Origin of the sequence: Defluviitalea raffinosedens, assembly GCF_016908775.1 — a bacterium.
GTDB classification, from domain to species: Bacteria; Bacillota; Clostridia; order Lachnospirales; family Defluviitaleaceae; genus Defluviitalea; species Defluviitalea raffinosedens.
In genome coordinates this window covers 57,672-115,342 of sequence record NZ_JAFBEP010000005.1, presented here as the reverse complement: position 1 = coordinate 115,342, position 57,671 = coordinate 57,672, and the positions used below count along the sequence as shown (strand labels likewise).

At 35.7% G+C, this 57,671-nt stretch carries 56 protein-coding genes, 1 riboswitch and 2 other annotated features (2 of these 59 cut by a window edge); of the genes, 35 read left to right on the top strand and 21 right to left on the bottom strand.

Annotation, left to right across the window (positions count from 1 at the left end; all coding sequences use genetic code 11):
* A protein-coding gene (locus JOD07_RS05915) for an EAL domain-containing protein (RefSeq protein ID WP_330636174.1) crosses the window boundary here: on the bottom strand, positions 1 to 296 show its 5' portion. It extends 2,515 nt beyond the left edge of the window; the window shows 296 of its 2,811 coding nt (coding positions 1-296); it begins with the start codon at positions 294 to 296; the stop codon falls past the left edge of the window.
* Positions 297 to 824: 528 nt separating this feature from the next.
* Between JOD07_RS05915 and JOD07_RS05910 the strand changes: the two genes are divergently transcribed.
* Together JOD07_RS05910 and gshAB are read left to right on the top strand one after the other, a co-directional pair.
* Entirely contained in the window at positions 825 to 2,228 is a 1,404-nt protein-coding gene (locus JOD07_RS05910) for a glutamate--cysteine ligase (protein ID WP_204612784.1), read from the top strand.
* 12 nt (positions 2,229 to 2,240) lie between these two features.
* Entirely contained in the window at positions 2,241 to 3,233 is a 993-nt protein-coding gene (gshAB, locus tag JOD07_RS05905; RefSeq protein WP_204612782.1) for a bifunctional glutamate--cysteine ligase GshA/glutathione synthetase GshB, read from the top strand.
* A 196-nt stretch (positions 3,234 to 3,429) separates the two neighbouring features.
* Here gshAB and JOD07_RS15800 read toward each other — a convergent pair whose 3' ends face one another.
* The 8 genes from JOD07_RS15800 to JOD07_RS05875 form a co-directional block, all read right to left on the bottom strand.
* A complete protein-coding gene (locus tag JOD07_RS15800) occupies positions 3,430 to 3,768 on the bottom strand; it encodes a hypothetical protein (RefSeq protein WP_330636166.1) in 339 nt (112 codons plus the stop codon).
* A 60-nt stretch (positions 3,769 to 3,828) separates the two neighbouring features.
* On the bottom strand, positions 3,829 to 4,428 hold the full coding sequence (locus JOD07_RS15795) for a hypothetical protein (RefSeq protein ID WP_330636164.1): 600 nt from the start codon (positions 4,426 to 4,428) through the stop codon (positions 3,829 to 3,831).
* Positions 4,416 to 4,802 (bottom strand): hypothetical protein, encoded by a 387-nt coding sequence (locus JOD07_RS15790; protein WP_330636162.1) that lies wholly within the window; start codon positions 4,800 to 4,802, stop codon positions 4,416 to 4,418. The genes JOD07_RS15795 and JOD07_RS15790 overlap by 13 nt, the downstream gene beginning before the upstream one ends.
* A gap of 45 nt (positions 4,803 to 4,847) precedes the next feature.
* On the bottom strand, positions 4,848 to 6,131 hold the full coding sequence (locus tag JOD07_RS05895) for an FAD-dependent oxidoreductase (protein WP_204612780.1): 1,284 nt from the start codon (positions 6,129 to 6,131) through the stop codon (positions 4,848 to 4,850).
* Between the two features lie 217 nt (positions 6,132 to 6,348).
* Positions 6,349 to 6,609, bottom strand: coding sequence for a hypothetical protein (locus JOD07_RS05890; protein ID WP_158739515.1), 261 nt, complete (start codon positions 6,607 to 6,609; stop codon positions 6,349 to 6,351).
* 11 nt (positions 6,610 to 6,620) lie between these two features.
* On the bottom strand, positions 6,621 to 7,880 hold the full coding sequence (locus tag JOD07_RS05885) for a DNA polymerase Y family protein (protein WP_330636161.1): 1,260 nt from the start codon (positions 7,878 to 7,880) through the stop codon (positions 6,621 to 6,623).
* Positions 7,881 to 8,069: 189 nt separating this feature from the next.
* Positions 8,070 to 8,618, bottom strand: a complete 549-nt coding sequence (locus JOD07_RS05880) for an NADH peroxidase (protein ID WP_204612845.1) — start codon at positions 8,616 to 8,618, stop codon at positions 8,070 to 8,072.
* Between the two features lie 167 nt (positions 8,619 to 8,785).
* On the bottom strand, positions 8,786 to 9,019 hold the full coding sequence (locus JOD07_RS05875) for a DUF2249 domain-containing protein (RefSeq protein WP_204612779.1): 234 nt from the start codon (positions 9,017 to 9,019) through the stop codon (positions 8,786 to 8,788).
* Positions 9,020 to 9,420: 401 nt separating this feature from the next.
* On the opposite strand from JOD07_RS05875, the gene JOD07_RS05870 reads away from it, so the two are divergent.
* Positions 9,421 to 11,499 carry a methyl-accepting chemotaxis protein gene (locus tag JOD07_RS05870; protein WP_204612777.1) on the top strand — a complete coding sequence of 693 codons (2,079 nt, stop codon included), beginning with the start codon at positions 9,421 to 9,423 and terminating at the stop codon, positions 11,497 to 11,499.
* A gap of 280 nt (positions 11,500 to 11,779) precedes the next feature.
* Positions 11,780 to 13,150, top strand: coding sequence for a sodium-dependent transporter (locus tag JOD07_RS05865; protein ID WP_158739519.1), 1,371 nt, complete (start codon positions 11,780 to 11,782; stop codon positions 13,148 to 13,150).
* A 176-nt stretch (positions 13,151 to 13,326) separates the two neighbouring features.
* Here JOD07_RS05865 and JOD07_RS05860 read toward each other — a convergent pair whose 3' ends face one another.
* Positions 13,327 to 14,361, bottom strand: a complete 1,035-nt coding sequence (locus tag JOD07_RS05860; protein WP_158739520.1) for a 2,3-butanediol dehydrogenase — start codon at positions 14,359 to 14,361, stop codon at positions 13,327 to 13,329.
* A gap of 228 nt (positions 14,362 to 14,589) precedes the next feature.
* On the opposite strand from JOD07_RS05860, the gene JOD07_RS05855 reads away from it, so the two are divergent.
* Both JOD07_RS05855 and brnQ read left to right on the top strand, forming a co-directional pair.
* A complete protein-coding gene (locus tag JOD07_RS05855) occupies positions 14,590 to 15,054 on the top strand; it encodes a methylated-DNA--[protein]-cysteine S-methyltransferase (RefSeq protein WP_158739521.1) in 465 nt (154 codons plus the stop codon).
* 179 nt (positions 15,055 to 15,233) lie between these two features.
* On the top strand, positions 15,234 to 16,586 hold the full coding sequence (gene brnQ / locus JOD07_RS05850; RefSeq protein ID WP_158739522.1) for a branched-chain amino acid transport system II carrier protein: 1,353 nt from the start codon (positions 15,234 to 15,236) through the stop codon (positions 16,584 to 16,586).
* A 29-nt stretch (positions 16,587 to 16,615) separates the two neighbouring features.
* Here the strand turns inward: brnQ and JOD07_RS05845 are convergent, their stop codons facing one another.
* Positions 16,616 to 18,232, bottom strand: a complete 1,617-nt coding sequence (locus tag JOD07_RS05845; RefSeq protein ID WP_158739523.1) for a Na+/H+ antiporter NhaC family protein — start codon at positions 18,230 to 18,232, stop codon at positions 16,616 to 16,618.
* A gap of 79 nt (positions 18,233 to 18,311) precedes the next feature.
* A riboswitch (Lysine riboswitch) is annotated at positions 18,312 to 18,488 on the bottom strand.
* A 132-nt stretch (positions 18,489 to 18,620) separates the two neighbouring features.
* Positions 18,621 to 19,022: a hypothetical protein gene (locus JOD07_RS05840; RefSeq protein WP_158739524.1), complete on the bottom strand. Its 402-nt coding sequence runs from the start codon at positions 19,020 to 19,022 to the stop codon at positions 18,621 to 18,623.
* A gap of 183 nt (positions 19,023 to 19,205) precedes the next feature.
* On the opposite strand from JOD07_RS05840, the gene JOD07_RS05835 reads away from it, so the two are divergent.
* The 4 genes from JOD07_RS05835 to pheT all read left to right on the top strand — a co-directional run bounded on the left by JOD07_RS05835 (position 19,206) and on the right by pheT (position 23,609).
* Complete coding sequence (locus JOD07_RS05835) at positions 19,206 to 19,364, top strand: hypothetical protein (RefSeq protein ID WP_158739525.1); 159 nt, start codon at positions 19,206 to 19,208, stop codon at positions 19,362 to 19,364.
* Between the two features lie 95 nt (positions 19,365 to 19,459).
* Positions 19,460 to 19,693 carry a hypothetical protein gene (locus JOD07_RS05830; protein ID WP_158739526.1) on the top strand — a complete coding sequence of 78 codons (234 nt, stop codon included), beginning with the start codon at positions 19,460 to 19,462 and terminating at the stop codon, positions 19,691 to 19,693.
* Positions 19,694 to 19,811: 118 nt separating this feature from the next.
* Positions 19,812 to 20,053 (top strand) — a binding site (T-box leader).
* A 114-nt stretch (positions 20,054 to 20,167) separates the two neighbouring features.
* Positions 20,168 to 21,187 carry a phenylalanine--tRNA ligase subunit alpha gene (gene pheS / locus JOD07_RS05825; protein ID WP_158739527.1) on the top strand — a complete coding sequence of 340 codons (1,020 nt, stop codon included), beginning with the start codon at positions 20,168 to 20,170 and terminating at the stop codon, positions 21,185 to 21,187.
* A 31-nt stretch (positions 21,188 to 21,218) separates the two neighbouring features.
* Entirely contained in the window at positions 21,219 to 23,609 is a 2,391-nt protein-coding gene (gene pheT, locus JOD07_RS05820) for a phenylalanine--tRNA ligase subunit beta (protein WP_204612775.1), read from the top strand.
* Positions 23,610 to 23,659: 50 nt separating this feature from the next.
* Here the strand turns inward: pheT and JOD07_RS05815 are convergent, their stop codons facing one another.
* Both JOD07_RS05815 and JOD07_RS05810 read right to left on the bottom strand, forming a co-directional pair.
* Positions 23,660 to 24,277, bottom strand: a complete 618-nt coding sequence (locus JOD07_RS05815) for an ion channel (protein ID WP_204612767.1) — start codon at positions 24,275 to 24,277, stop codon at positions 23,660 to 23,662.
* A gap of 140 nt (positions 24,278 to 24,417) precedes the next feature.
* A complete protein-coding gene (locus JOD07_RS05810; protein WP_204612765.1) occupies positions 24,418 to 25,218 on the bottom strand; it encodes an endonuclease/exonuclease/phosphatase family protein in 801 nt (266 codons plus the stop codon).
* A 160-nt stretch (positions 25,219 to 25,378) separates the two neighbouring features.
* On the opposite strand from JOD07_RS05810, the gene JOD07_RS05805 reads away from it, so the two are divergent.
* Entirely contained in the window at positions 25,379 to 25,570 is a 192-nt protein-coding gene (locus JOD07_RS05805) for a hypothetical protein (protein ID WP_158739531.1), read from the top strand.
* A gap of 350 nt (positions 25,571 to 25,920) precedes the next feature.
* Here JOD07_RS05805 and JOD07_RS05800 read toward each other — a convergent pair whose 3' ends face one another.
* Entirely contained in the window at positions 25,921 to 26,400 is a 480-nt protein-coding gene (locus tag JOD07_RS05800) for an S-ribosylhomocysteine lyase (RefSeq protein ID WP_158739532.1), read from the bottom strand.
* 262 nt (positions 26,401 to 26,662) lie between these two features.
* Here JOD07_RS05800 and JOD07_RS05795 point away from each other — a divergent pair, with 262 nt between their 5' ends.
* From JOD07_RS05795 to trpS, 5 genes are all read left to right on the top strand, one after another.
* A complete protein-coding gene (locus tag JOD07_RS05795; RefSeq protein ID WP_158739533.1) occupies positions 26,663 to 27,127 on the top strand; it encodes a MarR family winged helix-turn-helix transcriptional regulator in 465 nt (154 codons plus the stop codon).
* A gap of 42 nt (positions 27,128 to 27,169) precedes the next feature.
* Complete coding sequence (locus tag JOD07_RS05790; RefSeq protein ID WP_204612756.1) at positions 27,170 to 28,450, top strand: efflux RND transporter periplasmic adaptor subunit; 1,281 nt, start codon at positions 27,170 to 27,172, stop codon at positions 28,448 to 28,450.
* An 18-nt stretch (positions 28,451 to 28,468) separates the two neighbouring features.
* Positions 28,469 to 31,579: an efflux RND transporter permease subunit gene (locus JOD07_RS05785; RefSeq protein WP_204612754.1), complete on the top strand. Its 3,111-nt coding sequence runs from the start codon at positions 28,469 to 28,471 to the stop codon at positions 31,577 to 31,579.
* Positions 31,580 to 31,642: 63 nt separating this feature from the next.
* Positions 31,643 to 31,897, top strand: a binding site (T-box leader).
* 93 nt (positions 31,898 to 31,990) lie between these two features.
* The gene (locus JOD07_RS05780) at positions 31,991 to 32,515 is read left to right on the top strand and encodes a tryptophan transporter (RefSeq protein ID WP_204612752.1); all 525 of its coding nucleotides are present in this window, start codon (positions 31,991 to 31,993) and stop codon (positions 32,513 to 32,515) included.
* 183 nt (positions 32,516 to 32,698) lie between these two features.
* Positions 32,699 to 33,718, top strand: coding sequence for a tryptophan--tRNA ligase (gene trpS / locus JOD07_RS05775; protein ID WP_243144539.1), 1,020 nt, complete (start codon positions 32,699 to 32,701; stop codon positions 33,716 to 33,718).
* A gap of 25 nt (positions 33,719 to 33,743) precedes the next feature.
* Here the strand turns inward: trpS and JOD07_RS05770 are convergent, their stop codons facing one another.
* Positions 33,744 to 34,595 carry a YitT family protein gene (locus tag JOD07_RS05770; protein WP_204612750.1) on the bottom strand — a complete coding sequence of 284 codons (852 nt, stop codon included), beginning with the start codon at positions 34,593 to 34,595 and terminating at the stop codon, positions 33,744 to 33,746.
* A gap of 162 nt (positions 34,596 to 34,757) precedes the next feature.
* Here JOD07_RS05770 and JOD07_RS05765 point away from each other — a divergent pair, with 162 nt between their 5' ends.
* Together JOD07_RS05765 and yfcE are read left to right on the top strand one after the other, a co-directional pair.
* Positions 34,758 to 35,747 carry a hypothetical protein gene (locus JOD07_RS05765; RefSeq protein WP_158739538.1) on the top strand — a complete coding sequence of 330 codons (990 nt, stop codon included), beginning with the start codon at positions 34,758 to 34,760 and terminating at the stop codon, positions 35,745 to 35,747.
* A gap of 69 nt (positions 35,748 to 35,816) precedes the next feature.
* Positions 35,817 to 36,362, top strand: a complete 546-nt coding sequence (yfcE, locus tag JOD07_RS05760; protein WP_158739539.1) for a phosphodiesterase — start codon at positions 35,817 to 35,819, stop codon at positions 36,360 to 36,362.
* A gap of 12 nt (positions 36,363 to 36,374) precedes the next feature.
* Here the strand turns inward: yfcE and JOD07_RS05755 are convergent, their stop codons facing one another.
* The 3 genes from JOD07_RS05755 to JOD07_RS05745 all read right to left on the bottom strand — a co-directional run bounded on the left by JOD07_RS05755 (position 36,375) and on the right by JOD07_RS05745 (position 38,126).
* A complete protein-coding gene (locus tag JOD07_RS05755; protein ID WP_158739540.1) occupies positions 36,375 to 36,794 on the bottom strand; it encodes a bacteriohemerythrin in 420 nt (139 codons plus the stop codon).
* A 56-nt stretch (positions 36,795 to 36,850) separates the two neighbouring features.
* Entirely contained in the window at positions 36,851 to 37,714 is an 864-nt protein-coding gene (locus tag JOD07_RS05750; protein ID WP_204612748.1) for a L,D-transpeptidase family protein, read from the bottom strand.
* Between the two features lie 220 nt (positions 37,715 to 37,934).
* A complete protein-coding gene (locus JOD07_RS05745) occupies positions 37,935 to 38,126 on the bottom strand; it encodes a ferredoxin (protein ID WP_158739542.1) in 192 nt (63 codons plus the stop codon).
* 197 nt (positions 38,127 to 38,323) lie between these two features.
* Between JOD07_RS05745 and JOD07_RS05740 the strand changes: the two genes are divergently transcribed.
* Positions 38,324 to 39,655: an MATE family efflux transporter gene (locus JOD07_RS05740; protein ID WP_204612746.1), complete on the top strand. Its 1,332-nt coding sequence runs from the start codon at positions 38,324 to 38,326 to the stop codon at positions 39,653 to 39,655.
* 44 nt (positions 39,656 to 39,699) lie between these two features.
* Here JOD07_RS05740 and JOD07_RS05735 read toward each other — a convergent pair whose 3' ends face one another.
* Together JOD07_RS05735 and JOD07_RS05730 are read right to left on the bottom strand one after the other, a co-directional pair.
* The gene (locus JOD07_RS05735; protein ID WP_158739544.1) at positions 39,700 to 40,944 is read right to left on the bottom strand and encodes an HlyC/CorC family transporter; all 1,245 of its coding nucleotides are present in this window, start codon (positions 40,942 to 40,944) and stop codon (positions 39,700 to 39,702) included.
* Between the two features lie 170 nt (positions 40,945 to 41,114).
* Positions 41,115 to 41,846: a PilZ domain-containing protein gene (locus JOD07_RS05730; protein WP_204612744.1), complete on the bottom strand. Its 732-nt coding sequence runs from the start codon at positions 41,844 to 41,846 to the stop codon at positions 41,115 to 41,117.
* Positions 41,847 to 41,996: 150 nt separating this feature from the next.
* Between JOD07_RS05730 and JOD07_RS05725 the strand changes: the two genes are divergently transcribed.
* The 16 genes from JOD07_RS05725 to JOD07_RS05650 form a co-directional block, all read left to right on the top strand.
* On the top strand, positions 41,997 to 42,482 hold the full coding sequence (locus JOD07_RS05725; protein WP_201800569.1) for an FMN-binding protein: 486 nt from the start codon (positions 41,997 to 41,999) through the stop codon (positions 42,480 to 42,482).
* A gap of 119 nt (positions 42,483 to 42,601) precedes the next feature.
* Positions 42,602 to 44,716: a sensor domain-containing protein gene (locus JOD07_RS05720; protein WP_158739546.1), complete on the top strand. Its 2,115-nt coding sequence runs from the start codon at positions 42,602 to 42,604 to the stop codon at positions 44,714 to 44,716.
* A gap of 100 nt (positions 44,717 to 44,816) precedes the next feature.
* A complete protein-coding gene (locus JOD07_RS05715) occupies positions 44,817 to 45,653 on the top strand; it encodes a DegV family protein (protein WP_158739547.1) in 837 nt (278 codons plus the stop codon).
* A gap of 139 nt (positions 45,654 to 45,792) precedes the next feature.
* Positions 45,793 to 46,416 carry a hypothetical protein gene (locus JOD07_RS05710; protein WP_158739548.1) on the top strand — a complete coding sequence of 208 codons (624 nt, stop codon included), beginning with the start codon at positions 45,793 to 45,795 and terminating at the stop codon, positions 46,414 to 46,416.
* A 109-nt stretch (positions 46,417 to 46,525) separates the two neighbouring features.
* Positions 46,526 to 47,248: a LysM peptidoglycan-binding domain-containing protein gene (locus JOD07_RS05705; protein ID WP_158739549.1), complete on the top strand. Its 723-nt coding sequence runs from the start codon at positions 46,526 to 46,528 to the stop codon at positions 47,246 to 47,248.
* Positions 47,249 to 47,266: 18 nt separating this feature from the next.
* Positions 47,267 to 48,640 carry a transcription termination factor Rho gene (gene rho, locus JOD07_RS05700; protein WP_158739550.1) on the top strand — a complete coding sequence of 458 codons (1,374 nt, stop codon included), beginning with the start codon at positions 47,267 to 47,269 and terminating at the stop codon, positions 48,638 to 48,640.
* Positions 48,641 to 48,769: 129 nt separating this feature from the next.
* A complete protein-coding gene (gene rpmE / locus JOD07_RS05695; protein ID WP_158739622.1) occupies positions 48,770 to 48,979 on the top strand; it encodes a 50S ribosomal protein L31 in 210 nt (69 codons plus the stop codon).
* A 152-nt stretch (positions 48,980 to 49,131) separates the two neighbouring features.
* On the top strand, positions 49,132 to 50,049 hold the full coding sequence (locus JOD07_RS05690) for a DUF1385 domain-containing protein (protein WP_158739551.1): 918 nt from the start codon (positions 49,132 to 49,134) through the stop codon (positions 50,047 to 50,049).
* A complete protein-coding gene (gene prmC, locus JOD07_RS05685) occupies positions 50,033 to 50,893 on the top strand; it encodes a peptide chain release factor N(5)-glutamine methyltransferase (RefSeq protein WP_158739552.1) in 861 nt (286 codons plus the stop codon). The genes JOD07_RS05690 and prmC overlap by 17 nt, the downstream gene beginning before the upstream one ends.
* A 10-nt stretch (positions 50,894 to 50,903) precedes the next feature.
* Positions 50,904 to 51,974, top strand: coding sequence for a peptide chain release factor 1 (gene prfA / locus JOD07_RS05680; protein WP_158739553.1), 1,071 nt, complete (start codon positions 50,904 to 50,906; stop codon positions 51,972 to 51,974).
* A 185-nt stretch (positions 51,975 to 52,159) separates the two neighbouring features.
* Positions 52,160 to 53,389, top strand: a complete 1,230-nt coding sequence (locus JOD07_RS05675) for a cation:proton antiporter (protein WP_204612743.1) — start codon at positions 52,160 to 52,162, stop codon at positions 53,387 to 53,389.
* Positions 53,390 to 53,427: 38 nt separating this feature from the next.
* Entirely contained in the window at positions 53,428 to 53,838 is a 411-nt protein-coding gene (locus JOD07_RS05670; protein ID WP_158739555.1) for a hypothetical protein, read from the top strand.
* A 32-nt stretch (positions 53,839 to 53,870) separates the two neighbouring features.
* Entirely contained in the window at positions 53,871 to 54,233 is a 363-nt protein-coding gene (locus JOD07_RS05665; RefSeq protein ID WP_158739556.1) for a hypothetical protein, read from the top strand.
* A 67-nt stretch (positions 54,234 to 54,300) separates the two neighbouring features.
* A complete protein-coding gene (locus tag JOD07_RS05660) occupies positions 54,301 to 55,044 on the top strand; it encodes a ZIP family metal transporter (RefSeq protein WP_204612741.1) in 744 nt (247 codons plus the stop codon).
* Positions 55,045 to 55,158: 114 nt separating this feature from the next.
* Entirely contained in the window at positions 55,159 to 55,785 is a 627-nt protein-coding gene (locus tag JOD07_RS05655) for a TetR/AcrR family transcriptional regulator (RefSeq protein ID WP_158739558.1), read from the top strand.
* A gap of 5 nt (positions 55,786 to 55,790) precedes the next feature.
* Positions 55,791 to 57,671, top strand: partial view of a chemotaxis protein CheA gene (locus JOD07_RS05650; RefSeq protein ID WP_158739559.1) — the 5' portion only. Its footprint extends 174 nt past the window's final position; the window shows 1,881 of its 2,055 coding nt (coding positions 1-1,881); its start codon is at positions 55,791 to 55,793; its stop codon lies off the right edge, out of view.

The following is a 57,671-nucleotide window of genomic DNA, read 5'->3' as shown; positions in this document are numbered from 1 at the left end:
TGTTTTTCTATTTGTTTTTGTTCTGTAATATCTTGCATAATTCCAAATACTTTAATGGGCTTGTTATCTATATCATATAAGGCGCTGGTTTTTTCATGAATGTACTTTTCAGTTCCTTTGTCAGTAATGATTCGGTATTGAATATCGTATTCAATACCTTCTAACATTTTATTATATGCATTTTTTACCATCTCCAAGTCATCTGGATGTACATGTGCATAAAATTCTTCCAGGTTATTTCCTAAGGATTGTTGGCTGCACTCTAAAAGATGATACACTTTTTCTGTTCTAAAAATTTCTTTGCTTTGAATATCATAGGTTCAACTGCCCATTTCTCCTAAGTTTTGACCATGCATCATATGTTCTTGCAATTCAGAAAGGCTTATTTCGAATTTCTCAGTCAATTCATTGAATCTCTTTTCAAGCTCTTTTTTGAGATAGTCTGAAGCTTCTTCTTTCTTATTTTTTTAAAAGGCTTTCCATTTAAGATATTCATGGATATACCTCCTTATAAAAATTTATTATATAAAAATATCAATGTTCTTATAAGAGATATTATTTAGAAGAAACTGTACAAATTCGATATATAGTACTAGGAAATAATTACTATTGGTATAGTTCTATGATACTACTTTGTTAAACATTTTTCAACAACAATTGACAAAAATTACGATTTATTTTATCGCATGTAAAAATTAAGCAGTTATTAATTTGTAGAGGGAAGGATTATATTTTAAGCCTGTTTTTTAGCATAAATATTTCTTTGAAGAGTGTCAGGGATTTATATATAATAAGTGTAAAAGATACTTGAGAAGAGGAAATCTATGAACTGGCATTTCACAGAGTTATTGAATTTATTTAGAGATGACAATAACGCCAGACTTCTGCTTGATGGGACTTGGGGAATTGAAAGAGAATCTCCAAGAGTTCTCTTAACAGGAGACCTTGCTTTAACCGCACATCCCAAGGTCTTAGGAGATAAACTGGAAAATCCTAATATCACTACAGATTTTTCTGAAAGTCAAATAGAGCTGATTACAAATCCTTATCCGGATGTCGAGGAAACTTACCAAGCTTTAAAAGCATTGCACCTTGAGGTGGAAAAAGCCCTTGAGAATGAATATTTATGGCCTATGAGTATGCCACCAAGACTGCCGGAGGAAGAAGATATTCCCATCGCAAAGTTTAATGCTTCTACAGAAGGAAGAAAAAGAACCATTTATAGAAAAGGTTTAGCTTTACGATACGGAAAAAAGATGCAAATGATTTGTGGCCTCCATTACAATTTTGCTTTTGGAGAAGCAATTATGGATTATTTATTTCACCACTATGGTCAAAATAGAACTAAGAGGGAATTTACAGATGAAATCTATTTTGCTGTAGCAAGAAATTTCCTTAAATACCGATGGTTATTGATTTATCTTTTTGGAGCCTCTCCTGTTTTTCACTCCAGCTACAAACCGATACCAGATATAGATCTGGAAGCTGCAACTTCTTTAAGAGTTAGTCCATTTGGCTATGGCAATACATTTCAGAAGGGCAATTTGGTAACTTATAATACATTGGCACAGTATACTGAAGATGTAAGAAGGCTGTTGACTACAAAATGCGAAGAGTTTGCGAAGCTGGGGATTTACAGAGGAGATGAGCAAGTCCAACTCAATGATCATATTTTACAGGATGAAGGGGAATTGTATTCCTTTGTGAGATTTAAACAAAGCCCTCAAAACGGAGAAACTCAAATTATGGCTCTTGAAAAAAGAGGAGTAAAATATATGGAAGTTCGGATTTTAGATATTAATCCTTTTGACAGTGCAGGGATTTCCATGGAACAATTATACTTTATGCAAATATTTATGTTGTATTGCCTTTTTGAAAGCAGTGAATTTCTTTCAGAGGAAATATTAGAAAAAGCGGATAGAAATCATCAGGCAGTGGCTCTTTATGGAAGGAAAAAAAATTTAATCCTGAAGGATTACGAGAATCACAGAATTACTCTGCAAGACTGGGCAGAAGTAATTTTTGAAAAACTTAAAATCATTGCCATTTATATGGATAAAGCGGGTTGTAATCAAAAATATGAAACGGTTATTCATCATGAATATGAAAAAATAAAGGATATTTCCAAACTTCCTTCTTCAAAAATCTGTGAAGGTATTAAGGAATATGAAGGAGATTACCTCAAATTTGGTATGGCAAGAGCAATTCAGAATAAAATAACGATGTAAGAGGGAGATATTATGTCTGATATAAGCAATGAAAAACTGGAACTTTCTACGGTAATTCTTATAAAAGAAGCCCAAAACAGGAACATCCAGGTAGATATCCTGGATGCCGGAGAGAATTTTATTCGGTTAAAGAAAGGGGACAAGGTCGAATATATTAAACAAGCTACGAAGACATCATTAGACAGCTATATTGCTCCCCTGATTATGGAAAACAAACTGGTTACTAAAATAATATTAGGGGAAAATGGATTTAATGTGCCAAAGGGTACCGTAGTAAAGAGCAAAGAGGAAGCAGAAATTCATTGGAAAGATTTTTGTGATAAAGGTGTTGTGATTAAACCTAAGAATACCAACTTCGGCATAGGGATTACCATTCTTTTAGAACATTATTCTAAGGAGCAATATATTAAAGGAGTAGAATTGGCTTTAGAGCATGACGATACAGTATTAATTGAAGAATATATATCAGGTAAAGAATACCGTTTCTTAGTGTTAGGAGACGAAGTAGCAGGAATACTGCACCGCATACCTGCCAATGTAAAAGGAGACGGTATCCATACCATAGAAGAATTAGTAGAAGAGAAAAATAAAAATCCCCTAAGAGGGGAAGGACATCTTACGCCTTTTGAGAAAATCAATCTTGGAAAAGTTGAAATGGATTTTTTAAGTTCTCAGGGGAGAACGATTAAGGATATCCCAAAAGAAGGAGAAACAGTTTTCTTGCGGGAAAACTCCAATATCAGTACTGGAGGAGAAAGCATTGACTTTACAGATGAAATCATACAGGAGTATAAAGATATTGCAGTTGGGGCATCCAAAGCAGTTGGAGCAAAAATTTGCGGAGTGGATATGATTATTAAGGATATCTATGAGAAACCCAGCCAAGACAATCACAGCATCATTGAATTAAACTTTAATCCTGCTATTTATATACATGATTTGCCTTATGAAGGGAAAAACAGATATGTTGAAAAGAAGCTACTGGATCTTTTAGGATTTAAATAATAAAGTTGCGAAATTAGATGGTATCAAACGAGATATGGATATTTTCAGGGAAAATATTTTGAAGCATTAAATATAAAACATAAAAAGTATAAAATCATTTTAATAAACATTTCTTAAAGAAAGATTGATATATAGAAAAAGCCGTAAACACTGTAAATAACATTGTTTGCGGCTTTTGATTTTAATTTGGAAAGAATCACAAGAAAAATAATGCCGTAATAAAAGTTGCTATAAATCCTATGACTACGGGTGGAAGATTTTTCCTGGCCAGTTCCAGGGGTTCCACATTACATATGGCCGCTACGGGTATGATTCCCCAAGGAATAATCGTTCCTCCTCCTACCCAAATGGTGCTGATCTGACCTAAGGCAGCGAGAACTTCTTTATTTATATCCATTGCAACAGAAAAGGTTTGTGCCAAAGAGCCGAGTAAAGGAAGTCCGGAAAATCCTGAACCATCAAGGCCGGTTATAATGCCTACAACAATTTGAACAAAGGCTACAGAGAATTTTGACAGGGCAATTTTATCCGACAAGTAAAGTCCTACATCGGACAGCAATCCGGTGGCATCAGGCCCAAGGATGATTTTGGCATTTTATTCACTGCCTAAAAAGAAAAATGCACCTATGATGATGACCGGAGCGAAGATTTTTATACCAAACATAAAACCTTCCCTGATATAATCCGTGATCTTTTCAAAGGAATTAACAAAATTATGCTTGATAATGGAAGCAAAGACCATAATCAGTACGGTGGTTCCTCCTACCAATGCCGTTGCATCTCCGCCTTTTAGCTTATATTTGTACATGATATAAATATCCAAAAGAAAAGCCAGTGGAGTAAGTATGGAGACAAAATATACGCCGATGGTAGGTTTTGAAGCTTCGGCTGATTGTGCTTTTGCAGGGCTGTTTGCTTTTGGGGCGTAGTTCTTAAGATCTTTTTTCATCATAAAGAAACTGCATCCGACAGTAACAATACTCATAACCAGCCAAAGAGGAAAGCTGGCTTGAATCAACGTGAGAGGATTATCGATATTTGCTGCTTTAGCCGTAATGGCGGGAGCGCCCTGAATAAAGTAATCGCCAGATAGACCGACCCCATGGCCGAAAATATTCATAGCTACCGCAGCCCAAATGGGAGGGAGCCCGGCTTTTAGGGCGGCAGGAAGCATAATGGCGCCTACCAGTGCCACCGCAGGAGAAGGCCAGATAAACCAGGAAAAGAAGAGCATGACAAATCCAAGGGCAAAAAAGTGATACTTGGATTAATCATAAGTTTCTTAATAGGCACCATCATCAGTTCGTCTGCGCCAATATCTCTTAAGGCATGGGACATGGCTACTACTAAAGATATGACGAGGATAATGCTCCAAAACTCATTACCGGCAGTGATTAATGAATTATACACAACTTGAATGCCTTTTACCAAACTGCCGGAATACATAAAGCCCACTAGAAATATTCCAAGGATGCAGGGCAGAACGGTGTCTTTTTTAAAAGCCATGGTTATGATTACCAGAAGTACAATGAAAAAATATACGTAATGTAAAGGGGTTAAGGTTACCATATGAAACCCTCCTTGGGGAGATTAAAAATTCTATCTACAAATATTTTATGCTTTCGCCAGCTTTTTGTTAAATACGTCCTTTAGAGACAAAGAAGTTACTTTGCTTTCTATTTCGCTGATATCGGTTGTATACATACCGAGTTTTTTCATCCGTTCAAAGTATACAGAGCCTGAGAAGGTATATTTTTTACCCATGCCTTCTTCAGTTGCCATGGCTTTCTTAACGTAGGAAATAGCATCTCCCACCGCCAGATCTTCTGGTAATTGCAGCAAGTCCATACCTAAAGCACATCGTACGCTGTTATGTCCTGCCAGAGTTCCAGTCACAATCGCTTCTGTGTGTCCTACCAATAGCCCTGCTTTTTCTCCTCCGCAGAACAGATTATTTAACCCTTCTACTTTAAGGTGGTTGTCTCTGTATGCCATATCGAAATATCGCATGGAATTGCCTTTCCCACCGGCATAGGGATCTTCATATCTCGCATTTTCAAATCCAGGTATTTTTCTTAATCTTTCCAGGGTGAAGTAAGGGGACATTAATTTTGCATGGCCTGTATCCAATAAAATGATATTAGACTTAAATTCTTCCAGGGCATATTGCTGACATGCCTTAACATCCAGATGGTCTTCGATCAATTCATCGGGGATAGGTACGATGCAAACACCTTTTGTATTTAATTCTTTTTGAATTTCCTTAGAAAGGGATTCCTTATACAATTTACATGAACCGCTCATAGCCCCTATACTTCCATTAGGCTTTTTGCCGACCATTTCTTTAAGACCGGCAAGACCTGCAACACTTACTCTGCCTCCGAAACTTGGACATCTTAGGATGCACATGGCACAGCCATTTCCGTACTTTGTACAGTTGTTCATAGGTCCTGCAGTTCCCGTTGTATCGATAAAAGCGTCGCCTTCGAAAGTTCGCCCTTGGGCATCGGTAACAGATATTATGGATTCATTTTCTACAGAGACTTGGGTAACTCTGGCTTGAAAAACAATCTTTATGCCTAACCCCTTTATGTAGTTTAAGACTGCTCCGTGGGTAGCTGCAATATCATAGAGAGTGGCATGCTCATGTCCTGGAAAATGAATATTTTTATGGCGTGCATTTTCATCACATATCTTAAATAGGTCTCCGCCACCCATGGCAATCATTTCTTCCGCAGCAGTAAATCTTCCGTTGTTTCGCATGATTCCTCCGACAAGTCCTGTTCCAAGAAGCATGTCCGTTCTTTCAAGTAAAGTAACTTCTGCACCAGCTTTAACAGCGATGATGGCAGCGGCGCAGCCAGACCAGCCTCCGCCGATTACGACAATCTTGGCCATAATTCCGCCTCCTAAGTATAATGAGAAATATTATTCTTACAAAATAAAAAAGCAATTGTATTGAATATCAATTGCTTGTCTTATTTCTATCTACTTTTGTCCAATATATATCATAATTAGATATTTAAACTTCATATATGATCATAGCATATCTAGAAATAAGTGTCAAATCTTGTGAGTAATTTTTTGCATAATAAAAAGAAAGCGCAGGAGCTTTCTATATTTTATACAAATACCATTTTAAGGTATTGATTTCATATTTAATTTCATAAATTTTAAGCGTACCGTGAATAATGCTCTGGCAGGTATAAGAAATCATCGGATTGCCTGCCAGCTTTTCTTCTTTTTTGGTACAAATTTTATCGATTTTTACGATGAGGTCGGAATCGCCTTCATTTAATCGAAACTTTATAGGGAGAAGTCCTTTAGCCTGGTCAAACCATGCAATCACATCAATATTTTTCATTACGATTTTCATGCAATCACCTTCTATAGAATGCTGGACATACTTGCATAATCTTCTTCCAAAATGCCTCCCGTAATGGGTTTTAGGCGGGAGTGGAGGAAACTGGCCCTGATGACAGCCATAGAACCATAGCGCATTCTCAGCTGATCGATGCTCTTATCCACTGCTTTTTGTTTTTGAGTATCAGAACTATCAAATAAGGATAATTGACAAAACTGATTGCTGCACAGATCAGAGATTCTTACTCCCAGTTGTCTTATGGGCTCTCCTTTCCATGCTTCGTCAAATAATTCGCAGGCATACTTAAAAATATGATTGGTACAATCGGTGGGTATTTCTAATTTCTTTTGATGAGAATAGTGCCTAAAGTCATTGGTTTTAATATATACTGAAATGAGTTTTCCACAACATTCTTCATTTCTGAGCCGCATTGCAACCGTTTCAACCAAGGACAGAAGAATTAAGTGAGCAGTCCTTTGATCAGTCACATCAAAAGAAATCGTGGTGGAATTTCCTATGCTTTTTATGGGGGCAGATTTCTCACGGGTTACAGGAGAATTCTCAATTCCATTGGCAAAATTCCATATGAGGGTTCCATGACTTTTAAGGTGTTGATATAAAAATTTAGGATTTGCTTTTGCCAGATCACCGATCGTATAGATGCCTAATTTATGAAGTTTTGGGGCAGTAGATCTGCCTACCATAAACAGGTCTTCTACAGGCAGAGGCCACATTTTTTCTTCTATTTCATGGAGATATAAAGTATGTATTTTATCCGGCTTTTGAAAGTCCGATGCCATTTTAGCCAATAATTTATTGCTGGATATCCCAATATTGACTGTAAAGCCTAATTCCTTTTTAATCCGCTCTTTTATGGTATGGGCAGCGGACAGAGGAGGCCCAAAGTGATATTCCATATTGGTATAGTCAAGAAAACATTCATCCACACTGTATCGCTGAACAGCCGGAGAATATTCTTCGAGCAATTTGATCAGATTATTGCTGCATTGGATATATAAATCATAACGGGGAGGAACAATGATAAGGCTCGGGCATTTCTGCAGAGCTGAAAATATGGACTCCCCTGTTTTAATCTTATATTTTTTTGCAGGGACAGACTTAGCAAGGACAATACCGCGCCTTATGACAGGATCGCCTCCCACAACAGAAGGGACAGTTCTAAGATCTAAAGCATCTCCATGCTGTAATCTATAGACAGCCTCCCAGCTTAAGAAGGCAGAATTCACATCAATGTGCATAATCGTACGATGATCGGTATTCAAAGTAGCACCTCCCAGGTTGATCTATAGATATTATTATATAAAAACATATGTTCTATGTAAATAGATTATAAGAACAGATGTTTCTACATAATGTCAAATTTTTCCCCTGATGATTAGAAATCTTTTAAACATGAAAAAGCCCTTGACGGTTGTTTTACCAACTGTCAAGGGCTGTATCTTATTGATTTATTATTTACCGAAGTATCTATCTAATAAACCTTTGAAAGCAGCGCCATGTCTTGCTTCGTCTTTGCACATTTCATGAACGGTGTCATGAATAGCATCATAATTTAATTGTTTTGCTCTGGTAGCAAGATCTTTCTTGCCTTGGCAAGCGCCATGTTCTGCATCCACTCTCATTTGAAGGTTTTTCTTTGTATCACTTGCAACAACTTCGCCTAAGAGTTCTGCGAATTTAGCAGCATGTTCTGCTTCTTCCCAAGCAATTCTCTTATAAGCTTCAGCTACTTCTGGATAGCCTTCTCTGTCTGCCTGACGAGACATAGCTAAGTACATTCCAACTTCAGTACATTCGCCGATGAAGTTTTGTCTTAATCCTTCTAAAACTTCAGGATCAATGTCTTTAGCTACACCGATACGATGTTCGTCAGCCCATGTTAAATCAGTGCTTTTTTGTTCTACAAACTTATCTTTTGGAGCGTTACATTGAGGACATTTTTCTGGTGCTTCGTCTCCTTCATAAACATAACCACAGATTGTGCAAATAAATTTCTTCATCTTAATTCCCTCCATATAATAAAAATTATTTTATAATAAAAATTATTACATGATAATTTTACCAATAATTTAATTTTTGTCAACTGTTTTTTGAAAAAATTAAAAAGTCCGCAGGATTTAAAAACATATCTTAAATCCTGCGGACCTTTGATAATCCCAAGTTTCAATTATTTTTTACCTATGGATACACGCCATACTTCCGGACCTTGTTCTAAATACTCCCATTCAAACTGATTTTCATATTCTACTAACATTTGATAATGTAGGGGGCGGGGATCATGGTCATTAATTAATTCCATTTTTTCACCGGATTTTAAATTGTGGAAGGTCTCAAAAATGACAGCATGTTTATCTCTTGGGGGATATATTCTTGCATCTACTTGGGCAGCAAATTCTGACATATTAAATTCCTCCTTAGAATTTTCATTTTATAATTTGTTAGGAACAAAGAACATTTTCTTTTAGAAAGTATCTAAGTGTTCAGTTTATTAATCCATATAAGCATCTTAAAACTTTATGTATCATGGCTATATCATATAGTTATTTTTGCGGCTTTACCGTGATTGCAATCACAATTCACTGATATTAGATAGTTTTTTAAGGATTTTGTCTTATTGATATTTTAGACATTTTATTCTATAATTTTGTAGAATTCGTTGAATTACATAGGAGTAGAAGATGACAAAAAGTTAACTGACTCAATAAAAAGCGATTCTTAACCATAAGAATCGCTTTATTATGGGAAGAGAAGGAAAGGCATCTGTTTAATAAGGGGTTGTAAAAAATAAGATGGAGGCGCATCATGAAGTCAATTAGAAAACAACTTATTTTTGTAATGTTATTATTAGTTATTATTCCTTTTGTTATTTTTAATGTGATAGGCTATATTTTTATTTCTAGAGGATTTCAAGAATCTTTAGAAGAAAATAATAAATTTCTGGCTATTGCCATAGCAGACAATGTACGAGGCTTCATAGACAAGGCATATAGTACAACAGAAGAGATTGCGTATTTAAAAGATGTAAAAAATTTCTTAATAGAAGAACAGCAAAATATTGTAGTCGATACAGCGAAAAGACATCCATACTTTGACTTGCTCTATATTACCCGCAGTGCGGATGGAATGCAGACGGCTACATCGGCAGGAGAATTGGCAGACCGCTCAGCCAGATGGTGGTTTAAACAGATGATAAAGGACAAAGAACCCTTTGTTAGTGCCTCCTATTATTCTGTAAATGGAAATGTTCCAGTTACATCCATTTTTTTACCCATATATAAGGACTCAGAATTAGTGGGAATTATGGGGGCGGATATTAAGTTAGATGCGCTTCAAACAATGGTTGAAGAATTTAGTCAAGGACAAAACAGTTACACATATATTATCGATGGTGAAGGTAATGTTATAGCTCATCCAGATGAGCAACAAGTATTAGAACAATATAATTATAAAAACTTAAAAAAGACTATTTTAGTAAAAGATGATAATGGAAATGTCAAAAAAGATGAAAAGGGAAATCCTCTTACAGAATCTGAAGATATTGAAGTACCAGAAAAACTTAAAGAAATTACTGAAAAGGTTCTGAATGGAGAGACAGGAGTAGCTGAGTATGTAGACAGTAATGGAGAAACCGTAATCAGTGCCTATAGTACAATTGAGTTACCAGGGAATTCGGATAACTGGGGTGTTATTACAGTACAGAAAAAAGCAGATGCAATGGCTGTTTTTATGGATACGCAAATAAAAAATCTATTGGTAACTTTTATCTTGATTTTGGTGGTTATTTTTATTGCCTGGAGAATTGCCAATGGCATTACTGGGCCGATCACAAATATTGTGCAGTTGATGGAAAAAGCTTCCCAAGGAGATTTAACCGTTAGCAGCAGCTATAAGTCTAGAAATGAAATAGGCAGATTAAGTATAAGTTTTAGTAATATGATCACTGATGTACGAGATCTGATAAAGAAAATAGATGAATTATGCAAGCAGGTATTTTCATCATCAGAGATCTTATCTAATACCACAGAAGAGACAACGGCTTCCATTGATAGTGTGGGACAGGCGATCACAGCAGTAGCTACAGGTGCAAATGAACAAGCAAAAGATATAGATGATGGAGCAAAGGAAGTTTCGATTCTTTCAGAAGAAATAGAGGCAATATCTGATCAGATTTATCAAAGTAAAGAAGAATCACAGTTTATACATGAAGTGAATATTAAAGGTTTAGAAGCTATGAATCACCTAGAATCCAAAAATGGTGAAAGTAATAAAGTCAGAAAAGATATAGAAAATATAGTGGAGCAATTAAATCAAAAGATAAAAGAAATTGATTCAATTGTGGAAACCATTATGGGAATATCTAAACAAACTAATCTTTTAGCCTTAAATGCGGCTATTGAGGCATCCAGGGCAGGAAAAGAGGGACAAGGATTTGCTGTTGTTGCTGAAGAAGTACGAAAACTTGCCGAAGATACCAGTAAAGCCAGCAATATGGTTAAAGAAATTATTTTAGAGATTCAGAAGGATGTAAAAAAGAGCCAAGATGCAATGGTAATTTTTAAAGATGTCAGTGATGAACAAAGCAAAGCAGTAGCCCATTCAAAAGACATATTTACAGAAATATCTAAAGGGGTCCAGGTGATTGTAAAAAGAATAAATGATACTGCAATCAGTCTGCAAAAATTAAAAGACGGCAAGGACAAAGTTTTGTTGGCAATGCAAAATATTTCGGCTGTCTCGGAGGAGACAGCAGCCAGTTCTCAGGAAGTTTCAGCGTCCATGGAACAGCAGATTGCTGCGGCAGGTAAAATAAGGGATTTAGCTGATGAATTACGCAAAATGGCTGAGCAGCTTTCGCTGGCAATTCATATGTTTAAATTTTAGAGACAGGTATAACGAGTAATTTTATATTTTAAAAGCAAAGAGACTAAGGGAGTCTGCATTCCCTTAGTTTTTTATTTATTTAGATGTATTTTTTATTTGTTTTATTCACAGTTGCATTTGATCCCTGTTTTTTTAAAAAATATTTTTGCAAGTAAAACTTTGTAAATACTATATATGAGAATATGTTAAATACAGAAACAGTAAAAAAATAAAATTTTTATTTCATTGGATGGAAAAGTCAAGTATAATATATAACGATATCTATACCAGGAGGGATTTTATGCAGCAAGAAAGAGAAAAATTTTCATCACGGCTGGGTTTTATCTTGATTTCTGCCGGCTGTGCAATTGGCTTGGGTAATGTGTGGAGGTTTCCATATATTACGGGACTTTATGGAGGAGGTCTTTTTGTACTTATATATTTTATATTCCTTCTCATTTTTGGTCTGCCCATTATGGTTATGGAATTCTCCGTAGGTCGTGCCAGCCAAAAAAGCATTGCCGCTTCTTTTGATGTCTTAGAACCTAAGGGAACTAAATGGCATGTTTTCAAATGGTTTGGGATGGCAGGAAACTATTTATTAATGATGTTCTATACGACGATTTCAGGATGGATGCTTGCTTATCTTTTCTATATGATTAGAGGAGATTTTGTTGGGCGTACACCAGCAGAAGTAGAAGCAGTGTTCGGTGGATTGACTGCTAATGCCGGTGCAAGTATTTTTTGGATGATTGTGATCTGTATTTTAGGATTTGGGGTGTGTTCTTTAGGATTACAAAATGGGGTTGAAAAAATAACCAAAGTGATGATGTCAGCGCTTTTGGTTATTATGATTGCCCTGGTTATTCGCTCTGTTACATTGCCTAATGCAGCCGAGGGGCTTAGTTTTTATCTTTTGCCGAATCTGAACAGTTTTAGGGAAAGTGGCATTTGGACCACTATTTATGCAGCTATGGGACAAGCTTTTTTCACTCTTAGTATCGGGATGGGCAGTATGGCTATTTTTGGAAGTTATGTTTCTAAAGACAGAAGCCTCCTTGGAGAGGGATTAAATATTACCATTCTTGATACTTCTGTAGCTGTTATGGCTGGGTTTATTATTTTCCCTGCATGTTTTTCATTTGGAGTAAACCCAGGCAGCGGTCCAGGATTAGTTTTTGTTACCCTTCCTAATATCTTTAATTCTATGCCAATGGGCCGATTATGGGGTTCAGCCTTTTTTGTTTTCATGGTATTTGCGGCATTATCGACAGTTATTGCAGTATTTGAAAATATCATTTCCTTTGGTATTGACCTTTGTGGGTGGTCAAGAAAAAAATCAGTGATCATTAATCTGATAGCAATTATTATTTTGTCAATGCCTGCAGCTTTGGGATTTAACCTCTGGAGCGGGTTCGCTCCTTTAGGAGAAGGCAGTACGATATTAGATTTAGAAGACTTTATTGTAAGCAACAATATTCTTCCGTTAGGTTCTTTGGCCTATGTTCTTTTCTGTGTAACCCGCTATGGATGGGGATGGAATAACTTTATCAAAGAAGCCAATACAGGAAGAGGCCTTAAATTTCCAAAGGAATTAAGATTTTATCTGACATTTATTTTGCCGCTTATTTTATTAATAGTTTTTGTTTTCGGTTACATTGAAAAGTTTTAAACATATAGTCTGTGAAAAGGCAGTTTTGGCAAGCTTTACAGAAGATTAAATTCCAATGTTATTTTGTGATGAAATTAAAGTTAAGAAATATCTTTGCTATAAATATTTGCTGCAAAAAAATAAAAGCCGAAAGTGCTGATATAATCAGCACTTTCGGCTTTTATATATAAAATTTGTTAAGGTCTTACCAAAATTTTTGCTTGTTTAACATCGTTAAGGAGAGGATTAAATCCTTCTTCAACAATATCATCGAGGGCTATCTTTTTGGTGATTACGGGTTTAACATCCAATCTGCCTGTAGAGATCATATCAATCACTTCAGGGAAAACATGTCGATATGCCAGGGTTGATGTAAGGTCAATAGCTTTATACAGGACTTGTCCCATATCTACATTCACTGGTTTTGAATAAACAGCAATTGCCATGACTTGGCCACGTTGCCTTACCGAAGCAATTGCATTGGCCATCGTAGCTTGTGCTCCGGCACATTCATATGCAACATTTGCTCCGCCATTGGTTAACTGGAGTATTGTTTGAACAATATCATCCCGATGTCCGTCAATAATGGTTGTAGCGCCTAATTCTTTTGCTTTAGCCAGTCTTTCCTGGGATAAATCCACTACAATAATCTTTGTGGCTCCTGCCGCTTTTGCACATAATAATGCTAATAATCCAATAGGGCCGGCTCCAAATATGGCTACAGAATCCCCTGGCTTTAATTTGCTTTCTCTTACTGCGTGGAGTGCAACGGCTGCTGGCTCTACCAAAGCACCTTCTTCAAAAGATACATTGTCTGGAAGCAGATGAAGCATATTTTCATCTACAATTGCGTATTCAGCAAATCCACCATCACGGTTTAGTCCAATAAATCCCACTTGGCTGCATTGGTTGTAGTACCCTATTTTGCATGCATAACATTCTCCACAGTATAGTAGAGGCTCAACTACAACTCTGTCACCAACTTTGTACTTTCTTATTCCATCGCCGATTTCAACAATTGTACCTGAAAATTCGTGACCAAGGATAAACGGAGGTTCTTGTTTTCCAATAGGATGTGGCTCTGTTGCTAATCCTTGTAAATAAGCATGAAGATCACTGCCGCATATTCCACCCCACTCTACTTTTACCTTGACTTGATGAGACAATGGATTGGGTTCTTTTACTTCTTCTACACGTAAATCTTTTGCATTATATAAAACTGCTGCTTTCATTTGTTTAGCCCCCTTTTGAAAAAATTGTGCACAATTATTATAACAAATTAATGAAATTAAATCAATTTGACATAATTGAACAATTAATAATTTTTATTAGTATCACAATATGCAAATAATCAACAATTTAATAATATTATATAGGGAACAGATTAAAGGTTTTTACTAAAGGACAAAATGTAACGAATACAGTAGAATATATTAAAAGGTATAAATGGAGGGAAGTTTATGGAAAGAGGATTTTATTATGATACTAAGATCGGGATGATTGGGATTATGGAAAATGGAAAAGCTATTACTTGTGTATGTTTTGGGGAAAATCTTCCCAAGGATATAGAACTTACAGAAACATCCTTGTTAAAAATGGCCAGTGAACAATTACAAGAGTATTTAAAGGGAAAAAGGAAAAATTTTGATTTACCTCTTCAGCCAAAGGGAACAGCATTTCAACAAAAAGTCTGGGAAGCTCTTAAGAAAATTCCTTATGGAACAACCTGCAGTTATAAAGATATAGCGGAAGGAATAGGGAATCCCAGGGCTTGTCGAGCAGTAGGCATGGCAAATAACAGAAATCCTATTCCTATTTTTATTCCCTGTCATCGGGTAATCGGGGCCAATGGCAAATTGGTCGGTTATGGTGGAGGATTGGATATTAAAGAAAAGCTTTTAGAAATAGAAAAAAAGTTTTTATGAAATAAAAAATTATATCTTGCTTAGAAAAGGGAAAAAATATTAAAAAGGTTACACAAAATGACTTTTACGATTCTACATATTGTAATATAATAAAATAGTTTAAATGATGAAAGAAATAAAAATTGAAATGTTTTTGTCAAACAAGGGCAAAAGGAACTAAAGATTCAGGGGGAAAATTCATGAAAGAAAAACTCAGTTTTCATCAAAATTTACTGATCGGCTCACTATTATTTGGACTGTTTTTTGGGGCAGGTAATTTGATTTTCCCCGTAAAAATGGGACAAGATGCCGGAAGCAACTCCCTATGGGCTACCATTGGTTTTTTAATCACAGGAGTAGGATTGCCTATATTTGGGATTATGGCATCAGCACTTTCTGAAAGTGAAAGTTTATTTGATATGGCAAAGCCCGTTCATGTTAAATATTCCATATTCTTTACTTGTGCATTATATCTGACCATTGGCCCTTTATTTGCTATACCGCGAACAGCGACGGTTGCTTTCGAAGTAGGAATGAATCCTTTTATTCCCAAGGAACAATTAAAAATAGGGCTACTCATTTTTTCATTGATTTTCTTTTTGCTGACCCTTTATTTTTCTTTGCGGCCAGGCCGCATTCTGGACTGGGTTGGTAAATATCTTACACCAATTTTTCTGGTGCTTTTATCGATTTTACTCATTGCCACTTATGTAAAGCCGATGGGTCAGGTAAGTCAGTATCCTCCACAGGAAAATTACATGACTCAGGCCTTGTTTACCGGCTTACTTGATGGTTATAATACGATGGATGCTTTAGCTTCTTTGGCATTTGCCATTATCATTATTTCAAACATAAGAAAATTAGGAGTCACCAAATCTCATTTCATTGCCATTGAAGCCTGCAAATCAGGATTGGTCAGTGTGATTGGCATGGGACTTATTTATGCTTCATTAGCTTATATGGGAGCTACAAGTCTTGGAAGTGTGAATCGTGCTGATAATGGAGGGGCGATTTTATCTCTGGTAAGTGAACATTATTTTGGGGTAATTGGGAAAGCCTTATTGGCTGGTATTGTCGGGGTTGCATGTTTAAAAACAGCTATTGGACTCATTACTTCCTGTGCTGAAATGTTTAGTGCAATGTTCCCCAATTCCATTTCTTATAGAAATTATGCGATTTTATTTACAGTTTTCTCATTTATTATTGCTAATTTTGGCTTAACCAACATTATTCAGCTATCAGTACCAGTATTGATGTTTCTTTATCCATTGGCGATTACTTTGATTTTGCTATCTTTATTGGCTCCGTTGATTCATAAGCAGAGTGATGTTTACAAATGGACAACCGGATTTACTGGTGTGGCTGCATTTTTTGACTTGTGTAAAGCACTTCCTGAACCTTTACAAAACAATGCAGTTATAAAGTCTATTATGAATTTTGCCCATGGATTTTTACCGGGTTTTGATTATGGATTTGGCTGGATATTGCCGGCATTTATAGGGTTCTTTATAGGATTTATGGTTTGGAAAACAAAAAAGGCGGCTGTTATGTAACAGCCGCCAAAATTTTTAGATCAAGACTTCTATGCATTCGCTTTATTTGTTGTTAATGTTTTGATGCCCAAAAGAACTACACATAACATGGCAATCGATATTAGAAGTATAATCCATGCAGATTGAATGAACCCTGCAAGGATATAGCCCACAAAAGATACAGCCGCCACAGTCAATGCGTAAGGAAGCTGGGTGGAAACATGGTTAATATGGTTACACATAGCCCCTGTAGAAGACATAATGGTTGTATCTGAAATAGGGGAGCAGTGGTCACCGCATACAGCTCCGGCAAGACAAGCTGAAATAGAAATAACCAATAATTCAGGGTCAAGACCTACTGCAACTACGATTGGCAGCAAAATACCGAAGGTCCCCCAGGATGTACCGGTTGCAAAGGACATCCCCGTAGCCACAATAAATACAATTGCTGGGAGGAATATTTTAAAACCTGCTGCGCTACCTGCAAAAATACCGCTTACGAATTCTTTGGCACCGAGAAGACTTGTCGTTCCACTTAATGTCCAGGCAAAAGTAAGAATCAGAATAGCCGGAACCATGGCTTTAAATCCATTAGGGAAACATTCCATACAGTCATTGAAGCTAAGCACTTTACGTGCCATATAATATACCATGATAACAATCAGTGCCAGGGAAGAACCCAGTGACAGTCCCAGAGAAGCATCACAGTTCGCGAAAGCATCGACAACATTGACACCTTCTAAAATACCACCTGTATAAACCATACCTAATATACAAAAAGCAATTAAAATGACTACAGGAATGATCAAATCCTTTACTTTACCTTTTCCGGCAGATACTTCTACATCTTGCCCTTCAAAAGGACGATCGGGGGTTGTATAAAGGTCATTCTTTAAAAGAGCATTGTCTTCATGTTTTTTCATCGGACCATATTCTATTCCCATTAAAGTAATGAATATAATCATAAATATGGTGAGTAAAGAATAAAGATTATAAGGTATTGCACGAATGAAAAGCTCCAGACCATCATAGCCTTCCACTACACCGGTTACAGCAGCTGCCCATGAAGATATAGGAGCAATCATGCATATGGGAGCAGCGGTGGCATCAACAATGTAGGCTAATTTGGCACGAGAAACTTTGTGCTTGTCTGTAATAGGTCTCATGACATTTCCAACAGTAAGACAGTTGAAATAGTCATCTACAAAGATCAGAACACCGAGGGCGAATGTAGAAAGCATAGCACCTTTTCTTGACTTGATTTTTTTGCTTGCCCATTGACCATATGCAGCAGAGCCGCCAGCTTTATTGATCAGACATACAATTGTTCCCAGAACCACTAAGAAAATGAGTATCCCCACATTCCAGCTATCCGCCAGGGATGATATAAACCCTTCAGTAAACATAGCAGTGAAAGCCGTAATAGGATTGAAGTTTGCATACATAAAAGATCCGCAAACAATACCTATAAAGAGTGAACTATACACTTCTTTAGTAATAAGAGCCAGGCCAATAGCGATTATTGGAGGTAAAAGGGACCAAAAAGTACCGTAGAGATTACTTTGATACCCTTCTTCTCCTATTTCCGCAGCAAAAACGGGTACAGCAAAAGTCATAATGATGAGTGCTATAACAGATAGCAGTGTGAAAAATTTCCTCCGATTCATAATAACCCTCCCTTTTCATCAATGATATTTACGAATAAAAAAAATGAGGCACGGAGGTACCTCATGTTTTTTCATTCAACATAACGATAGCTCTCCACTTTAAAAAAAGTGACAGTCTGGTGCATATTCTGCAACAGCCCAGCAACGGCTCCTCTTGGCAGGAAGCCGAAACTTCGGCGACTGGTCTTTTCATCTATTACTGCGCCAAGTCATATATAATAGATTACTTGTACCACATCGCGCCTCTATCTCATTCCATATAAGTTTTTTAATTCTTAAGCTAAGGATAAACTTATGATCGCTAAAAGTCAATACAAAAAACTAAAATAAGTCAAAAAAACAGCCATAAACTTTAAAACAGTCTATGGCTGTTATATTTTTACATGGATTATTGCGCTTTTAGCCACTCTAAAGCTTCATCAGGATCGGTAAACATTTTTGCTGTGATACCATATTTCGCATACTGCTCAATAAGATTCTTCATATTCATTTGGCCGATTACCTTTTCTGGCTGTACTATTGCCCAATACTTCCATCCGCTTTTAACTGTCTGAGGGAACCAAACGGTATTGCCCCATTCAGTGTCCGCCTTTGTCAGTGCACTGTTATTTCTATCATCAGACAACCACTTTTTAGCCCCTTTGGTTTTTAAAAGTTCAGTACCCTTTAACAATATTTCTTGTAAGCATTTTCCATAAGCGTATTTCTTAATCTGGTGGTGAACGATTTTGTAATCCGTATGATACCACAAAATCGCACAATCATTTTCCATAATCAACTCTTTTGCCATATCATTCACACTCCTATAAATTTCCTATATACAATAGATATGTTCTATCGTTCTCAGTCATACAATATAAAAGTAGAATTATAAATATTTAGTGAACATTGCTGTTTTACATAAACAATAAAAACTTTCGGACTTTTCGAGGCAAGAAAAGTGTGGTACCATTAATTTATTGGAGGTGTTCGTATGAAAGATCGAATAGATTTGGAATGTGATTTTCCTGTTTGGTATACTATAAGAAGACGACGACTTAAAAATATAGCTAAAATTATGGGTTTTGGTTTTATTTTTAGTGGTATAGGTTTTGGTATTGGATGTCTTGTTTACGGGTTTAGTAAAAAATAAATTCTAATTAGTTCATAGCCTTCATACTCCTTCTACTTTTTTTCGTATATCTTAGCAAATACTAAATACAATACAAAAAGAAAGGTGTGAAGGTTATGAATAATAGAGTTGGAAATATTTTCTTATATTTTATCATAGGACTTGTGGCAGTACATTATGGATTACCTTTGCTTATGAAAGGGATTGGACTGGCTATGAGACTCATTGGAGGAGCCATTGCTTTGACATTCGGCACCATAGGCCTTGTTTTTGCAGCAGTGCCTCTCATTATTATTGGATGGCTAATTTATACATTAGTATTTAAAAGTAATCCGACCAATTCAAATTAGACATTTTTAACTATGGGGGTATATTTTATCCCCTATTTTAATAGCTTTTTCTCCCTTGACAACCAAAAATGATGTGCTAAAATAAAACATAAATAAAAATTAAAAAAGCATGAGAAAGATAAAAGCTGTGAAGGTGTAGATTTAATCTTAGTAGATAGTGAACTTCCTTACAAGAGAGAGAATGTCACCGGCTGAAAGCATTCTTAAGGTTCAGTCACTGTTGAAATTCCCACTGGAGCTGCATTTCCGAAAATATGAGAAAATATGAGTAAGAAATGCCGGTTGCCCCCGTTATAGGTTTCGAGGGTCTGCAATTTTGCAGAAACTAGGGTGGTATCGCGGATCAACTCCGTCCCTTTTTGGGACGGAGTTTTTTATTATTATTATATGGGAAATTCCGCCGGATTTCCTATACAATAAGGAAACTTTTTATTGGTATGGTGAAAATGATTGTAAATAGAAAGGAGCTTCATTATGAAAGAAAAATTACAGTCCATCAAGCAACAGGCCATGGAACGTTTAAAAGATGTGAAAGAACTAAAAGCTTTAGATGAGATTCGTGTTGAGTTTTTGGGTAAAAAAGGAGAACTTACCCAGGTTTTAAGAGGAATGAAAGATCTAAGTGCAGAAGAACGCCCGATTATTGGACAGATGGCCAATGAAGTAAGAGAAGCCATTGAAGGAAAAATTGAGGAAGCAAAGAACATATTGGCAGTAAAGGCTCAGGAAATGAAACTAAAATCCGAAGTCATCGATGTAACCATGCCTGGCAGAAAAAGAAATCTGGGGCATCGTCATCCTATGAATTTAGTTGTAGACGAAATCAAAGAAATTTTCCTTGGAATGGGTTATAAGATTGCAGAAGGTCCAGAAATAGAAACCGAATACTATAATTTCGAAGCTTTAAATATTCCGGCAGAACATCCCGCAAGAGATGAACAAGATACTTTCTACATTAATAAAAACTTCATGCTTCGTACCGCTACATCGCCTATTCAAGTGAGAGTGATGGAAAATGAAAAACCACCGATTCGTATTATATGTCCGGGGAAGGTATATCGTTCCGACGAAGTAGATGCTACGCACTCTCCAGTATTCCATCAATTAGAAGGACTAGTGGTTGATAAAAATATTACTTTTGCAGACCTTAAGGGAGCATTGGAAGTATTCGCAAAAGAATTGTTTGGAGATAAGATAAAGGTAAGATTCCGACCACACTTCTTCCCATTTACAGAACCCAGTGCAGAAATGGACGTAGCCTGTGTAGCCTGTGGAGGAGAAGGATGCAGAGTTTGTAAAGGCAGCGGATGGATTGAAATTTTAGGCTGTGGAATGGTTCATCCTAAAGTACTTAAAATGGCAGGTATTGATCCGGATGTATATACTGGTTTTGCCTTTGGAATGGGGCTTGAAAGACTTGCCATGAGTAAATATGGCATAAAAGACTTACGTTTATTTGTAGAAAACGATGTGAGATTCTTAGATCAGTTCTAATCTTGTATCAATTTTAGAAAGGAGTATGGATATGAATATACCTATGTCTTGGCTTAAAGACTATACGCCAATTGATTGTGATATAAAAACTTATGTAGAAGCTATGACCATGTCCGGTTCTAAGGTAGAAACCTATGAAGAACAGGGCAAAGAAATTTCCAATGTTGTGGTAGGAAAGATTTTGTCCGTAGAAAAACACCCTGATGCAGATAAATTAGTGGTTACAAAGGTGGATGTAGGGCAGGAAGTTATTCAGGTTGTAACAGGAGCTAAAAATATTTCTGTTGGAGATTATATTCCCGTTGCCCTTAATGGTGCCACATTGCCCGGAGGCGTTAAAATCAAAACTGGGAAGCTTCGTGGAGTAGAATCCCAGGGGATGATGTGTTCTATTCAGGAATTAGGATTTACCACTCAGGATTATCCGGAAGCTGCAGAAGACGGAATATACATTTTCCAGGAAGAACAGCCTTTAGGAAAAGATGTAAAGGAAATTTTCGGCCTTAATGATGTGGTTGTAGAATACGAAATAACTTCCAATCGTCCTGATTGCTTTAGTGTAATAGGTATTGCCAGAGAAGCAGCAGCAACCTTTAATTTGCCTTTTAACTATCCTGAGATTTCTGTAAAAGAAAGTGGAGGAAATATTTCTGATTATATTTCCATAGAAATTGAGAATAAAGAACTTTGCCCCAGATATGCTGCAAGGGTGATTAAGAATGTAAAGATAGGCCCTTCTCCTAAATGGATGAGACAGCGCCTTTTAGCAGCAGGTGTAAGACCAATTAACAATATTGTAGATATTACCAACTATATTATGCTGGAAATGGGTCAGCCCATGCATGCTTTTGATCTGGCAAAGCTGGATAAGAAAAAAATCGTGGTTCGCAATGCAAAGTCTGGAGAAAAAATTATGACTCTTGACGGAGTAGAAAGAGATATAGATGAATCCATGCTTTTAATTACCGATGGCGAACAACCTTTAGCTGTTGCTGGCGTTATGGGTGGAGAAGAAACAAAAATAACAGAAGAAACAAAGGATATTCTCTTTGAATGTGCGAATTTTAACGGGGCAAATATAAGAGTGACAGCCAAGAAATTAGGGCTTAGAACCGATGCATCCGTAAAATATTCTAAGGGTCTTGATCCTGAAAATGTATTGAATGCTTTAAACAGAGCCGCACAATTAGTAGAAGAATTAGGAGCCGGGGAAGTAGTCAGCGGTATTATCGATGTATATCCCGGAAAGAGAGAACCAAAGACCATTCCCTATTCCGTAGAAAAAATCAATGGACTTCTTGGAACTTCCTTATCTGAAGACGAGATGATTGGCTACTTAACCCGTCTTGAGTTTAAAGTAGACAAAGAAGCGAAAACTGTTACCATACCTACTTTCCGTCCTGATATAGAAGGAAATGCTGACTTGGCAGAGGAAGTTGCCAGATTATATGGATATGACAAGATCGATACCACTTTAGAAACTGGAACTCCAACTGTAGGAAAGAAAACTTATGCACAAAAAATGGAGTATACTGTTAAAGAAGTTATGGAAAGTCAAGGTTTCTATGAAATCATGAACTATTCCTTTGAAAGTCCTAAAGTTTTTGATAAACTCAATATTCCTGAAAATGATCCGCTTCGTAATGTGATTACCATATCCAATCCTTTAGGAGAAGACTTCAGTGTGATGAGAACACAGACCTTAAATGGCATGTTGACTTCTTTATCCACAAATTATAACAGAAGAAATGAAGAAGCGTATCTTTATGAAATAGCGAAAGTATATATTCCTAAATCCCTTCCATTAACGGAGCTACCTGATGAAAGAACAAAGCTTACCATAGGAATGTATGGTAAGGGAGACTTCTATGATTTAAAAGGAAACGTAGAAGTGTTATTTGAGAAATTGGGCATGGATGACAAGGTAGAGTACAGTTTAAAACAAGATTTGCCCTGGATGCATCCTGGCCGTTGTGCATCTGTTTCAGTTGGGGATAAGGAAATAGGCTATATCGGAGAACTTCATCCTACGGTAGCAGCCAATTATGATATTGATACCAGGGTATATGTAGGTGTTCTGGATATGCCTGCACTACTGGAAGAAGCTCAGCTTGAAAGAGAATATAAGCCACTTCCAAAATATCCTGCAGTGACCAGAGACATTGCGATGTTGGTTAAAGACGAAGTCCTTGTAAAAGATATTGAAAATATTATAAAACAAAGAGGCGGAAAAATATTAGAATCCTATAGCTTATTTGATGTCTACAAAGGCAAACAAATTCAAGAGGGCTATAAATCCGTTGCTTACTCCATTATCTTTAGAGCTTCTGACCGTACTTTGACAGAAGATGAAGTGAATAAAGCCATGAAGAAAATATTAAATGGTTTAGAAGCCACTTTAGGCGCACAATTAAGAGGGTAAAAACAGGGTGCCTGCTGTCCGTATTATATTCAATAGGGTGGCAGGCACCATTATTTTTGGCTAAAAGATTTCGATGCAAAGATGATGATGATAGGCCAAAGGATTGTGGTCACCAGATGACTGATAACTGCCTGGACAATGATAATGCTTTTGGTAATAGTAGAATAAGAATGAGGTGTAATATCACCAAGCCCGATCGTGAAAAACGTTGTTGCGCTAAAATAAAGAGCATCCCAATTTTGTATGATTTGGTCGCTGGACTTTATGCCTTCGTTAGAAATATTCCCAAGATATGCATATAAAATAGCAAAGGTTATCAGGATGGAAGATAGCAATACAAGATATTGAATGAATAGAAATAAAGTACGCCAAAAAACTCGATTAGAAATATGGTATGCCATAATCAGAAGATCAATAATGGCAATCAAAAAGAAATAACTGATAATAGAAAGAGTAGTGGAAGTACTTGATGGATCTATAAAAATCAAATTCGTTTGGGTCAATATAAAGGGAAGAAGTAAAAGTAGCAAAACATTGATTAAAAAGCCTGCACAGAAAGAAATAAAGCTGATAGTAAGGAAGACTCCTCCAAAGCCAATAAACCATATGATTTGAATATAAAGTGGTTCAATATTATATTTGATAAGAAAGAAACCAATTAAAAACAATAAAGCAAAAATAAAAAATAAACGGGAAACTGCATCCCAACTTTTCCATAAACATGAGAAATAATTTAAAAGAGATTTCATATCGGTCACCAATGGATACATTTTTAATAGTATTATTTTCATGATATATATACGATATACTATTGAATTTCAATCATTACAGGTTCGTGATCAGAAAGACGAAGAGTTGGTACATCATAGGATTGAAGGGATACATCCTTGGAGATAAATATATAATCAATACGTGACTTATATTTTTTATTGATGAACGTAGCAAGCTCTTCTTTTTCCATAGCTTTTCCCGTATCGACACTTAAAGAAAATAATTTGTTTAATTCGGATAAGTCGGAGGTATTCATATCTCCTGTAAGGATAAAAGGTTCCTCGCATTTTTCTAATATCTTTATAATTTCCTCTATTTGATTTTTACGAATCGATTTGGTTAAATCCAAATGGGTATTAAAAACGGCCAAGTCTCCGAAAGGTGCTTTAATAACAGTTTTTTGTAATTTTCGTGGATATTTATCAAAAGAGAGGGTGTATTCTTTAGAAGACTCAATAGGATAACGACTGATGACCATATTTCCGGTTTGTCCTTTAATCATATTCTGCGTAGGTGTATAAAAGTAATACATAGAGAGCTTTTTTGCAATGTATTCAGGCTGTTTCTGAAAATAAGAGCGAAAAGTTTTATAGTCCACTTCCTGAAGGCAGACTATATCGCTATCGGAGGATATAAGAAAAGATAGGATATTATTTAAGACAGGATGTCCTTTTGGACTAATCCCATAGTGAATATTATAAGAAATTATTTTGATGAAATCAGAAGAGGAAAAAGTATCTAGCATTTTTGTAGGCGCCAAAAGGCTTAAAGGAATTGTGAAAAGCAAGCAGATGATGGAAATTCCTAATAATATCCATTTTTTTAGGTAAAGTTTCATAGAAAGTTCCTCCGAAGTGGTAGCTGTTTAGTCATATATAATAAGATTACTATACTATTTAGTGAAAACCTATATGAAAATTATGGAAACTAATAAAGGGAATAACCTTATTAAATTGATCTATACTAAATACAAAACTCATGAATCTGGAGGTGGAAAAATGGAACTGACTACGCAGGATTACCTTAAAAAAGCACTGCTCGATACTCAGGAAAGGATAAGGGATTTTCAGAATTATTCTCAGATCGTAGAAGATGAAGAAATCAGTGATTGTTTTAAAAGATTTGCTGAAAATGAAGGTTTGCAGGCATCAGAACTTCAAAAACTTATATCAAAGAAATTAGGACAATAAAAAATAAAAATCCCCAAAGAGGGATTTTTATTTTGAAATAAGAAAGTTCGTCTTGCCTGCAAGGAAATAAACTTTATTATTTCAAAAATGCGACGTAGTCGCTTCTTGTGATGAGTGAAGAAGATTGTCATTAAAGTAATAGCTGTATTCTTCAAGGTAATCAGATAAGACATATTTTTGAGGAGATAATGGATTTAAGGCACTTAGGCGTAAGCTTTGATTCTTCGGATAACTATATTTGCGAAACGACGGATTGGGAAACGTAATCATACAGATTCTCCTTATCTCTATGATCGTTAAATAGTTTATCCATTTACAGCCGCTTTATGTGTGGAGATAATTGTTATATATTATTCAGGATAATATAGATTTTCATTTTTAATATTTTTAAGGACTTCATCCAGGAATTTTTTGGACTCATATTTTGCCATAGGAAGATTCATATCCAGATAATTTCCGCATTCCACAGGAGAAGCGCCGGGAACGTCCCCTTCGAAACCAGCCATAAATTCAAACAACTCTGTAATTAAAGGAAGCACATCTTCTGATGAAAAATCCCCATGAATGACAAGATAGAAGCCAGTTCTGCATCCCATAGGACCGAAGTAAATAATTTTTTCAGCATACTTTGAGTGATTTCTTAGAAAAGTCGCGCCAAGATGTTCCATAGTATGAATTTCAGCCGTATTTAATACGGGCTCCCTGTTAGGTTCTTTCATTCTTATATCAAAAGTCGTCAATATTTCATCTCCTGCAGAGTCCTTTCTGGAGACAAAGATGCCTCTGACCAGTTTATTATGATCTACGGTAAAACTCGCAATTTTTTTCAATTCAATTCCTCCTTATCTGACCTTTGCATGTTTAAAAATGCTGGCAACATATTTTCATTTCTTTATATTATGAAACATATATATTAAAATCGCAATGAAAAAATATGGGATATTTTTCATAAAATCAAACTTTTAAAAAGCATTTTCGTATGTTATGTTTGAATAGGCGCATAAAAATTTAAGGAATTCCATTGAATTGGAATAAATTTTATAATAAAATAGCTTTACTGTAAAATTATTTTATTATAAATAGGTGGATTATATGGAAGAAAAAAAGGTGAACGAGATCAGTCATCAATTTTTAAATTTTATATTGAGTTTAAAGCTATGGCTTAAAGAAAATTACTTAAAAGAATTCAATATTAATGGAAAAGGCAATTGCAGTAATTTGACAGGAAGGCAATTTACGATCTTAGTTATTGTACATCAATTTGAGTGCTGTACCATATCAGATTTGGAAAAAGAACTTAATGTCAGTAACAGCAGTTTGTCTATTGTTGTTTCTAAATTGGTTAAAGAAGGTTACCTGAAAAGAACTTATCCTTCAGAAGAAGAAGACAGAAGAAAGACATACATATCTTTAACACCAAAAGGAATATCGGTACTTACTGAAGTTTATGAAAGGATTATAAAAATTTTTGGAGATTTTTATTGTAATCTTGATGAAAAAAAGCAAAAAGACTTTGAAGAAGGCTTAAAAAAATTAAGTGCCATCTTTGGCAGTTAAATTAAATAAAATGAGTTAACTAAGATTAAGGAGGATGTATCAATGAAAATGAAAAGATTAATCCCTATGGTACTTGCTTTAGGGATATTGACTGCTGGCTGCGGTCAGACTAACCAAGAAGTAATGAATGAAACAGAAGAAAAGGCAACGCCTGTTAAAGTAGAGCAAGTCTCAAAAGGACAAATTTCTAATACTTTTACATATGGAGGGAAAATTAATCCTAAACAGCAGATTACTGTTTCAAGTAAAATTGCAGGAAAAGTAAAAGCAGTAAATTTTGATATTGGAGATGTAGTTAAAGCAGGAGATATTTTATTCACTTTAGATGAAACAGATCTTAAAAATACCATAAGAACCCTTGAAGCTCAAATTAAATCTGCTGAGGCTGCTGTGAATATGAGTAAAGTTGGCCTTAACAGCGCCAAAGGTAGTCAGCAGGAACAACAGAAAAATCAGTTGGAATCAAATTTACAAATGGCAGAAATCAAATTGCAAGATGCTAAAAAGGCTTATGAAGATATGAAAGCCTTATATGAAATAGGGTCAGCTTCCAAGCAGCAATTGGATCAGATGAAAACCGCTTATGACACAGCTGCTATCGGATACAATTCTGCAAAAGAGGCTTATGATTTATTTATCAATAAACTTTCAAAAGAAAGCGTTGAACAGGCACAAACCCAAGTGGCTCAGGCAATGGCCAGCAAAGAAAGCCTGGAAGTTCAATTGGCCAACGCTTATGAAACTCTAAAAGATGCAGCTGTTAGAAGTCCTATCGATGGTATTGTAAGCAGCCGTACAATTGATGCAGGAGAAATGGTGAGTGGCGCTGTTGCACCATTTACGATTATACAAATGGATACAGTATCTGTAGAAGTAAATGTTTCTGAGCAACTCATCAATAAAATCGAAAAAGGACAGAAAGTAAATGTATATGTAAGTTCTGCGTTTGATAAGCCTTTTGAAGGAACGATTCAAGCCATAAGTCCTGCAGCGGATGAAAGAACTTTTACATATCCTGTTAAAATTGAGATTTCCAATAAAGAAGGTTTACTTAAGCCCGGTATGTTTGCGGAAGTGGAATTTGCTGCAGATACTGTAAAAGATGCAGTGATAGTTCCCAGAGAAGCAGTATTGACAGAAGGCGATATGCATTATGTTTATATTGTTGAGGGAGAGAGAGCTAAAAAATTAGAGGTTAAGTTGGGTCTTGATAATGGAAAAGAAGCAGAAATTTTAGAAGGATTAAAAGAAGGAGCACAACTTGTTGTAAAAGGACAAAATTATCTTGAAGATGGTGGTAAAGTCCAAATTGCAGACAATTAGGTTAGGAGGAGAATAGGCATGAAGCTTTCAAAAGTATCAATACAGCGTCCTGTTACCACTGTCATGGTTGTATTTATTGTAATACTGCTGGGGATAGTATCTATAGGAAGGCTACCGGTAGATTTATTGCCAAGTTTTGAACTTCCCTATGCATTAGTCATGACATCTTATAACGGGGCAGGGCCTCAGGAAATAGAATCCCTGATTACAAAACCTTTAGAAGCTACAGTAGGGACAGTAAGTAATTTAAAAAACATAACATCCACGTCTTCCAATGGTTCCTCCATGATTTTTGTAGAATTTAATGATGGAACCGATATGGATGTGGCAATGCTAAATATGCGAGAAAAGATTGACATGATTAAGGACTTTTTACCGGAAGATGCAGAAGATCCTATGGTAATGGCGCTGGATCCCAATATGATGCCAATCATGGAAATAGGGATCAGCGGAAATGAAGACTTAGTTAAATTAAAACAAATTGTAGAGGACGAAATAACTGGCAAAATAGAAAGAATAGAAGGGGTTGCTTCTGTCAGCTTAAGCGGAGGAAAAGAAAAGGAAATACGCATTACTTTACTTCCAGATAAGCTAAAAGGTTATAATATATCCCCAAGTACTGTGGCGCAATCCATCGCAGCCGAAAACTTAAACCTCCCTGCAGGAACAGTAAAGCAGGGAAACAGCACTCTTACTCTTCGTGCTGTAGGGGAATTTGACAGTATTGAGGAAATTAGAAATCTCCCTATTATGACTTCCGGAGGCGTCATTTATTTAAGAGATATCGCAGAAGTTGAAGAAGTTTTCAAAGAAATGAGTTCTTATGCATACATAAACGGACAGCCCAGTATTAGTTTATCCATTCAAAAACAATCCACAGCCAACACAGTTCAGGTGTCTAAAGCAATTAATAAAACCCTGGAGCAAGTGAGGACTGAATTAAAAGATATCGAGATTACAACGATTTACGACAGTGCAGAATTTATTAATTCATCCATTGGAAATGTTGCATCCACTGCCATTTCGGGTGGAATATTGGCTGTACTCATATTATTTGTTTTCTTACGAAATATAAGAAGTACTTTCATTGTTGGAACAGCAATACCAGTATCTATTGTTGCGACCTTTGCGCTGATGTATTTCAGCGGCCTTACATTAAATATGGTTTCTTTAGGAGGATTGGCACTAGGAATTGGGATGCTGGTGGATAATGCCATAGTTGTTTTGGAAAACATATACAGGCATAGAGAAAATGGAGAAGGCCGAAAGGATGCAGCCGATAAAGGAACTACAGAAGTTGGCATGGCGGTTTTGGCTTCTACCCTTACAACCATTGCCGTATTCCTGCCTATAGTTTTCGTTGAAGGAATCACTGCAAAATTGTTTAAAGAGATGGCATTAACCATAACTTATTCTTTGACTGCATCTTTAGTTGTTGCAGTAACTTTGGTACCTATGATGGCTTCTAAGATTTTAAAAGTCGAAAAAGTAGATGAAATTAAAAGAAGAAAAATAACGACTAAAATATTCGATGCATGGAGTGCCGTATTGGATAGTATAGATAAGGTATACAGAAGAGTTCTTAACTGGACTCTTCACCATAGATTGAAAGCGTCTTTGATTACGATAGGCGTTTTTATAGCTACGTTGTCAATTCCTGTCTTGGGTCTGGTTGGGATGGAATTTTTCCCGGCTTCTGACGAAGGAAGTTTTACAATTGATGTAACTCTTCCAAAAGGCACTGTAATAGAAGAAACTTTTGAAGTAGTACAGCAGGTTGAAGCAAAATTAGAAGGTATTAAAGAAGTACAAGAAGTATTTGTAACTATTGGCGGAGGCGGAATGTTAAGCTCGGGTACGTCTTCTAACAGCGCCTCATTAACGGTGGATATAGGCTCTGTTAAAGAAAGAGAACGTTCTGTTGATGAAGTTGCGGATGAAGTCAGAGTTTTGGTTTCTGATATTCCGGGAGCTGAATTCTCCGTTTCAGGAAGCAGTTCTATGACAGTAACAGGCGGAAGCCCAATTTCTATAGAAATTGCTGGAGACGATTTGGAAAAGCTAAAACAAATCGCCAATGATGTCGTAGATATTGTGGAAAGTGTGGAGGGAACAAGAGAAGTAACGAGTTCTTTTGAAGACGGCATTCCAGAAGCCCAAATTACGATCAACAGACAAAAAGCATCCATGTATGGACTCAATATGGCAACTATATCCAACACATTAAAAACTGCCGTACAAGGTTCTGTGGCAACCCGGTTTAAGGTAGACGGAACAGAGATTGATGTAAGAATGGTATACGATACATCAAGATCAGAATACTTAAAGGATATTAAAAATATCGCTGTTACATCTCCTATGGGAGTCAATGTACCTTTATCAGAAGTGGCAGATATCTCTATAAGTGAAAGCCCTACCAGTATCTACAGAGAGAACCAGAAAAGAGTTGTAACAGTGAGCTCAGCACTTTTTGGAGTAGATATGAGCACTGCTCAGACTGCTATTGACCAAAGATTAAAAGAATACCCAATGCCTGACGGATATACTTATAAATTCTCGGGAGAAGTAGAACAAATGATGGAGTCCTTCTCCAGTCTTGGATTAGCATTATTGTTGGCGATTTTACTTGTATACATGGTTTTGGCGGCACAATTCGAATCTTTCCTCCATCCGTTTACAATTATGTTTTCTGTACCTTTAGCTTTAACCGGAGCTATTCTCGGATTATTTGTAACGGGCAGAACCTTAAGTATGCCTTCATTTATAGGATTAATTATGCTGGTAGGTATAGTTGTTAATAACGCGATCGTATTAATTGATTATATTATTCAGCTTCGAAAAAGAGGATATGACAGAACAGAAGCTATATTAGAGGCTGGGCCCACAAGACTGCGACCTATTCTTATGACAACCCTTACAACTGTCCTTGGAATGCTTCCGATGGCATTAGGAATCGGTGAAGGAGCAGAGACCATGGCACCTTTAGCTACAGCCGTTATAGGAGGATTGTCATTATCTACGATCCTTACATTAGTAGTTATTCCTCTTAACTATACGTTATTTGATGATATATCCAGGAAATTAAGAGGAAAAAGAAAGAAAAAGAAAAGCCAAGAAATGGCAGTGTAAGAAAATAAAAAAAGTATTGCACAATTCAAAAAAATATATTATAATAACTTCAATAATAAATATTGAAATTCAATGAGTGGAAAGAGTAGATATATCGATTCTATTCAGCGAGTCGGCGGTGGTGTGAGGTCCGATATAGAAAGATATATTGAATGGTTCCATGAGAAGTACCATGAAATCTTTGTGAAAGTAGTGGGCGCCGGATGCTTACCGTTATATAAGCAGGATATCGAGTTCATCTCCGTATCTGTTTGAGCGAGACAGTTTTAATTGTCTAATTTGGGTGGTACCGCGGAATCATAGCATTTCGTCCCTTAACCAGGGATGAAGTGCTTTTTTTATTGCATGAACTCGGAACTGGCTAATGGGAGTGTCCAGCTCCATATTAAAAAAATGAAAGGGGTATGTATTATGAAGGTAAAACATTTAACTATGTCGGCAATTTTATTGGCAATCGGGGCGATTTTACATTACATTGTACCAGGAATTTTTGCAGGAATGAAACCGGACTTTTTATTATCCATGATGTTTTTAGCCATCTTTATTAATTTTAATGCGACGAATGTAGCTGCAACATCTATTGCCTGTGGGCTGATTTCAGCATTAACAACGACTTTCCCTGGAGGACAGATACCCAATATTATTGACAAGTGTATCACAGGTTTTGTTGTGGGATTACTCATTTATGCTTTAAGAAAGATCCCTATTCCTCAAACACTTAAAATGGGCATTATAGGACTAATTGGAACACTCATTAGCGGAACAGCATTTTTAGGCAGTGCATACCTTTTGGTAGGTCTTCCAGGCGGAGCAAGTTTTGGAGCACTGTTTATGGGAGTAGTTATTCCAGCATCCATAGGAAACGTGATTTTCATCATTCTATTCTATCAAATCATTGCCCGCATAGGATTAAGCCGGGAGACACTTTCTGAGTAGAAAAAATATATTAAATAATAGGGGGGGTAGTATCCTCCCCTATTTTTATTGTGCAGGAAATCTTTAAGGACTTCTTACACAATAAAAAGGTGTTTCAAAGGATTCTCCCTTGCAGTTTTCTGGCAAAAATTATATACTAATGAAAGCGAGTTTTTCTACACTACTAAAAGAGGTGAACACGATATGACAGCAGATATGCAAACGGAAAAAAAGAAGGTTATATTTAGCGGTATGCAGCCTTCAGGAAATATTACTCTGGGGAATTACTTAGGGGCTTTAAAGAATTGGACCAAATTGCAGGATGAATACAATTGTTTATTTTGCATTGTAGATTTGCATGCCCTGACAGTACGTCAAAATCCTGCTGAACTTAGGAAAAGAGCCAGAGAAGTTTTGATGCAGTATATCGCAGCGGGATTAGATCCGGAAAAAAATATTATTTACTATCAATCCCATGTGCCTGCCCATGCAGAATTGGCATGGATTCTTAACTGTTTTACTTATATGGGCGAATTAAACCGCATGACTCAGTTTAAGGAAAAATCCCAAAAACATAAGGATAATATCAATGCCGGACTATTTACTTATCCGGTTCTTATGGCAGCGGATATTTTATTATATCAGGCGGATCTGGTGCCTGTAGGAAACGACCAGAGTCAGCATTTAGAAATCACAAGGGATATTGCTATAAGATTTAATAATTTATATGGAGATACTTTTACTGTTCCGGAAGGTTATTTCCCCAAAGTAGGCGCAAGAATTATGAGCTTGCAGGAGCCTACCAAGAAGATGTCAAAGTCTGATGAAAATGAAAATGCATACATCGCTCTTTTAGATTCTCCTGATACTATTGTAAGAAAATTAAAGAGAGCTGTAACAGACTCAGAGGCCAAGATTCAATACACCGACAAGCAGCCGGGAATCAAAAATCTCTTGGATATCTACTGCAGTATTACAGAAGAATCAGTAGAAGAGGCAGTGGACAGGTTCTCATCCTTGGGTTATGGAGAATTTAAACTCAAAGTGGCAGAAGCCATTATAGAAGAATTAAGACCACTTCAAAACAGATTTTATGAACTGGAAAAAGATAAAGCATACATTGATGGCATCATAAAAACCAATGCAGAAAAAGCATCTTATATTGCCAACAGAACTCTAAGAAAAGTACAGAAGAAGATTGGACTTCCTCCAATTGTAAAATAAAAAACTCCCTGAGGAGTTTTTTATTTTAGTCAATTTTATTTAACCTTAAGAACCCGGAACCAAAAACTTGAGCGGTTTCTGTTATGGTCATAAAGGCATGGGGGTCTGTACGTTTTACAATTTCTTTAATTTTTGCCACTTCTCTGATTCCGACAGTACAGGTGATGATTGCTCTTGGGGCTTTAGTATAAGCGCCTTGTCCATGAACAATCGTTACGCCTCTTTTGGCTTCTTTTATAATCTGTTCTGAGATTTCAATTTCCTTATTTGTAATAATAGAAATTGTTCTTTTATAGTTTAGTCCGTCTACAACATAATTAGTAGTTTGTGAAGAAATGAACATTAAAGCCAGAGTATATACAGACAAATCTACGCCAAAGAAAAATCCCGACAAAAAAATGATAATTACATTTAATCCAAAGCCAACTGAACCCATACTGAGAGAAAAAAATTTATTCATGATTTTAGAAATGATATCTGTTCCGCCGGTGGAGCCACTTCCCCGAAAAACAATTCCCGATCCCAGACCATTTAGTACCCCGCCTAAAAGGACCGCAACCAGAATATCATCTGTTGGGATATGTATGTTTTTTGTCAGGGAAAGAGATACAGTAAAAGATAGCATGCCCAGTAAACTCAGGCAAATAAATTTTTTGTGAATGAATTTATAGCCTAAAATGAAAATAGGAATATTAAGAATCAAAACGAGTAAACTCATATCCCATTTAAAAAGAAGATTAAGAAGCATGGCAATGCCAGTGACGCCTCCGCTCAAAAGATGATGATGTACGAGAATTCCATTAATAGGGATGCTCATGATAAAAGTACCTAAAAAAATCATAAGTACGTTTTTATAATAAGATTGTATGTAAGACATAAAAATGCTCCCTTTCATAAAGTATATTTTCAAATTTATTATAGCTTCCTTTAGGGTTTTTCAAAAGAGTGAAATTAAATATAATACATTTATTATAATAGGATATATTTTTCTTATTCCTCTCATATACATAAATCAAGCATTTCAATATGGGGGAAGAATATGAGAGGTTTAGCAAAGAAAATAGGCCTTGTTTTCTGCGTATTAACTGTTATAACAATAACTTTATATTCAATAGCAAAAGCCCAAAATCATAATCTTAATCCCGAATGGATAAAAAACTTTAATGATCCCGAGAATAAAAATAAGATATTAGCAGTTGTTTTAGACAATACGGGTTATTCCCAGTTGAGAGATCGAGTTGATCAAATCGATATAAAAGTTCATACAGGGGATTTACTGGGAGATACACAAAAGGAACTTATTTTAACAGTCTCACTGGAACCTAAAAAGTCCATTATTGCCGTATATCAGAAGGAAGATGGAGGATATAAATACGTAGGGTTAGTGGATACCTTTTTTGACATCTCAGGAGTTCAGACCATTCCTATGGGCAAAAAAGGGAAAGATATCGTTATTGTTCGTGAATATGTGGACCAGATGCTGGGAGCTTTTGAGAAAGGCACTTATTTAAGAGGGTATATATGGAATAATGGACAATTTCAGATGGTTCTTTCTGTTATAGAAGAATATCAAGGGTATTGGAATGAAATGTGGGATCAACCGCCTAAAACCAATCCAAGATGGCTTAGAGTAGCAGACAAAACCGACATCCAATGGGAGAACGGACCATATCCGGTCCTTAGAACCTTAGAACACCAATCCTATGCTAAATCAAAAAGCACTAACAGCATCAATATGCCAAGGGAAAGTGAATTTGAAGTCGTTGCTTCGAAGGAAGTTCCGAAAGTATACTATTGGAGTGAAAAGTATCAGCATTTTGTTTTAAATGAAGGAAAAGATATCAGGACAGGAGAAACCGTAGCGATTATAGAAGACTTATCTTTAAACCCATTCCAGCTGGCAGGTTTTGAACTCAATCAATATCGCATCAAAAGACAGGATGGCAAGATAGAAATAGTTCCCAAAAATCAAATTACCGATATTAAAACCCCTCTGAAAAAACCAGAGGGGTTTCATTATTGGCATTGACATGAATAGTTGTGTTTTTTATAATTTTTCCATAAAAGCTTTATAAAATGATTATTGGAGGCTAAAAAGATGAAATTATTTTTTATGTCGGATATTCATGGCTCAGCCTATTATGCCAAAAAAGCATTGGAAATGTTTAAAAAAGAAAAGGCAGACTATATTGTTATACTTGGAGATGAACTGTATCATGGACCAAGAAATCCACTGCCTTTAGAATACAATCCACAGGAAGTTATTGCGTTACTAAATAGTGTTGGGGATAAAATTATAGCGATCAGAGGGAATTGTGACAGTGAAGTAGATGAGATGGTATTGAATTTCCCGCTCATGTCCACATATTCTACGATTTTTTACAATGGAAAAAGATTATTCTTAACCCATGGACATGTTTATAATGAAGCCAATCTTCCTAAATTAAGCAGGGGAGATGTATTTATTTATGGGCACACTCATATTCCTAAAGCTGAAAAATCCGGGGAAATTTTTATAATCAATCCAGGTTCCGTTTCCCTGCCTAAAGAAAACAATCCAAATTCTTATGGAATCTTGGAAGATGATGTATTCAAAATAAAGACTTTAGAGGGCGAAACATTTAAGGAAATTAAAATAAGGTAGGGAACCCCTGCCTTATTTTATGAACCCTTTTTCTCTAAGTTCATTAGCATATTGCCTATCGGTTATTAAAATGTGATTGCTGATCCATTCAGAAAGAAAATTGAGGATATCTAATATGGCCTTTTGCTGGTCAGCATCGACTTTGTCCCCGGATATATGTGCTATTTTATCTATGTAAAAATTATGTTCGTTGCAGTGGCTGACAAATTTGCTGTAATTGTATTTTTCTAAAAGTTTTTCTTCGTATTCAAAATGATATTTGACATAATCCAAAAGTTCATCAACGATGGTCATAATTTCATCATAATGATCGTATCCGTCATTTAACATTGCCAGATTATAAGCATGGTACCCAATTTCAAAAAGTCTCTTGTGCTGTTCGTCGATTTCCGGGATATTAAGGCTGTAGCGGTCTTTCCATTCAAAGCTCATTTGCAGATTCCTCCTTAGTTTATAAAATACTGGTTATATTATATCATAGTATTTCATTATTTTACAGTATATCCCCATTGACTAAGTTTTTTTTGTGTTCCAATCCATACGGGAGTTCCAGGTTTAACAATTGAAAATAGCCTTTCGACATCTTTATTCTGCATTCTTATACATCCCTTTGAAACAAAATATCCGATACTCCATTCATTATTGGTGCCATGAATACCAAAAACATATCCATCGGATATATTAAGGCCCATCCAGCGATAGCCCAGAGGATTTTCCGGAACGCCTCCTTTAATGTTTTTCCATGCAGGATTCACAACTTTATTTTGGATTTTCCATTTTCCTTCCGGTGTAAAACTAGGTTCTTTGCCTGTTGCTACCGGAAACTTTTCAATAACGTTCTTTCCCTTTAATAAGGTTAATGTATTGGAAGATTTATTAATGGTAATCCAATATCCGTTTGTAGGGCATTTAGTTACGATGGTTTGTATATTAGGAGCAGTCATACCTGATTCGATCAATATTTTATTGATTGCATTCACAGTACTTTTTCCTACAATTCCATCAACTTTCAGACCGTGATCCTTTTGGAATTTAAAAACAATATTTTTCATATTTTGGTCAAACATATAGGAGGTTGTGGAAATCGGATAGCCTATTTTTTTTAAGGCTTTTCGAATTTGCATGACGTCTTCTCCGACTTGCCATGGATATAAGGTTCGGGTGAATTTAATACCTCCTTTTGCATTAAGATATGGATAGGGTTCGCTGCTCGCGTCTACAATTTGATTAGGATAAATGGCAACCAGAGGAATATCGTCAAAGGTTTCGTTTTTTGCAATATTGGGGTTGTTAGGGAAGATCATCAGTAAAACCAAACCTATAAAAATGATACTATACAGTATTCTTTTCAAGGTTTTCACCATCCCAAATATAGTATGACTTTTATATTCTATTTTTCGAGGAAGTATTATAGAACTATTATCTTAGAAAATTTCTGCAAGAAAGTTTAGTCTCTTGCAAATCATGCGCGTCAATTTCCATCTTGCCCGGGAAATTTTTTATTACACAGGGAATCCTTAAGGATTTCCTGTGTAATAAAAAAATCCTCGTGACTTATCACGAGGACTACATTTATTCTTCAACAACAATTACAGAAACGGGACATGCTTCTTGTGCTTCGATGGCAGCATCTTTGGCGTCTTCAGGAACTTCATCCACGTATACCTCAGCCAGTCCGTCATCTGCCATACGAAATACTTCTGGGCATACCTCAGGGCAGGTTCCACAACCAATACAGCCATCCCTATCTATTTTTGCAATCATTGTTTTAATTCCTCCTTTATATATGGTATAACTATTTTAATATTTTTTCCCGAAAGGGTCAATTATTATACTTTAAAATAAAAAAGATATTTAAAATTTTTTCTAATTTTATGTGAATGCTATACAATTGTAATTGACACAAATGATGGATGTGTTATGATAAATTTTGATATTTTATTAGAAAATGAGGGGATATGATGGAAAGACAGAAACGTTTAGTAAAATTAGCGGGGCCGATTTTTATTGAGCTGTTATTATCTTTGCTTCTTGGTATTGTTGATATTTTTATGTTAAGTCAATACGATGACCGAGCAGCTGGAGCAGTAGGAGCGTCAAACCAGATCATTAATAATCTCAATTTGATTTTTGCAATTATATCTGCCGGAACAGCTGTATTGGTGGCACAAAATGTAGGGGCTAAAAAGCAGGAGGAGATAGAGAAAGTCAGTGCAGTATCCCTTGTTGTGAATTTAATTATAGGTATAATCATCAGCACAATTATGATTATATTTGGAAAATCAATTTTGCAGGGAATAGGTGTCAGCCCTGATCTGATGCACTATGCTTATGAATATACTTTTATTGTAGGAGGCGCACTATTTGTTCAGGCGGTTTTAAACACTTTACTGGCCATTATCAGGAGCCATGGATATACAAAACAGAGTATGTTTATTACGGGTATAATGAATATTGTAAATATTATCGGAGATGCTGTATTTATATTCGGATGGTTCGGGATGCCTGTCCTGGGGGTAAAAGGCGTAGCGCTTGCAACTACTTTCAGTAAAATATGTGCTGTCATTGCAGCATTCACCTTCTTAGTAAGAAGTGTACTCTCGGTCAAAATGTTTAATCGTCTTAAAGAACATTCAATACATATTTTAAAAGAACTATTTCGTATAGGGTTTCCTGCAGCCATGGAAAATATGTCATATAGTTTGTCTCAAACTGTATTAATGAGTATTATACTGATTAATCTTGGAGATATAGCCTATATTACAAGGACATATGTATGGCAGATCAGCTGGATTGCGTGCATATTTGTCCTGGCTGTTGGACAGGCGAATCAAATCATCATCGGGCAATTGGTTGGTGCCGGTGAAATAGAGGAAGCTTATAAGACAGGTTTTAATAATTTAAAAATTGGAATGGCTTTTGCCATAATGGGAGCATTTATTCTGTTCTTTTTTGGAAAAACACTTACAAGTGTATTTTCAAAGAATCCTGCAATTATTGTTTTAGGCGGAGCTACCCTTATGGTAGATGCTTTTTTAGAGCCCGGAAGAGTCTTCAATGTCGTATTGATTAATGGCCTCCGGGGAGCAGGAGATGTGATTTTCCCTGTAGTGATGGCCATGATTTCCATGTGGAGTTTTGGAGTATTGGGTGGCTATATTTTTAGTGTTGTTTTGGGTTATGGACTTCCTGGAATATGGATGGGGATGGTTATAGATGAATGGTTTAGAGGTATATGTATGATTTTCAGATGGAAGAGCAGAAAATGGACAAGAAGATGGCAGACTGAGTAAAAGAATAAAAAAGTAGAAAGGTGTTTTAGGGCCTTTCTACTTTTTTAGGTTAAAACTCTTAATTTTTCAATACGGTTTTTGTCAATGTCTTCAACGATAAATTTAATATGATCATATTCCACATTTTCTCCCGGTTCAGGAAGGCGACCAAGAATTCCGATGACGAAACCGCCTATAGAATCAAAGTCTTCAGATTCAATATTTGTACCGATCATTTCATTGAGAAAGTCGATTCTCGTACTTCCGTCAACAATATATTCATCTTCTTTGATCACTTGTATTTCTTCTTCTTTTTCATCATATTCGTCTTCGATATCACCTACGATTTCCTCAACCAGATCTTCCATCGTCACAATACCTGCCGTACCGCCATATTCGTCCAAAACAATGGCCATAGGCGTTCTTTTGGCACGCATTTCAGCAAATAGCTCCGAGGTACCCTTAAATTCATAGGTGAAGAAAGGAGGACGGATGATTTGTTTTAAATCAAATTTATCTTGATTTCCTTCAAAGAAAATCAAGTCTTTTATATATAAAATACCAACAATATTATCGGTATTGTCTTCATATACAGGCATTCTTGAAAATTGCTCTGCCTTAAACAAATCAATAATTTCATCATAAGTTGCATTGATTTCTACAGCAACCATATCTGTTCTTGGAGTCATTACATCTTTTGCCTGGGATTCTCCAAATTCGAAAACATTATAAATCATCTTCTTTTCGTCGCCCTCTAAAACACCCTCTTCATGGCTGACATCCACCATGGTTTTTAACTCCTCTTCTGTTATGAAGGAGTTCTGCTTTTGTGGATCCCCTCCTAATAACTTAATGAGAAAGTTAGTAATAAACATAAGGACAGTTACAATAGGACTTAAGATCACTGTAATGACAGAAATTATTTTAGATACCTTCAGGGCAACTTTTTCTGAATTTTGAACAGCCAATGATTTTGGGGTTATTTCGCCAAAAATTAATACAAGAAGCGTCATAAGCCCCGTTGCTATACCTGCTCCTGCACTTCCAAAACGCTTGATCGCCAGAGAGGTTGCCAAAGCAGAAGCACCTATATTTACAATATTGTTTCCTACTAAGATTGCTCCTAATAATTTACTAGGGTTTTCTATCAACCTGTTAATTATATCTGCCCCTTTAATCTTTTCATCCACCATATGTCGAAGACGTATTTTGCTTAAAGACATCAAAGCGCTTTCAGACGCAGAGAAAAAAGCAGAAAAAGATAAAAGAATTAATAGGGCCAAAGCCTGCCATAGCTCACCAGGTTCCAAATCAAATCACACTCCTAAAAATTTAATCCTACACTGCCTTGCAGCCTTTGAAAGATTATAACATAAAAAATTGATTTTTCATAGTCTTTTACATATTTGCATAAAAAAATGGTGAATGATTATACTTCTTTTAAATGAATTATGGGTTGAATAAGAAGTTGTTATACTTTTTAATATGTGATAATATGCTTATTTTCTTCATTTCTTTTTAATTGGGTATCGAATATAAATTTACGAATGAGATCAGGATGCTTTGGGTTTTCATGTTTAAATTCAATCGCATAAGATTTATTGTAAGTGTTAACGAAGTCATTTAAGTTTTTAGGGATTGAATCATTCATAGAAGCAATAAATTGAATTACGGAAGTCGTTGGAATTATTTCAAAAAATGGAGTTGGAACTTCTTTTAAAACAATTCCTTTTAGATTTTTAACAGGAATAAGAGGGATATCAATAAAGACGTCATTTTCTTTCTCCAGAGTTTGAGATGTAACAATTCCTAGTCCACCTTCACTGATATTATAAAAGATTGCCTCGCTGGATATATCTAAATCGGGAATATACAGAGTGGCCGTACCTAATACCTTAAGACGGAAGTATTTTCTATTTTGGATTTTATTTATGGGAGATAGGACTTTAATATTTGCGACGTTCTTGTGTATGGATGAAATAGTGCCTTGAAAAGAGAAAAGAGAACTTTCTCGAAAAATTTTAATATCATAAGTTTTGTTTAAATAAATATTTGAATCAACATTTTCGAGGATTAATCGTATGACTATTGTCTCCCCGGCTATATTTATTATTGAACCGAATAGATTAAGATCAGGATTATCGGGATCAGATAGTTTTAGAGGCAAATCGAGAAGATACTCTTTTATTTTTTTCAATTTTACTATACTCATATATACCACCCCTCAATGTATTATTGCAACAATATCTTTATTTTAACATAAAATCTAAATTTTGCATATTTGATCCAATTGATCCAATGAATAAAATACTAAATTTTACTTATAATGATTATATAAAATGTAGTAAGAAAGGAAGATCGTATGAAGAAATATATATGTTTATTAATATTTATGGGAATGTTCCTCTCATTATTCGGTTGTGCCAATAATAATACAACAAATAATCAGGGAGGGACAAATGTTACAGATAATGGCGGTACAAGCACAGATAATACGAATACAGAGCCAGATGTTATAGGAGATTTAAAGGATGGGGAATATACTGCCCAAGGAGAAAAAAGAGAACAGGGCAGTGAGGAAGCAACAGTTGTTATTGATGGCGGAAAAATTACCGCTATTACTTTAAGAAGATTGGATGCACAAGGTAATGAAGTTAATTATGACAATTGGACGGGAGAAGAAAAAGATGGAAAAACTTATCCTAATTTAAAGCAATATCGTATTGATATGGCGAATAGGATGATCGAAGCACAAACCTATGATGTGGATACAATTGCAGGAGCTACCCAGAGTTGTGAATCATGGAAATTAGCTGTTAAAAGAGCATTGGAACAAGCAGCCCAATAATGTGTACCTAAAGGTGCACATTTTAATTTTTTATTTTATTCTACAAAAAACATTGTCTTTTGGTAAAGTCGTGTTAAAATGATAAATAGGAGTCGCAGTAAGAGTACAAGGGGGATTCTATGCATAATAATTTTGAGCCAAGAGACAACTTGAATGAAGGAAACCAGTGCTGCAATCAATTGAAACTCTTAATCAACGCCTTTAATGCCCTGGAAATAGCAATTTGTATCATGGACAGAGAAGGGCTTTTTGTATATGTAAACGATGTCTATTGCAGACTTTATGGATATCAACAAGATGAGTTACTGGGACAGCCTTATCATTTGGTTATTCCTCCTGATGAGAGTGATCAATATTGGAATGAACATAATAAATTTATGAAAGAAGACAGCGTCTATTCAGGGGAACGAATTATAAAACAAAAAAACGGAAAAACTATACACGCATTGATTACAATTGTTAAAATTAAAGATGGCATGAATAATTATTATAAATTGATTACTTTAACGGACATTACTGAGAAAATAAAGGCAGAGTTAGAAGTAAAGAAATTCATGATGGCAGTCGGGCAGACAGTAGATTGGGTGATCATAACCAATAAACATGGGATCATCGAATATGCCAACGAGTCTGTTGCAAGAATAACAGGTTATAGTATTGAAGAGATTATAGGAAAGACCCCTTCTATTTGGAAGTCTGATAAATATAATCAGGATTTTTATAAAAATCTGTGGGATACTATTTTATCAGGCAAACCTTATCAAAATGTCATTATAAACAGAAAGAAAAATGGTGAACTCTTTCATTTAAGTCAGAGTATTTCGCCCCTAAAAAGTGAAGACGGAGAGATACTATACTTCGTTTCAACAGGAAAAGATATTACGGAAAGTGTGGTATTAGAAGACAAGCTCTATTATCTTTCTTATTATGATATGATCACAGGTTTGCCGAATCGTACCGAATTTAGTAGAAGAATTACTCAAGCCATAACCAATGCAGAATTAGGAACCAGAAAAGTAGCAATTCTTATTATGGATATCAATAAGTTTATTTTTATTAATGAAACCTTTGGTACCGAAATCGGGGATATGGTGCTTCGAAGCATTGGAAATCAATTATCAAAAGCCATAGGCAAGAAAAATGTAGTTGCCCGTATCGGAGGAGACGAATTTGGAATTATATTAGAAGATATAAAAAGTTCTGAAGATATCTTCGTATATATAGATAAAATTTTTAAATTAATTCAGCAGCCCATTAGAATAGATGAGCAGGAAATAGTGCTTTCTATGTCTATGGGAATTTCTATATATCCTAATGATGGGAAAGATATGAAGCAGCTTTTATCCAAGACAGAAATAGCTCTTTCTTTGGCACGAAGAAGTGAAACGAACACATATATGTTCTATGGAGAACACATGAATTCGGATGCCAAGAATTTTTTATTGATGGAAAATAAACTTTTAAAAGCAATTAAAAATAATGAATTTACCGTTTATTATCAGCCGTATTTTAATTTAAAAACCCATACATTAGCAGGACTTGAAGCGTTAGTGAGATGGGATGATAGAGAAAGTGGCATCATTTCACCGGGGGTTTTTATACCTATTCTCGAAGAAACAGGATTTATCAAGGAAGTGGGCCGTCAGATCATTCAAATCGTATGCCGTCAGCTAAGAGAGTGGATTGATCAAGGCTATCATGTTGTGCCGGTTGCCATTAATCTTTCGCCGGTCCAGTTCAGAAGCAGTACTTTATTGGAAGATATTATGGAAGCAGTAAAAGGATATGATTTAAATCCGAATTTAATTGTATTTGAAATTACGGAATCTACTTTTATGGAAGATATTGCTGCGACCTATGAAGTATTAAAAGAAATGAAACATGCTGGTTTCACTATTTCAATCGATGATTTTGGTACAGGATATTCTTCTTTGAGCTATCTGAAGAAGTTTCCGGTAGACCATTTGAAGATAGATTTATCCTTTATTAGAGACATTACTAAAGATACAGATGATAAAGCTATTGTAAATGCAATTATTTCCATGGCTCATCATCTCAATTTAAAGACTATTGCAGAAGGCATTGAACAAGAAGAGCAGCTTAAGGAGTTATATTCTCTTCAATGTGATATTGGGCAGGGGTATTATTGGAGTAAGCCGGTGCCTGCTCATATCGTAGAATCATTCCTTAAATATGGCCTTCGAAACGATATCACTGATACAGAAGAGTTCTAACAGAATATAACATAAATTTTTACTTTATTTATACTCATAAATTTGCATAATTATGATTCTTGTATTAATATAATAGGATAATAAAAGTAGGAGGTCTATAATGGGGATTAAAATTGTTGCAGACAGTAGTTGTGATTTGACAGCTCAAATGAAAGAAGAAATAAACATTGAAATTGCCCCTTTAACACTTCAATTGGAAGACAAAAAATATGTTGATGATGAGCAATTAGATGTTAGAGAATATGTAAAGGAAATGAGCGAGTGCAAATCTGCACCGAAGACAGCTTGCCCGTCTCCGGAGGAGTTTATGAAAAAGTATGAAGGAGACGATAGTGTATTTGTCGTTACTTTATCTTCGAATCTAAGTGGAACCTATAATAGTGCCGTATTGGCAAAAGAGATGTATTTGGAAGAAGTAGGAAACAAATTCATACATGTATTCGATTCTCTTAGCGCTTCGGTGGGAGAAACACTCATAGCGCTTAAAATCCACGAGTTATCAAAAATTAATCTTGAAGAATCAGAGATTGTACAGAAAGTGAATAAATATATTAAAGAAATGAAGACATTTTTCCTGCTGGAAAGCCTGGATCATTTAGCAAAAGCAGGACGTCTTAGTCCTTTCATTGCAAAGATCGCTTCTGTATTATCTATTAAGCCGATTATGGGTTCAACAGAAGAAGGAACTATCCGACTGGTTCAAAAAGTAAGAGGCTATAAAAAGGCATTTGATAAATTTGTAGATATCATAGGAGAAGAAGGAAAGAATTTCGAAGAGAAAATTTTAGGTATTGCCCATTGCAATTGCTTGGAAAGGGCTTTAAAATTTAAAGAAGAAGTTCTTAAGAAATATAATTTTAAAGATATCATTATTGTAGAAATGAGAGGTTTAAGTTCCACCTATGCAGATGATGGGGGACTTGTCATAGCATTTTAGTATGTCGGGCGAAGGTTTTCGCCCATTATTGTTATTACATATCAAATATCAAAAGCCCTTTGGTTAAAATCCCTATCCCAGTAAAAAGGAATTCTTGTTATTTTGAAGAATTCATTATAAAAGGCAGGTGATAGGGATGATGTTAGGAAAAGAACAGACGATAGTCTTTCAGTGTGCAGCTTGTGGAAGGTTTTGTTTTAATGATTTTTCACTTTTTAATTTTTCAGGTAAAAAAGAAGAATATCTAGGTTGCAAATGTGGAAAAACTTCTATTAGAATTATTTTTAAAGATAGAAAAAAGATCTCTATTTTGGTCCCTTGCTTTTTATGCAGTGAAATACATACCTTTGGCTTTTCTATGGATAATTTCTTTTCCGATTCGTTAAAAACCCTTCAATGTCCCAAAAAAAATATGAAAATTGGATTTATTGGAAAAGACGAGAGTGTCCGAGATGCATTGGATCATCATGAAGATCTGCTCAAGTCTATTCTGGAAGAAATGGGAATCCCTGAATTGTGTAAGAATATCGAAGTATCTATTGAAAGTATTAATTATATACATGATTTGGCTGAATTAGGTAAGATTCATTGTGAATGTGGCAATAATAATGTAGAAATGGATGTACTTACGAATGTAATAAAATTAAGATGTAAACTTTGTGGAAATGAGATGAGCTTATTAACGAGGAACAATGAGGACTTAAAATTTATTCAAGCTCAGACGATTATATATCTTAAAAAAGGTAGGACTATTTTACTATGAGATGAGACTAATTCCAGATATGTATATATTTGTTTTAAGATGGACATATAGTATAGAATAATGTTATATTTTTACTATATTCCAAAGTTAAAAGCAAGGAGATGTACTAATGATGGAAGATAAAGATTATGTTGAAAATGATTATGAGCTTGAAGAACAGGACTATTTTGAACGCGAAGAGCAAAAAAGGATTAAAGAAGAATTGGATGCTTTGCTGAGGGAGACGAATCCTCTTAACCAGGAACGCAGGCTCACGGCAGAAGAATTGGAGAACTTTTATAGCCTTACGGCAAGGCGGAAAAAAAAGAAAAGACATAGCTTGAAAAAAAAGATTATGCGTATTGCAGTGCTAGGAACAGGCGCTTTATTAATCATTATAATAATGTGGGTGACATTCAATTCGATACAATCCTTATTTAATAGCAGAGAAACTGAATTAGCCCAGGCAAGTCAACAACAAATAGAAGAATTAAATACCCAAATTAGTAGTTTAAAAAAAGAAAATCAAGAACTATCCTCTGAAAATTTACGTCTGAAATCAGAAATAGAAGAACTTAAGTCTCAAATCCAGGAACAGTCTTTAATCATTTCCCAAGTATCCTCTAAATCCTCTGAAACTGAATCTTCCCAAACCAATGAAAAAAGTGAAACCACAAGTGCACAGACTACTCAGGTTACATATTATACCGTGCAAGAGGGAGATACTTTATGGAAGATCAGTACAAAGTTATACGGCAATGGACGGTATTACAAAAAGATCATGAATTATAATCATTTGAAAAGCGAAAATGATTTAATAAAAGGCATGAAATTAGAAATACCAAAACTGTAAGCATAAAGGTGGTAAAACATGGATAATGATTGGAGCAGTAAGACCCTTGCGGACTTAAGGGAAATAGCAAAAGAACTAGGAGTAAAAAGTGTTTCAAAATACAAAAAAAGTGAACTTATAGAATTAATAAATGAAATCCATTCAATGAATGAAGTCCGTTCGATGGATGAAGTGAAAGAAAACGAAGACAAGGAAATTGCAGATAAAGGAATTGAAGATAAGGAAGATTCTCAGGATGCAATTAAAGTTCCAACGGGAATTGGACAGTTAGACAGTGGGATCGTTGAAGAAGGCGTATTGGAAGTACTGGCAGATGGATATGGTTTTTTACGTTCTGAAAACTATCTTCCGGGGACTAAAGATATTTATGTTTCTCCTTCTCAAATACGACGATTTAATTTAAAAACAGGAGATTTGGTGAAGGGAAATATACGTATTCCTAAAGAAAATGAAAAATTTAGCGCATTATTGTATGTAAAAGAAGTTAATGGAGATCATCCTGATGTTGCAGCCAAACGTCCCAATTTTGAAGATCTAACACCCATCTACCCTACAGAAAAAATTCGTTTGGAATGTGACCAATTAGAGCTGTCCACGAGACTTATTGATTTAATAGCGCCTATAGGAAAAGGTCAGAGAGGAATGATTGTAGCACCTCCTAAAGCAGGGAAAACAGTGCTTTTAAAAAAGATTGCCAATGCAATCACTAAAAACCATCCGGAAGCCAGACTGATTGTACTTCTCATAGATGAAAGACCCGAAGAAGTAACTGACATGAAGCAATCCATTCAAGGAGAAAATGTTGAAGTCGTTTATTCAACTTTCGACGAACAACCAGAGCATCACAAAAGGGTTGCAGAGATGGTATTGGAAAGGGCTAAAAGGCTGGTAGAACAGAAAAAAGATCTTATTATTTTATTAGACAGCATTACCCGTTTGGCAAGGGCCTATAATCTTACAATTCCTCCCAGTGGCAGGACTTTATCTGGAGGTCTTGATCCTGCTGCACTTCATATGCCTAAAAAATTCTTCGGAGCCGCAAGAAATATTAAGGAAGGCGGTAGTCTCACGATTCTAGGAACAGCTTTAGTAGAAACAGGAAGTAAAATGGATGAAGTGATCTTTGAAGAATTTAAGGGAACAGGAAATATGGAATTGGTTTTAGACAGAAGGCTCTCAGAAAAACGCATCTTTCCAGCTATTGATATTTACAAGTCAGGAACCAGAAGAGAAGAACTGCTTCTTAACCAAAACGAACTGGAAGTGGTTTATGGAATACGCAAAGCCATGAGTCGTATGACTTCTACTGATGTAACAGAAAGTATTATTGATACGCTTATGCATACAAAAAATAATCAGGAGTTTATCAGTATTATTGAGAAAAAATTGTAAATTAAAACTACCCTTGCAACAATGGAAGGTATATGTTATAATACGAATGTTGTCGCTATAGAGATATTATATAGAGAAATAAAACGGATAAAAGTCTAAAGCAGATATTGTGTGAAAGAGGTGAAAAGAATGAAAGCAGATATTCATCCAAATTATGAAGAAGCTACAGTAGTATGTAACTGTGGAAATACTTTTAAAACAGGTTCTGTAAAGAAAGAAATACGTGTAGAAGTTTGTTCCCAATGTCATCCTTTCTATACCGGGAAACAAAAAGCAGCAGCGGCAAAAGGTCGTATTGATAAGTTCAATAAAAGATATGGAATTGGGCAAGAACAGTAAGGGGTTGAGGCGGTTGCACTCAACCCTTTTTTTTAAACAAGGAAAATTGATCCTGCTTGAAAGAATTAAGTTTTTTGTTCAAAAATGCGATAGTTCTGTAAGTTATGAATAGAAGGGTTAATTTGTTAACAATATGACAGGGGGTGAGGGATTTGAAGCGTACAAATGTTGGCGGGCAGGCCGTTATTGAAGGCGTTATGATGAGAGGATCAAAAACTTATACTGTGGCAGTTAGAAAACCGGACCAGGAAATCGTTATGGATAAAAAGCCAGTTACTGCTATTATGACGAAGTATGCTATATTTAAACTTCCTCTTCTTAGAGGTGTTGCAGTGTTTATCGATTCTATGGTGATAGGGATTAAAACATTGGCGTATTCTGCAGAATTTTTTGAAGTGGAAGAGGAAAGCAAACCTTCAAAGGTTGAAGAGTATCTAGAGAAAAAACTTGGGGATAAATTAGAAGATTATTTGATAGGATTTTCAATTGTTGTATCCATTATATTGGGGATTGCTTTATTTATGGTGACACCTCTTTTCTTATCCAGATTATTTAAGAATTTCATTACCAATGTTTGGCTTCAAAATCTCTTAGAAGGTGCTATTAGAATTGCTATTTTTCTTATTTATATTTATTTGATTTCCCAGATGAAGGATATTCAAAGAGTATTTCAATATCATGGTGCAGAGCATAAAACCATAAACTGCCTGGAACATGAAGAAGAGCTAACCGTTGAAAACGTAAAAAAACACAGCCGACTGCATAAGAGTTGTGGAACCAGTTTTCTTCTTGTCGTAATGCTTGTCAGTGTTGCAGTTTTTGCAGTATTTAATATTGAAAGCCCGTTACTTAGGGTGTTGAGCAGAATTATTTTTGTTCCGCTCATTGCAGGGCTTTCCTATGAAGTCATCCGATGGGCAAGGAAATCGGAAACTAAGTTAGCCTGCTGGATTAGTATTCCGGGAATGTGGCTGCAAAAGACATTCACCACCAGAGAACCAGATGATGCACAGATTGAGGTAGCAATCACTGCATTGAAAGGAGTTCTGGAGGATGAAGAAGACAATTGAAAAAGTCCTGGCTGAGGGAAAGGCCCTATTAAAGGATGCTCATATCAGAACATGGGCATTGGATGGGGAAATTCTTCTTTCCCATGTTCTTTCTTTCTCCAGAGTTCAACTTTTTACACATTCAAAGGATGAAATTTCAGAAGAACAGGAAAAAGTTTATAAAGACCTTATTTATAGAAGGCTAAAGGGAACTCCTACTCAGTATTTGACTAATGAACAGGAGTTTATGTCTCTTCCTTTTTATGTCAATAATCATGTTTTAATTCCGAGGCAGGATACAGAAATATTGGTTGAAACGGCATTGGAATTGATCGATCGGAAAAAAGAATTTCAAGTTTTAGATGTTTGTACGGGCTCAGGCTGTATTGGCATAAGTATTGCTTACTATGCTCCATTAAGCCGCGTTATTGGTATAGATATTTCAGAGCCTGCCCTTAATGTGGCAGAACATAATGCAAAGTTGAATCAAGTTAATGACAGGGTTCATTTTATAAAAAGCAATCTTTTTAAAGGAGTTCCTGAAGATTTAAAAGGAACCATTGATATGATTGTATCCAATCCCCCATATATTCCTACAGATGAAATCAAAGGTCTTATGAAAGAAGTGAGTGAATATGAGCCGACAATTGCTTTAGACGGGGGAAAAGATGGATTGGATTTTTATCGGTTCATTGTTAAAGACGGAAAAGAATATCTTAAATCTGGAGGAATTCTTCTTTTTGAAATAGGATATAATCAGGGAGATGAAGTCGCTTGGCTTTTAAAATCCCATGGATTTAATAGTGTTGAAATAAAAAAAGATTTGGCAGGGCTGAACAGAGTAGTTTTTGGAATAAAGGAATAGGGGTGAAAGCATGTTTGACAGATTAGAAGAAATACTAAAAAAATATGAGATTCTTTCAGAAAAAATAAGTGACCCTGAAGTGATCAGCAACCAAAGTGAATGGCAAAAAATGATGAAGGAATACAGCGATTTGCGTCCTTTGGTTGAAAAATATAAAGAATACAAAGCAACGAAAGAAGCGATTGAAGAAGCCAATATGCTTTTAGAAGATAATTTGGAAGAAGACTTTCGTCAGCTGGTGAAAGAAGAACTGGCAGAAAATAAGGACAAAATTGTTAAGATTGAAGAAGAGTTAAAGATCCTTCTTCTTCCTAAAGACCCTAACGATGAGAAGAATGTTATCGTTGAAATTCGTGGAGGAGCAGGAGGAGACGAAGCAGCTCTATTTGCAGGAGATCTTTTTAGAATGTACTCAAGATATGCCGAAAGAAAACGCTGGAAAGTAGAAATTATGGACAGCAATGAAATCGGCATTGGAGGCTTTAAAGAAATTGTATTTATGATTCAGGGAAGCGGTGCTTATTCAAGGCTCAAATATGAAAGTGGAGTACATCGTGTTCAACGTATTCCAGTTACAGAGTCTGGAGGAAGAATTCACACATCTACGGTTACCGTTGCGGTGCTTCCGGAAGCTGAAGAAGTTGACGTTGAATTGGATATGAACGATATTCGGGTGGATGTTTTCCGTTCTTCAGGAAATGGTGGACAAAGTGTTAACACGACAGATTCCGCTGTACGAATCACTCATATGCCTACGGGAATCGTTGTAAGTTGTCAGGATGAAAAATCCCAGCTAAAAAATAAAGAAAAAGCTCTAAAAGTTCTTAGGGCAAAATTATATGAAATAGAGCTGGAAAAACAACAGAAGGAATTGGCAGCAGCAAGAAAAAGCCAAGTGGGAACAGGAAACAGAAATGAAAGAATCCGTACTTATAATTTCCCTCAAGGAAGAGTAACAGATCATAGAATAGGTTTGACCCTTCACAGATTAGATGATATTCTGGACGGGGACTTAGATGAGGTTATTGAGAATCTTATTACAGTTGACCAAACAGAAAAGCTTAAAAATGAAGTTCAATAAACGACGCCTGGGCAAGACGCCTGGGCATTTTTATATTCTTTAATTCTGGATACTGTATACCGAGTTTGAATAGGATTAATTTTTATAATATAATTTTATTATCCATATTTAATAATATAATTTCTAAGGTGTAAAACCTATAATGTACAGGCGATAATGAAATTAATATTTTAGGAGGAATGATCATGGGTGGTATAGAATCTCTTTTACAAGGATTGGAAGAAAAGAAGTTCCTTTTGGATTTGGTACTTCTTTTAAGTGCTGCTTCCATAGGAGGATGGCTTTCAAGTCTCATCAAAATGCCTAAGGTATTAGGACAAATTCTTTTAGGAATTATTTTAGGACCGACTGTATTAGGATGGCTTAATGGACAAAATGAAATGATTCATACGATGTCTGAAATCGGAGTTATATTCCTGATGTTTTTAGCAGGGTTGGAAACGGATATTAATGAATTAAAGTCTTCTGGTAAGGGTGCTTCTCTTATTGCTGTCGGAGGTGTTATTTTTCCTTTATTTTTTGGAACGATCATTCCATATGTTTTCTTTAAAGAATATCTGCCTGGAGGTGATGGACATCAGCAATTACTTTTTGCTCTTTACATAGGAACCATTTTAACAGCTACTTCTGTTAGTATTTCGGTATCAGTATTAAGAGATATGAAAAAGCTGAACAGCAAAGAGGGAGTTTCTATACTGGGAGCAGCGATTATAGACGATGTACTGGGCATTGTCTTACTGGCGGTTATTACAGGGATGGCTAATCCATCGGGAAATGGCAATATCATTGGGTTAATCATTAGAATTGTATCTTTCTTTATATTATCTTTTATCATTGGAGTCATTATATCCAAATTAATTACTTCTTTTGCTATGGATTCGGCCTGGAGTGAGAGAATTATTGTTTTTGCCATTATTTTGTGTTTTCTGTTTGCATTTATGGCTGAAGTCTTTAAGATTGCTGCGATTACAGGTGCATATGTAGTTGGAGTTATTTTTTCTACAACTCCTTATCAACGCAAGATCACTAATAGGATTCAGGTACTGGCATATTCTTTATTCACACCGATTTTTTTTGTGAGCATTGGGTTAAAAGTAGCGATTACATCAGAAATTTTAAAGTATTGGAAATATGCAATTGTGGTTGTGCTTATTGCCGTATTTGGAAAAATCATAGGATGTGGATTGGGAGCTTTATTATCCAAATTTAAATTAAGACAGGCATTACAAATAGGTGTTGGTATGATTGCAAGAGCAGAAGTAGCGTTGATTATTGCCAGTCAAGGTGTTGCCGCTAAAGTGATCACAGATGCTACCTTTACAAGCATCGTTCTTTTAGTTGTCATTTCTACTTTAGTGACGCCTCCTCTTCTAAAGTATGCCTTCAGTAATGAGAAGGCCCAGGAAACTGTTTAGGTTTAATAAAATACTTATAATAAAGGAGAAGATACACTATGTATGCATTATTTATTGTATTAAATGAAGTGGAATATCTTCCTGATATACTGTATAAAATACGACAGCTAGGCATTAGAGGTGCAACCGTGATTGACAGTATGGGGTCCAGAGCCATTGAAGAAAAATCCAGATATGATATCCCGTTGATTGGTGGATTTATGAAATCTTTAGAGGGAGGTACACAAAGTAATAAAACGATTTTTTCGGTTATTGAAAGAGAAGAGCAAGTGGAGCTCGTTATGGAGTATGTGGAAAGAATTCTTGGAGGAGATATGCAAAAGCCGAATAAAGGTATTATGTTCGTATTGCCGGTGACCCATATGCGGGGAGGAGAACTTCAGAGACATATTGAAAGCAGGGAAAAGAAAAAGATTTTGGATAAAGAATTAAAAAGCGAATATTATTAAAATTTTTCGTCAATGGATAAAGGGGCGATTGAATGGAACCAAAAGGATATGTCCTTTTTATAGTATTAAGTAATGCCAAAAATTTAAAAACGGTATTAAAGTGTCTAAAAAGCTTCAATATTACAGGGGCTACTGTTATGGATTCGGTAGGCTCTGCAAATTTATACAGCATGGATGATATTTATATTCCTATGATTGCAAGTTCAATGAGAAATCTGGATTATAGCAGTACACATGGAAAGACTGTATTTTCTGTCATTAAGGACGAGGATACGGTACTGAAAGTGATGGATAAAATAGAACATGCATTAAATATAGACATAAAAAATCTTGGGAAAGGTATTATGTTTACTGTCCCTATTTATTCAATGAAGGGACTTATAGAACACCAATAACTTTATTCTATTTGAATAAATCACCCCATAAGATAATTAAGAGAACTGTATCTTATGGGGTGATTTTATGTTTTCGGCAGCCTCCAGTTTCGGATTAGGGTACATGACTGGATTTATGGGTATTTTAACAGGAATCCTATTATCCTTTCTCACTTCTAAAAAGGGAAAGCGATTTCAGGGAACCATTATGGGATTTACAGCCGGACTGATGATTGCTACTGTTTGCTTTGATCTTTTTCCGGAAGCTTTTTCGCGTGGAGGATTATATATTGGAATTATTGGAGTTTCTTTAGGCGTTCTCTTAACAGTAAAATTGGACAATATACTTGATGCCTATATGAAGAAAATTAAGCATTTCAAAGGTTCCCAATATCTTAAAACAGGATTATTGATGGCTTTGGGCATCTCGATTCACAATATACCAGAAGGTATTGCCATAGGTGCATTGGCTCAAAGTTCGATTGATGCCGGTATTAGACTTGCCTTGATAGTTGCCCTTCACTGTATACCGGAAGGAATTGCCATCGCTATTCCTTTAAAAGAAGCAGGTATAAAAAAGAAAGTTATCGCTTATTATGCCTTTATTTTTGCTCTGCCTATGGAATTGGGAAGTATTATAGGTTATTTAATCAGTGGAATATCCATACTTTTTGTTACGCTTTCATTGGGATTTGCAGGAGGGATTATACTTTATGTAACTTGCGGGGAGATCCTTCCCGAATCAAAGGAAATGTGGGGAGGACGATTATCTACCATTGGAACGATGATTGGTATCATTCTGGGGATTACAGTTGCTTCACACTTAGGATAAATTCAGTCTTAAATCGATATTTGTAGATAAAATTCAATAAATATTGACAAGACAGAATATTTATCGTATAATTTTACCAATATAGTAAGTCAGAACTCACTGGGGTGGTAAAAAATGGGTTCGAATTTAACTCACAGAAGAGAAAGCATTATATTAAATGCCATTGAACTTATTCATGAATTTGGCATTCATTCAGTTTCTACTAAGGAAATTGCGAGGAGATTAGAACTTTCCGAAAGTACTGTTTTCAAATATTTTCCCAAGAAAAATGATATATTTCTGGCTGTCTTAGAACAGTTTTCAGTATATGATAAAGATCTATTCTTCACTTCTATAGAAAAATCAAAGAAAAGCTCGCCCAGAGAAGCCATTATATTCTATATAGATTCCTATGCTTCATATTATGAAAATTATCCTCAAATAACTGCTCTTATGCAAGCTTACGAACTTTTCCGCGGCATCCCCGAACTGGAAACTAAAGCTAGAGACATTTCTTTAAGTCGTTTAGAGAATATACAGGAACTTATTAAAATAGCCCAGGAATCGAATATTATAAAAAATGATATAGATGCGGAAATACTGGCAGATATAATCTATTCAACATTTATAGGACTTTGTTTTAAGTGGAGGATAAAAGGGTTCAGATTTTCTCTGAGGAATGAAATGAGACAAATAACCCAGTTATTGCTGGATGTTTTTGGTGATAAAAAGAATGATTATGTATATAATGCCAGGGGGTGATACCTATGTCTGAACTGTATGCCAATGAGCCAATGCTTGAGATGTATATTTTTGAAACTACTCAAAATATCGAACAGTTGGAGACAATTATTCTTTTATGCGAGCAAACCAATTCTTATAGTCAAGAATCTGTTAATGAAATTTTTCGTATAATGCACACCATTAAAGGATCTTCAGCAATGATGCTTTTCAACAATATATCCACTCTTGCCCATTCTATGGAAGATTTGTTCTATTATATTCGTGAAGAAAAGCCCAAAGACATAGATTATTCTGTTGTTTCAGACCTGGTGCTGGAGGGTATAGATTTTATAAAAATTGAGCTTCAAAAAATAAAAGACGGACAGGAAGTGGATGGAGACTGTTCTCAACTGATTAATACGATCAAAGAATTCCTCTCTTTGATCAAACAACAAAATCCTTCGGAGATTCAGCCTAAAAAACCCGAAACGACTGAAAAGCAGCAGTATTATATCCCACCGGATAAGTCCAGTAAAGTTTTAAATGGGAATTGCTTTAAGGCAACTGTATTTTTTGAAGATGGCTGTGAAATGGAGAACATCAGGGCATACACCATCGTACACCATCTAAAAGAATTGACATCTGAAGTTTATTATATTCCAGAAGATATCATGGAAAATGACCATACTGCGGAAGTGATTAAAAAGCAGGGCTTCCAGGTTTATGTAAGGACAGATCAATCCTATGAAGAAATCCATAAGTTACTCATGCAGACCATGTTTCTTAAGGATTTAGAGTTGATTCAGCTGGAAAATGACGAAGAATTTAACCAATTCGTTAAACCTCCTAAAAGAAATGTGGAAGAAAGCCCTATAAAGGTTCCGAAGATTCAAACTCAGGAGACATCCTCTGTATCTGTTAGTCAGACGATGATCAGTGTGAATGTAGAAAAGCTGGATAAACTCATGGATTTGGTAGGAGAAATGGTAATTGCAGAAGCAATGGTGGTGCAAAATCCAGATTTAGCAGGACTGGAACTTAACAATTTTCAAAAAGCTGCAAGACAGCTCCATAAGATTACCAGTGAAATTCAGGATATGGTGATGTCCATTCGAATGGTTCCTCTTTCTACTACTTTCCATAAAATGCACAGGATTGTCAGGGATATGACCAAGAAACTTAATAAGGAAGTACAGCTTAAACTTGTAGGAGAAGAAACAGAAGTAGACAAAAACATCATCGAACATATTTCAGACCCGATCATGCATTTAATTCGAAATGCCATTGACCATGGAATAGAGAGTGGAGAGGAAAGGGAAGCTATAGGGAAGCCCAGAGTTGGAACCCTTATTTTAGAAGCTAAAAATGCAGGAGGAGACGTCCTGGTCATTGTAAAAGATGATGGAAGAGGACTTAATAAAGCAAAGATATTGCAAAGAGCAAGAGAAAATAATCTGCTTACAAAACCAGAAAGTGAAATGAGTGACAAAGAAATTTATGAGCTGATTTTGCTTCCGGGATTTTCAACCAAAGACAGTATATCCGAATTTTCCGGAAGAGGCGTTGGAATGGATGTGGTATTAAAGAATCTGGAAAATATCGGAGGATCTGTAGCGGTAGAAAGTGTTGAGGGAAAAGGCACGACGATTACGTTAAAAATTCCACTGACCTTGGCAATCGTTGATGGAATGACGATAAAAGTCGGAAACGCTCGGTATACAATTCCTACTGTATCCATAAAAGAATCTTTTAGACCTAAGGAAACAGATATTATTAAAGATCCAGACGGCAATGAAATGATTATGGTGAGGGGAGAATGTTATTCTATTCTCCGTTTGCATGAGTATTTTGGAGTGGATACAGAGATTAAAGATTTTACAGAGGGAATTCTCATCATGGTAGAACAGGGAAACAAGGCCCTTTGC

Excerpts from the sequence above, each read along its gene's own strand:
- JOD07_RS05910 (WP_204612784.1), top strand. The coding sequence starts at position 825 with ATGAACTGGCATTTCACAGAGTTATTGAATTTATTTAGAGATGACAAT.
- gshAB (WP_204612782.1), top strand. The coding sequence starts at position 2,241 with ATGTCTGATATAAGCAATGAAAAACTGGAACTTTCTACGGTAATTCTT.
- JOD07_RS15790 (WP_330636162.1), bottom strand. The coding sequence starts at position 4,802 with ATGGTAACCTTAACCCCTTTACATTACGTATATTTTTTCATTGTACTT.
- JOD07_RS05895 (WP_204612780.1), bottom strand. The coding sequence starts at position 6,131 with ATGGCCAAGATTGTCGTAATCGGCGGAGGCTGGTCTGGCTGCGCCGCT.
- JOD07_RS05890 (WP_158739515.1), bottom strand. The coding sequence starts at position 6,609 with ATGAAAATCGTAATGAAAAATATTGATGTGATTGCATGGTTTGACCAG.
- JOD07_RS05880 (WP_204612845.1), bottom strand. The coding sequence starts at position 8,618 with ATGAAGAAATTTATTTGCACAATCTGTGGTTATGTTTATGAAGGAGAC.
- JOD07_RS05875 (WP_204612779.1), bottom strand. The coding sequence starts at position 9,019 with ATGTCAGAATTTGCTGCCCAAGTAGATGCAAGAATATATCCCCCAAGA.
- JOD07_RS05870 (WP_204612777.1), top strand. The coding sequence starts at position 9,421 with ATGAAGTCAATTAGAAAACAACTTATTTTTGTAATGTTATTATTAGTT.
- JOD07_RS05865 (WP_158739519.1), top strand. The coding sequence starts at position 11,780 with ATGCAGCAAGAAAGAGAAAAATTTTCATCACGGCTGGGTTTTATCTTG.
- JOD07_RS05860 (WP_158739520.1), bottom strand. The coding sequence starts at position 14,361 with ATGAAAGCAGCAGTTTTATATAATGCAAAAGATTTACGTGTAGAAGAA.
- JOD07_RS05855 (WP_158739521.1), top strand. The coding sequence starts at position 14,590 with ATGGAAAGAGGATTTTATTATGATACTAAGATCGGGATGATTGGGATT.
- brnQ (WP_158739522.1), top strand. The coding sequence starts at position 15,234 with ATGAAAGAAAAACTCAGTTTTCATCAAAATTTACTGATCGGCTCACTA.
- JOD07_RS05845 (WP_158739523.1), bottom strand. The coding sequence starts at position 18,232 with ATGAATCGGAGGAAATTTTTCACACTGCTATCTGTTATAGCACTCATC.
- JOD07_RS05840 (WP_158739524.1), bottom strand. The coding sequence starts at position 19,022 with ATGGCAAAAGAGTTGATTATGGAAAATGATTGTGCGATTTTGTGGTAT.
- JOD07_RS05835 (WP_158739525.1), top strand. The coding sequence starts at position 19,206 with ATGAAAGATCGAATAGATTTGGAATGTGATTTTCCTGTTTGGTATACT.
- JOD07_RS05830 (WP_158739526.1), top strand. The coding sequence starts at position 19,460 with ATGAATAATAGAGTTGGAAATATTTTCTTATATTTTATCATAGGACTT.
- pheS (WP_158739527.1), top strand. The coding sequence starts at position 20,168 with ATGAAAGAAAAATTACAGTCCATCAAGCAACAGGCCATGGAACGTTTA.
- pheT (WP_204612775.1), top strand. The coding sequence starts at position 21,219 with ATGAATATACCTATGTCTTGGCTTAAAGACTATACGCCAATTGATTGT.
- JOD07_RS05810 (WP_204612765.1), bottom strand. The coding sequence starts at position 25,218 with ATGAAACTTTACCTAAAAAAATGGATATTATTAGGAATTTCCATCATC.
- JOD07_RS05805 (WP_158739531.1), top strand. The coding sequence starts at position 25,379 with ATGGAACTGACTACGCAGGATTACCTTAAAAAAGCACTGCTCGATACT.
- JOD07_RS05795 (WP_158739533.1), top strand. The coding sequence starts at position 26,663 with ATGGAAGAAAAAAAGGTGAACGAGATCAGTCATCAATTTTTAAATTTT.
- JOD07_RS05790 (WP_204612756.1), top strand. The coding sequence starts at position 27,170 with ATGAAAATGAAAAGATTAATCCCTATGGTACTTGCTTTAGGGATATTG.
- JOD07_RS05785 (WP_204612754.1), top strand. The coding sequence starts at position 28,469 with ATGAAGCTTTCAAAAGTATCAATACAGCGTCCTGTTACCACTGTCATG.
- JOD07_RS05780 (WP_204612752.1), top strand. The coding sequence starts at position 31,991 with ATGAAGGTAAAACATTTAACTATGTCGGCAATTTTATTGGCAATCGGG.
- trpS (WP_243144539.1), top strand. The coding sequence starts at position 32,699 with ATGACAGCAGATATGCAAACGGAAAAAAAGAAGGTTATATTTAGCGGT.
- JOD07_RS05770 (WP_204612750.1), bottom strand. The coding sequence starts at position 34,595 with ATGTCTTACATACAATCTTATTATAAAAACGTACTTATGATTTTTTTA.
- JOD07_RS05765 (WP_158739538.1), top strand. The coding sequence starts at position 34,758 with ATGAGAGGTTTAGCAAAGAAAATAGGCCTTGTTTTCTGCGTATTAACT.
- yfcE (WP_158739539.1), top strand. The coding sequence starts at position 35,817 with ATGAAATTATTTTTTATGTCGGATATTCATGGCTCAGCCTATTATGCC.
- JOD07_RS05755 (WP_158739540.1), bottom strand. The coding sequence starts at position 36,794 with ATGAGCTTTGAATGGAAAGACCGCTACAGCCTTAATATCCCGGAAATC.
- JOD07_RS05745 (WP_158739542.1), bottom strand. The coding sequence starts at position 38,126 with ATGATTGCAAAAATAGATAGGGATGGCTGTATTGGTTGTGGAACCTGC.
- JOD07_RS05740 (WP_204612746.1), top strand. The coding sequence starts at position 38,324 with ATGGAAAGACAGAAACGTTTAGTAAAATTAGCGGGGCCGATTTTTATT.
- JOD07_RS05730 (WP_204612744.1), bottom strand. The coding sequence starts at position 41,846 with ATGAGTATAGTAAAATTGAAAAAAATAAAAGAGTATCTTCTCGATTTG.
- JOD07_RS05725 (WP_201800569.1), top strand. The coding sequence starts at position 41,997 with ATGAAGAAATATATATGTTTATTAATATTTATGGGAATGTTCCTCTCA.
- JOD07_RS05720 (WP_158739546.1), top strand. The coding sequence starts at position 42,602 with ATGCATAATAATTTTGAGCCAAGAGACAACTTGAATGAAGGAAACCAG.
- JOD07_RS05715 (WP_158739547.1), top strand. The coding sequence starts at position 44,817 with ATGGGGATTAAAATTGTTGCAGACAGTAGTTGTGATTTGACAGCTCAA.
- JOD07_RS05710 (WP_158739548.1), top strand. The coding sequence starts at position 45,793 with ATGTTAGGAAAAGAACAGACGATAGTCTTTCAGTGTGCAGCTTGTGGA.
- JOD07_RS05705 (WP_158739549.1), top strand. The coding sequence starts at position 46,526 with ATGATGGAAGATAAAGATTATGTTGAAAATGATTATGAGCTTGAAGAA.
- rho (WP_158739550.1), top strand. The coding sequence starts at position 47,267 with ATGGATAATGATTGGAGCAGTAAGACCCTTGCGGACTTAAGGGAAATA.
- rpmE (WP_158739622.1), top strand. The coding sequence starts at position 48,770 with ATGAAAGCAGATATTCATCCAAATTATGAAGAAGCTACAGTAGTATGT.
- prmC (WP_158739552.1), top strand. The coding sequence starts at position 50,033 with ATGAAGAAGACAATTGAAAAAGTCCTGGCTGAGGGAAAGGCCCTATTA.
- prfA (WP_158739553.1), top strand. The coding sequence starts at position 50,904 with ATGTTTGACAGATTAGAAGAAATACTAAAAAAATATGAGATTCTTTCA.
- JOD07_RS05675 (WP_204612743.1), top strand. The coding sequence starts at position 52,160 with ATGGGTGGTATAGAATCTCTTTTACAAGGATTGGAAGAAAAGAAGTTC.
- JOD07_RS05670 (WP_158739555.1), top strand. The coding sequence starts at position 53,428 with ATGTATGCATTATTTATTGTATTAAATGAAGTGGAATATCTTCCTGAT.
- JOD07_RS05665 (WP_158739556.1), top strand. The coding sequence starts at position 53,871 with ATGGAACCAAAAGGATATGTCCTTTTTATAGTATTAAGTAATGCCAAA.
- JOD07_RS05660 (WP_204612741.1), top strand. The coding sequence starts at position 54,301 with ATGTTTTCGGCAGCCTCCAGTTTCGGATTAGGGTACATGACTGGATTT.
- JOD07_RS05655 (WP_158739558.1), top strand. The coding sequence starts at position 55,159 with ATGGGTTCGAATTTAACTCACAGAAGAGAAAGCATTATATTAAATGCC.